Here is a 57,671-nt window from a genome sequence, read left to right as displayed (position 1 = left end):
TCCCGCCGGACGGAACCTAGCGGCCGAGGAGCGAGCGCAGGGTGATGCCGTACCGGGTGCGCAGGCGCCGTATCTCCCACAGGGAGAGCGCGGTGACCGAGAGCGGGCCGCCGAGCATGAACGTGTAGATCACCTCGGGCGGCGCGGCCACGTCCGGGCCGTCGAAGAGCTGGAAGCCGAAGAGGGACCAGACCAGCAGCGGTGACAGCAGGGCCGGCAGCAGTTCGTGCACGTCTCCCGTGCGGAAGCAGCTGTTCAATCCGACGACCAGGGCGACCAGGGTGAAGAGGACGGCCGCGAGGAAGACGACGGCGCAGGCGAGGGTGAGCACGACGAACAGCAGCACGACCAGGAGACCGGTGAAGACCGTGCCCAGGAAGGTGCCGAACAGCCCGAAGGTGATGTCGTGCTGGCCCACGTCGCCGGGGGTGATGATGTCGCCGCTCAGACCGGCCGCCGTCAGCCAGATCACGCCCACGCCGAGGACCGGCGCAGCCAGCGCCCGCAGCGGACCGAGCAGGCGGCCCACGTAGAGGCGCCCCAGGGGGGCGCGGGCCAGGGTGATGCACACGGCTATGCCGATGACACCGGTCACCACGACGATGGCGCAGCCGATCAGCAGCTCCTCCAGCTTGCCGACCAGGAAGTCCTGGCGGCCCGCGCGCAGGGGGTAGGCCAGGATCAGCCAGATGGCGGCCGCCAGCCCCAGGACCGTGCGGATGCGCTGCATCCAGGCGATGAGCGGGTCTTCGACGCGGTCCGGACGGGCGGGTTCGGCCAGCGCTCGGGCCATCGCTACGGGGTTGGGCAGGGAGCTGGCCTGCTCGTTCAGACGCTGACGGGTGATCAACTGAGCCCTCCGGGAGAGGTGACGCGCGGGAGGCGGCGCCCCCGGGTTCGGCATGCCCGCGTCACTATTATCGTCGCCTCGACGATAATAGGTCATGGCCGACCGCGCGCGCACCGGCGGACGGGAACCCCGCGCCCACGCGGTCCGGCCCGCCATGGACGCCGGCCGACGACGCACGGGAGGCGGGGGAACCGCACGCCGCGCCCCCCGGCAGGTCAGCCGGGGAGGCCGGCCACGAGCTGGACGTCGACTTCGCGACCCATCACCCCGACGCGCCAGGCGGCCAACTCCTGGTAGGCGGGCGACGCGTACCAGTCGCGGGCCGACCGCTCGCTGGGGAAGCCCACCAGCGCGGTCTTCGTATAGGCGGACGAACCCTCCAGCCGCGTCGGGGCGCCGAAGGCGAGCAGCCGACCGTCGAACGCGTCGAGCGTCGGGCCGACATGGGCCAGGTAGTGGCCGAGCGCGGCATCGGGCGTGTGGTCGGTACGGATGAACAGCACGTAGTGCACGGACTTCTCCTCGTCACTCCGCCGCACCCCGGTCGGGCACAGCCAGGCCATCAAACACTCCGATGGCGAAAATTTTGATATCGAAGCTTTGCTGGGCACGACACTAACCCCGCGGCAACATCGGAGTCAAACGATTCGACGTCGAAGCGTTCTGCTAACCTGGCGCCATGCGCGACACGGTGGACGAGGTCATCGAGCAGTGGGACGCCCTTCGCCCCGGGCTGGACACCGAGCCGATCGGGGTGGTCCTGCGGATCTTCCGCGCCTCACGCCACCTCGACCAGGGGATCAAGGGCTACTTCGACGAACACGGCCTGGAGACGTGGGAGTACGACATCCTCGCCACGCTCCTGCGCGCCGGCGGCGGCAACACCCTCCGCATGAGCGACCTGGCCGGCGCCGCGATGATCAGCCCGGCCGCCCTCACCAACCGCGTCGACCGGCTGGTCGCCAAGGGCCTGGTCACCCGCGCGACCGACCCCGACAACCGGCGCCTGGTACGCACGGAACTCACCGCCGAGGGCCGCCGCATCGCCGAGGACCTGATCGAAGGCCACCTGGCCAACGAGCGCGAACTCATCGAAGCCCTCACACCCCGGGAACGAGACCAGCTGGCCTCACTGCTGCGCAAGCTGCTCGTCCCCTTCGAAGCCGACCCCCGCGCGACGCGGGCCTGACGCCGACGGCCAGGGATCGCCTGCCGTCTGGCGGTACCGGGCGAGGTCCGCACCGGCGCGCCCGGGGCGGGTGCGCCGGCGGACCGTACGGGCGGCGGACTAGCGGGGGATGTCCTGGCGCTCCCACGCGTCGGCGCCCTCCGGCAGGTTCGCCGGGGGCGCGTAGTCAGGTGACGGGTGGACGAGTTCGGGGTGCTCCACGACGTACTGATCGCCGTGGATCGCCGCCATCGCCCAGTGCCACGCCTCGTCGTGGAAGACCAGCCCCCGGTACGGTGTCCCGGCCGGCTCGTACGGATACCACTCCACGGCGGCCTTCCTGGCCTCCTCCGCGGGCAGGCCGCCATGGCGCTCCATCACCCATGCGTAGCCACGCCGCTCGGCCGTCAGGCAGGCGAGGTACTCCGATTCGCTCCATGTCACGGTCCCACGGTAGACCGGCCGGGAGACCGCGGGCTCAGCCCCGGTGCCACACCGGCGTGTAGCGCCAGAACAGCCGGCGGCGGATCCGCGCACCGGGCAGTACACGCCGCGCCTCGCGGACGACCTCGGCGAACGTCATCGTCGCCGACCGGACCGGCGCCGTCATCGAGGCCGGCGGTTCCGCCGTGCGGCCCCTGTTCTTCAGCCGGCCCATGGCGGCGTTCAGCGGAACGGCAGCGGCACCGAGCAGATGGTCGGCGGGGGTTCGCGCGCGCCAGAGCCCGACGACGGCCAGTGTCCCTCGGAGCCTGGCCAGGCCGCCCGTTCCGCAGCCCACGTCCAGGGCCGCGCCGAAGCGCCCGGGGAGCTGCCGCGTGATCCGCCGGTGGTAGTGGGCGTTGTGGTGCCGGGGATGGGCGGAGTTGAACCGGTCGAGGGCGTGCAGGAGGCGGCTCGGCGGTGTCGTGATACCGGGAGTCCATCAGACCCGCCTCCCGGTCCGGGCGGCGGCAGGGCGGCGGGGAGGAGGCGCCTCGCCCGTGGAGCGCACCGGCGCGGGTCGGCCCCGCCCCACCGTCCCCCGTGACGGCCGGCTCCCCGGCCGCCGCGGATGCGGGCCCGCCGCTACAGCTCGTAGTCCTGGGCCAGTTCCTCCCAGGGGATGCCGCGCAGGCCGGGATCGGCGTCCTCGCCCGACGGGACCTCCGGTGCCGGCTGGAACCAGGCGACGACGAGGGAGGAGCCGTCCATGGCCGGGTCCAGCGCCGCCGAACCGAAGACGCCGACGCACGCCACCGACGGCAGCACCTCGACGGGACCGAAGGCGCCGGCGGGCTCGTCCGGGTACGCACGGGAGGGCGTGACGAGGTGGAACGGCCCGGAGGAAGAGGCCTGTTCGGCCTGCCGCCGGAGCCAGGCCACCTTCAGGTCGTTGATGCGCGCGCACGGATAGCCCTCGATCATCCCTCCGTAGGTCGAGGACATCCGCAGGTCGGTAGCCGGAGGGAACGACCCGAGGAGAGGACTATCTGACCCAGTGACATGCCGACACCCTACGCGCACCCCACGCGCACCCCACGCGCACGCTTCGCTCCCGGGGAGCACCGGTGTTCGGGAGCACCGGCGTTCGGGAGCGCCGGTGTTCGGGAGCGCCGCCGCCCGCCGTAGGGCCCGGCACCCGGCGGTACGGCTCCGATCGGGTGGAATGCCGGTGGGGTTCGGGGGCGCCGCGGGTGCCGCCGCGGGCGAAGAAACGATCGGGGCTTGGTACCACGGTCGCGTTCCCCCGCGACCGAAAGGTGCTCGCCCATGCCCCCCACCCTCCGCAACGCACCAGTGCCGGCGACACCCCGGCGGGGAAGGCCCCGCCGGCGGCGCGGACCGGCGGCCCTGCTCACCGGAGTCCTGCTGGCCGCCGTCCTGCCCCTGGCCGCCGGGGCCCCGCAGGCCGGGGCCGCCGTCGGGATCGCCGAGTACCCCGTGGCGAACCCCAGCACCCCGGTCGGCATCACCACCGGACCCGACGGCAACCTGTGGTTCACCGAGGCGGTCGGCAACAGGATCGGCCGGATGGGCCCGACGGGCACCCTCATCGCCGAGTACCCCCTGCCCGGCCAGTTCAGCACCCCGCACGACATCACCACCGGCCCGGACGGGAACGTCTGGTTCACCATGCAGCACTTCGACTCCCGGGTCGGGAAGATCGACACGAACGGCACGGTCACCGAGTACCACCTCCCCGACCAGTTCGTGGAGCCCACCGGCATCACCTCCGGCCCGGACGGTGCCCTGTGGGTCACCGAGCAGAACGGCAGCCGGATCGCCCGCATCACCACCGCCGGCGCCGTCACCGAGCACCCCCTGCCCGCCGGCTCCGGCCAGCCGTCCTACATCACCACCGGGCCGGACGGGAACCTCTGGTTCACCGAGACCGGCGCCAACGTGATCGGCCGCATGACGCCGTCCGGCGCGGTCACCGAGTTCCCGGTGCCCGGCGGCGGCGGCCCGACCGACATCACCGCGGGGCCCGACGGGAACCTCTGGTTCACCTTGTTCGGCGGCAACCGCATCGGCCGGATCAGCACCTCCGGCGCGATCACCCAGTACGCCCTCCCCTCGAACGGCTCCGCGCCCCAGCCCCAGGACATCACCGCCGGCCCGGACGACAGCCTGTGGTTCACGGAGCGCAACAGCGGGAAGGTCGGGCGGATCAGCACGTCCGGCGTCGTCGCCGAGTTCCCGCTGCCCTCCTCGGAGCGCGGTCCCTGGGGCATCGCCAAGGGCCCGGACGGCGACATCTGGTTCGCCGAGACGGCCGGATACATCGGCCACCTCCACCTGACCGGCGCCGACCTGTCCGTCGCGAAGTCCGACACCGGGTCCGACCCCGTCGTGGAGGGCCAGAACGTGACGTACACGCTCACCGCGACGAACAACGGCCCGCAGACGGCCGAGGGGGTCGTCCTCCAGGACACCCTCCCCGCCGGGTTCCAGTTCGTCTCCGCCTCCCCCGGGTGCACCGCCGCCGGCACCTCCCCGGAGGTGGTCACCTGCGGCGTAGGCACCCTCACCGCCGGTGCGAGCGCCGTACGGACCGTCACCGCGACGGCCACGACCGAGGACGTCGCCGTCGACACGGCGGGCGTGGCGGGCGCCGTCTCCGACCCGGCCCCGGGCAACGACACGGCGACGGAGAGCACCACGGTCGACGCGGTCACCTGCTTCGGCGAACAGCCCACCATCGTCGGCACGCCCGGCGACGACCAGATCAACGGCACGCCCGGACGCGACGTCATCCTCGCCCACGGCGGCAACGACACCGTCAACGCCGGCGCGGGCGACGACCTCGTGTGCGGCGGCCCCGGGGCCGACTCGATCACCGGCGGGCCCGGCAACGACCGCATCGCGGGCGGCACCGGCGACGACACCCTCCACGGCTCCCCCGGCGACGACACCCTGACCGGCGGGCTCGGCGACGACACCCTCTTCGGCGACGTCGGCAACGACGACCTCGACGGCGGCCCGGGCACGAACAGCAACAACGGCGGCCCCGGAACCGACGTCTGCACCAACCCCGGCACGGGCCCCGGCTGCCCCTGACCCCGACGGGGTGCCCGCAGAACCCGGTCCGGGCATCCGGACCGGGAACCGGACCGGGAACCGGACCCGGACCCGGACCCGGACCCGGACTCGGACCGGGACTCGGACCGGGACTCGGACCGGGACTCGGACCGGGACCGGGACCCGGACCCGCGGGCACCCCGGCCCCCAGCGCGCCGTCCCGCCCCCGGCCGCCGGAGGAATCACCCCGCCGAACGAGGCGCGCCGCCCCGGTCACGGCCGGACGGCGTTGCACGCTCGTTCTCCGTGGCGCCGACGACATCCCCACCCCCGGGAGGCAACATGATCGAGCGGCCGGTCCCCCTCCCCTATGCCGACCCCGCCTTCGTCGCGGACCCGTTCCCGCTGTACCGGCAGCTGCGCGAGGAGGGGCCCGTGCGGCGCGTCATCGTCGCGGGCGCCCTGGAGGCCTGGCTCGTCACCCGGTACGACGACGCGCTCGCCGCCCTGTCCGACTCCCGGCTCAGCAGCGACGTACGGGACGCCTCGGACACCCGGCTGCTGCGGCAGCTGCCCGGGACGGAGCGCGCGTCGATGCTGAGCAACATGCTCCGCAGCGACCCGCCCGACCACACCCGCCTGCGCCGACTGGTCTCCAAGGCGTTCACCGCCCGTCGGGTCGCCGGTATGCGGCCGCGGATCCAGTCGCTCACCGACGGGCTGCTGGACGCACTCGTCCCCGCCGGGCGCGCCGACCTCGTCGCGGACTTCGCGCTGCCGCTCCCGGTCACGGTGATCAGCGAACTGCTCGGGGTGCCGGTGGACGACCGGCACGACTTCCAGCACTGGACCGACCGCATGGTCAGGCGGGGTGCGGAGCCGCTGGACCCGGCCGTGGTGGACGAGGCGTGGCAGCACATGCGCGCGTACGTGGCCGGGCTGATCCGCGCCAAGCGGGCGGATCCCGGCGACGACCTGCTCAGCGGCCTCATCACCGCGCGGGACGAGGAGCAGCGGCTGTCGGAGGACGAACTGGTCGCCATGGTGTTCCTGCTGCTGGCGGCCGGCTACATCACCACGGTCAACCTGATCGGCGGCGGCATCGCCATGCTGCTCGCCCATCCCGCACAGCTCGAACTGCTGCGCTCGGACCCCGGGCTGCTGCCGGGGGCCATCGAGGAGTTCCTGCGCTACGACGGCCCGGTCAGCCCCGGTATCGCGCGGTTCGCCCGTGAGGACGTCGAGATCGCGGGCGTGCGCGTGCCGCGCGGCGCGACCGTGCTCATCGGCTCCGCGCTCGCCGACCGCGACCCGGAGCGTTTCCCCGACCCCGACCGCCTCGACCTCACCCGGCAGGACAACGCCCACCTCGCATTCGGGCACGGGATCCACTACTGCCTCGGCGCTCCGCTGGCCCGGCTGGAGGGAGAGATCGCCATCGGGACCGTCCTGCGCCGGCTGCCCGGGCTCGCCCTGGCCGTGCGGCCGGACGAGATCCCCTGGCGGCCCGGCGGGCTGCGCGGTCCCGAGAGCCTGCCGGTGACGTTCGACCCGGGCCCCGGCACGTCATAGGGGCGTCGCAGGGGACGGGCGGACGGGCCGACGAGCCGACGGGCCGACGTCCGGACGGGCGCCTACTCGGGGCGGCCGAAGCGGTGGGCGGCCCACAGGAGGGCCAGGACGCCGATCGTCAGGAGGCCCGCCGCTTCGAGGGCGAGCGGGGGCTGGCGGCCGAACCACTCGATGCCGGCCACGGCAGCCTGCTGCGGTTCCCTGACCCCGATGGAGCGGCGCAGCAGGTCGATGCCGTAGGCGAGCGGGTTGCAGGCCGCCAGGGTCCGGGCCCAGCCCGGCAGGTTCGCCAGGGGGAAGAAGCCGCCGGAGAGGAAGAGCAGCGGCGTCATCACCAGGCCGAGCAGCATGTGGAACATCTCGGCGCGGGCCAGGCTCACGGCCAGGGCCAGGGACATCGAGGTGATGGTGAAGGAGACCAGCACCACCCCGGCCAGGAGCAGGGCCAGCAGGAGCGGGTCGTAGGGCAGGCCCGCCAGTCCGGCGAGGAGGAGCAGCAGGGCGCCCTGTACCGCGGCGACCGCGGTGCCGCCGGCGCAGCTGCCCAGGAGCAGGGTGGAGCGGCGGACGGGTGCCATCAGCAGTTCGCGCAGGTAGCCGCTCTGCCGGTCGGTGATCAGCCGGATGCCGACCATGATGGCCGGGGTCTGGACCGTCATCATCAGCATGCCGGGGAACAGGTAGGTCTGGTAGCCGACGCCCAGGGCCGCGTCGGGGATCAGGGCGGCCAGGCCGCCTCCGAGGATCAGGAGGTAGAGCACCGGCTGGGTCAGCATCAGCGCGGTGTGGAGGCGCTGGGAGGCCAGGCGCAGCAGGTCGCGGTGGACGAGGCCGTGGACGGCGCGCAGTTCGCGGCGCAGGCGTACGAGCGGCGCGGGGTCGGGGGCGTAGGGGGTCTGCGGAACGTCCGGCGGCCGCACGGCGGATGTGGTCACGGGCCCTCCCCGCTGGTCGTCGTGGTGGTGTGCGGCGCGGCCGCGCCGGCCCCCGGCAGGGGGCGTGTCCCGTGGATGCTGCGGCCGGTGTGGTGGAAGAAGACGTCGTCGAGCGTCGGCGGGGTGGCGGAGGCGGCGTGCACGGGGATGCCGTGGGCCGTCAGGGCCCCGCACAGGCGTGGGATCCAGGAGCTGCCGTCGGGCAGGCGCAGGGAGATCCCCTCGTCGTCCAGCGTCGTGGCGGTGCCCGGCGGCGCGGCCCCGCGCACCACCTCGCGCGCCGCCCGGTCGTCACCGGTGCGCAGCACCACCCGGTCGTCCCCGATCGCGGCCTTCAGGGCGACGGGGGTCCCCTGCGCCACCAGGCGGCCGCCGTCGATGATGGCGAGGCGGTCGCAGTTCTCGGCCTCGCCGAGGTAGTGGGTGGTGACGAAGAGCGTGATGCCCTGCCGGTCGCGCAGTGCGCGCAGGTGCTGCCAGACCTGGGCGCGGGCGTGGGGGTCGAGTCCGGTGGTGGGCTCGTCGAGGAAGAGGATCCGTGGTTCGTGCAGCAGGCCGCGGGCGAGTTCGAGGCGTCGTCGCATACCGCCGGACAGGGTGCGCACCGGGGAGTGGTTCCGGTCGGCCAGTCCGACCGCCTCGAGCGTCTCGGCTGCGCGCCGGCGGGCGTCGCGGCGGCTCAGCCCGTAGAGGCGGGCGTGGATGCGGAGGTTCTGCTCGGCCGTCAGGTCCATGTCCAGGGCGCTGTGCTGGAAGAGCATCCCGACCTGTCGCCGTACCCGGTCGGGCTGGTCGAGCACGTCGGCGCCGGCCACCGTGGCGCGTCCGGCGGTGGGCCGGGCGAGGGCGCACAGGAGGGAGATGGTGGTGGACTTGCCCGCGCCGTTGGGGCCGAGGAAGGCGAAGGTCTCGCCCTGGTGCACGTCCAGGTCCAGGCCTCGCACGGCCTCGACTGCGGTGCCGTCCGGGCCCGGGTAGCTCTTGACCAGACCGCGCGTGCTGATGGCGTACGCCGGTCCCTGCTCCGGCCGCGCGGCGTCCGGGTCGGTGGGGGCGGCGGCCAGGAGGGTGGCCCGGGCGGGGGCGTTGTCGCCGGCGTGTGGCTGCATGGTCGGGTCCTCGTCTGCGGGGTGTGGTCTGCGGACTCGGGCGGGCAACGGGTGAGCCGGGCACGGACGGGCCGTGCCCGGCTCCCCGGTGGAGCGGGTGTGTGCTCCGGCAGGTGGCCGCCGCCATGGGCAGGCCACCGGCCGGAGGTCGTCCGGCCCCTGTCGTTCCGTCCCCGCGCGGCACTGGCGGGCAGTACGGGGTGCTCCCCGCCCGCGGGGTCCGCTGCTCAGCGTGCCGTCGACCTGACCGCTGTCGTCGGGGCCGCCGTGCAGTGGCGGAGCCGAAGGGGCCTACCGCCGGGTCAGGCGCAGCTGATGCCCACACAGACGGTGTTGAGCAGCGTCAGGAGACCGACACACGCGCAGGTGTCGGCGAACGGAACGCCGTCGACGCCGATCGGGTCGGTCTCGGGAAGGGCGTGCAGGTGAGCCAGCAGTTCGAGGTCGCGGTTCTCCATGACTTTCTCCTTCTCTCTGAGGTGGGCGGCAGGTTCCCTGCCGCTCAGCCCGGCTGCTGGATCGTCCAGTGCCGGGAGTCTGTGTGCCGGGTCCGCAGGAGGAACGCGAGGATCCCCGCGGATCCGTCGCTCCAGCTCGTCGAGACGTCCCCGTACTCGGTGGGGAAGACGACGTGGCCGTCGCGGTGGGCCCGTTCGGCTGCGATGAGGCGGGCCAGGTCCTCGGCCATCGCGTGGTAGGAGGGGTCCCCGGTGGCCGAGGCCATGTCGAGGAGGAAGTCCCCGTTGCCCGCCAGCCCGTGGCACTGGGCGAGGGGCGCCCGGGAGGCGCGTTCGACGACGGCCCGGGCGGCGCCGCGGGCGAGTTCGGCGTGGCGCTCGTCGCCGGTGGTCCGCCACAGCCGGATCAGGAAGGACCCGATGCCCGCCGAGCCGTGGCACCAGTACGGCGCCGTGGGCACGTCGCCGGCCTGGGCCGGCCACTGGGCCGCCCCGCCGATCCGCACGGCGCCGGCCACCAGCTCCTCACCGGCGGCGACGGCCAGGTCCAGGTAGTCCCGGCGGTCCGCGACGGCGGCTGCTTCGAGCAGGAAGTATCCGATGCCGGACGTTCCGTGGGCGAAGCCGAGGTAGCGTTTGCCGGCCTCCTTGGCGACGGCTTCGGCCGGGATGGGCCAGCTCACGCCGGAGGGCCCGGGCCGGGCGGCGGCGGCCAGCCGGTCGGCGGCTGCGACGACGAGGTCGGCCAGCCGGGGGTCGCCGGTGCGGTGCCACAGGTGGGCGGCGGCCAGTCCGCTGCCCGCGTGGCCGTGGGTGATGTCGTGGCTGAGCGTCGACTCCTGAGGGGCCAGGGCCAGGGCCATCGCGTGGTCGGCGAGGCCGCGGTCGTCGACGGCGCGTGCGGCGTCGTACAGGGCCCATGCGGTCCCCCGGCCGCCGAAGTGCAGGCCGGGGCGTGCGGAGCGGGTGTCGGTCCGGTCGGCGATCCAGCGGCCCGCGGTGGATATCACCTCGGGCAGGCGCGGATCGCCGGTGAGCTCGAAGTACCGGGTCAGGACGGCCAGAACGCCGGCCGCGCCCTGCTGCACGGTACAGGGGTCGGTCTCTCCGGCCCGGGTGGACACGGGCCACAGCCGCTGCGCGTCCTTGGGCGTCATCGAGTCGACGAGGTGCTCGACGATCCCCGCCGCCGCGGCCTCCGGTGTCGCGTCGGACCGCGGGGCTGCGGGGCGGCGCCCGTCCGGGGCGGCGGGCGGCTGCTGCCGCGTCCCGGCCGTCCGGCGCAGGGCCGCGCGGGCCACGTCCGGGTCCCAGCGCTCGGCGGGATCGTCCTTCATCAGCCCGAGGATCATCTCGGGCAGGCCGTCCGGGAGGGGGAGCGCTGCCTGGGCGGCGGTGAGCCACTCGGCGAGCCGCTCGTCGGCGGACCGGTCGGCGGGTCGCTCGGGCAGCAGGGTGGGCACCTTGCCGTTGAGGACGAGGCAGAGGGTTGCGCCGAGGCTGTAGTAGTCGGCCGTCGGGGAGACGGGTGCGTCCAACAGGCGTTCGGGCGCGCTGAATCCGGGGGTCCCCACCGTCGTCGGGAGGGCCTCGTCGTCCTCCAGGACGGCGAGTTCGAGGTCGATGAGGCGCAGTTCGCCGTCGGGGCGGACCATGATGTTGCCGGGGGTGAAGTCCCTCAGGACGCAGCCGCGTGCGTGGGTCGCGGCGACGAGGTCGATCAGCCGGCCGGCCTGGGTGAGGGCGTCGGCGCGGTAGCGTTCGGCGCCGGCGTCGCGGAAGTGCTCGGCCACCCAGTTGCGCAGGGGGACGCCGGGGATCTCCTCCTGTGCGAGGAAAAGGTGTCCGCCGTGCTCGAACATCGCGAGGAGCTCGGGGGCCAGGCCCGTGCCGGCCAGTTTCTCCAGCGTCCGCGCCTCTGCGCGCAGCCAGTCGCGTACGTCGGCGCCCGAGGCGTCGGCCTCCACGTGCGGGCGGGCCTCCTTGATAACCACCGGCGCGCCCGTGGTGACGTCCGTGCCCCGGTAGACGCCGCCCTTGTTGGTGTGGCGGATCGCCTCCCGGACCGAGAAGCGGCCGCCGAGCAGGACCGGGCCCGCCGGCGCCTGCTGCTTCTGCGGCGGGACCGGCACCGATGCGGGGAAGGGGCTGACCGCCCAGGACGGGGGTGCGTACTGGGCGGTGCGCACGTCCTCGACGGGGTTGCCGTCGGGATCCTCGAAGTACCAGACCAGCAGTCCCTCGTCGGAGAGCCGCCGCCGGCCGACGAAGGCGCCGTAGCGGTAGTGGACCAGGCTGTTCACGGCGTAGGGCTGGTCGGAGAGGATCCGGGGGCCGGCCAGCCCCGCCGTGGCGGTGTGCAGTTCCTGCGCGAGGCGGGCCGCGTCGGCGTCGGAGCGGGGGTAGACGGTGATGAACTTGCCCGAGCTCCCCCGGGGCGTGGCACGGGAGTTGAGCGCGCTCACCTGGTCCAGGGACCGGGCGAACTTGAACGCCGACCCGTCCCGCAGCAGGATGCCCAGGGCCTTGGCGAGGACCACCGGCGCGGAGGCGGACGTCGCCGACACGTGCAGTTTCCAGCCCTGCTTGGGGAGGTTCGCGGACTCGGGCGTGAGGCGGCACCACATCTCGTCCGTGTCGGTGGTCCACCGCGTGCCCGCACCGGTGGATTCCAGTACCCGGCGGAGGAGTTCTTCGAGGTCGACTTCGGTTGCGTGGCTCGTCATGCCCGTCCCTCTCAACGGTGAGGACCGCTGGTTGGAATATGCCTTCGGTAAGGAGAAACGTACAACCGGGGCCCGGTTCGCGTCACTTGATTCGACGGGCGCACGGTGTTGTTGCAAGGCCGGATGGTGTCAACCGGCGCAGAAAGGAAGTGCGGGAATGGTGCGCGCGGTGGTATTGCTCCGGGCGCCCGTTCAGCGCTGAAACAGATGGGACCACAAGGGACTACAGGGAATGAAATCAGCCCGGGTCGATGCGCCCCGAATCCCGCGCGGCGCCTGCGTTCCGTCCAGAGGCGACCGGGAGGGGGACAGTGGTGCGGACCTGGGGTGCAGGTCTCCGAATGTCACGGTGACCAGCACCGTTCTGGGCATCAGTGCCAGTCGGGCCTCGATTTCGACGGAGGTTGCGGGGCGGTGCGAGCGGGTCGCGGTTCGGTTCGACCCGGTTCGCAGTGGACGTTATCAACGCCCCGCTTACGGCCCACAGCTTTCCCGCTGCACGGGCTGCGGTAAAAGGTTCGATTCCGCCATGTCGCCAACCAGCTACGGAACGTGATCCGGCGTCCGTTCATGATTCTCGATCACATGCCTGAGCTGCATACCCTCGAAGATATTGAAGAATAAACAAACCGTGCGGTCGCTCCGGAAACGGCTCAATCCTGCGAGTGGACCGCTGAGAGCGCGCTCGGAAATGCGACGACTTATGGGACCGGTGGTGAGACAGGGGTGCGCAATGCCTCGTCTGACTGCTGGGACCGCGTCGCCCGGGGCCGGACGGCGCGACCGTCGTCGACGGCTGCGCCGCCGGCCCGCAGCTCCCTCACCGCGCCCGCGCCCGGGCGTACCGTGACCGCATGGAACAGCGCATCACCCTGGTCACGCTGGGGGTTTCCGACCTCGCCCGCGCCACGTCCTTCTACGGGACCCTGGGCTGGCGGGGCCAGGAGGTCGAGGAGACCGTCTTCTTCCAGGCCGGCGGTCTGGGACTCGTGCTGTGGGACCGCGACAGACTCGCGGCGGAATGCGGCCTGGAGCCGGGGCCGGGACGGGCGGCCGGCTTCGGCGGGATCGCGCTGTCCCACAACGTCCGTTCCGACGCCGAGGTGGACGCCCTGCTCGCGGCAGCGGAACGGGCCGGCGCGAGCATCACCAAGCCCCCTGCCGTGAACGCCGTCGGGTTCCGCTCCGGCGCCTTCGTCGACCCCGACGGCCACGCCTGGGAGATCGCGCACAACCCCGGGATCCCGTTCAACGAGGACGGCTCGATCACCCTCCCCGACTTCGGCGCCACCGCCCAGGGGGTGTCCGGGAACCGAGCACCTAAGCCCTGTCCCGCAAAGATCTCGCGGTAGGCAGCCAGCTCCGTCGACCGGGCGGTGACGCGGCATGATGGCCCGCGTGACCAATGCACACCCCGTACGGATAGCCGGCTATCACGACGGCCCTTTCGGTCTGAGCCCCGAGCTGCTGGACGAGAGGTCGTTCTGGATGGGGCACCTCTACCCCTGTGCCGGGAGTGGAGCAGCCGGTGGGCTGATGTTCGGACCCGGCCATGCCTGGGCGGACCACCGGGCCCACCGAGAGCGTCTGTGGCGGCGGGCTGAATGGCCCCTCTTCACCATCCCGCTCGCTGCCGGTCACCAGCTCCACGTCGTCTACCGCACCGTTCCTGACGAGGAGGGGGTCGACTACCTGGTGAACCATCCCGACTGGGACCGTGCCGAACTGCTCGCGCGCACCGACGGGCACTTCATGGGCCCCGGACTGTCCTGGCCGGACCTGGTCGCGGCTGCGGACAACGGCCTGCCCGGCGGCACCGTCGCAGACCCCCATGCCCGCCTGTTGCTCCTGCTGCCCGCCTTCGCGGACTCGGACGCACCTCCGGAGGCCGTCGACCGCCTGGCCGCGGCCTTGCGGACCCGCCTGGGCTCGCAGACCGCCGCGCCGCTCGCCACGGCCATGCTCGAAGCGCAGGGACTGACCGGTCCGGTGTGCTGGGCAGCGACCGAGAACGGCACGCGGATCAACGACGGCAGGTACTCGTTCCGCAACCCTGCCAATGACTTCGCCCTGCCAGGCGACCGCTTGGCCCGGGTGAGTGCCGCACTGGCCGGGTGAATGGTCGGGCGTGATCCGCCCTGAGAAGATCTCGCCGTGACTGGAGTGATCACGGCAACGGAACCGTCCTGGACAGCCCCGATTACCGGGTTGAGCCCGAGACGGTTCGGCGAGCTGGTGACGTTCCTGCGGCGCGAAGGTGCGGATGCGGTCCGTAAGGCGGCCGTGGAGCCTGCCGCTGGACTGCCGCCTCAAAGGCGACGGCGTCCACCACGCCTTGCTCGGCATCGCCCGCATGCACGACCTCGCCCTTGCCGGACAGGCCCACGGTCGGCACGACGGCCCGTCGCGCCCGAGATGGCTCGGAGACCAATCACGGGACAGCCCTTAAGGACCGGCTCGGTTTCGGGCATGGACGCAGATGCTACAACGGCCGTCCCGGCAGCACATGATCTCCGAACTCCGGCGCCCTGTCGTCGGAGTTCGGCGGCGGTGGGGCCATGCCGATCAACCCGTCCGGCGGCCTCGGGCGGACTGGGCCCGGACCGAAGAACCGCGTCGGGCGGCGCCGCCACCGAGCCTTGGTGTGATCATCTGGATCATCTAGGGTGACGACCGGAGAGAAGAGGGGGCCGTCATGACCGGCAAGCCATCGCTGCGCGACTACATCGACCGCTACGCGGCCGGCGAGATCCCCCGTGACGAGGCACTGGCGGCCATCGCCGCCTGGGACTTCGAAGAGGAATGGTTCGACCCGGCGCACACGGCTCCGACGCACCAGGACAACACCCTGGCCGTCGTGGCGCAGGCCCGGGCGCTCGGCAAGCTCGCGCCCGAGGACGTCGAGGTCATCCGGGAACACCTCCGGCGCCGCGGAATCTGAACCGCGGCCCGAAGTCGATCAGGGGGAAGCACACGTGCCCGTGACGGGTGAGTACGAGCCGCTCTACCGGGAGCTCCAGCAGCGGATGGGGCCGGGCGGGGACCTGTCGGTGGCCGGGGAGTTCGACACCAAGAACCGCCACCAGGCGTCTGGCCTGTGGACGCCCGAACGGGCGCTGCTGCACGACGCGGTGATCGAGCGCTTCAAGAGCCAGTGCCGGGGCAAGCCGCGCGACGGCCACGCCGTGCTGTTCACGGGCGGCGCGCCCGGATCGGGCAAGGGCAGGGCACAGCGCAGCCTGCCGCAGTGGCAGGCGCAGGACTCCGCGCTGGGTGACGAGCTGCGCCGCGTGCACGGCGTGGACCTCGACGACTACGTCGTCCTCGATCCGGACGAGTTCAAGGTCGCCCTCTTCGAGCAGGGCGGCGCACCCGAACTCCCCGCCGCCCTCGAGCGCCTGTCCGACGGGCGGCCGTTGTCCCCGTCCGAGAAGGCCTCGCTCGTCCACCGGGAGTCGGGCCACGTCCAGGACGTGGTCGAGCGGTGGGCCCGCAGCGAGGGCTACAACCTGTTGTACGACCAGTCCCTCCGGGCCCTGGGCTGGACCTCGAACCTCCTGGCGGACCTTCAGCGCGAGGGCTACGACAAGCGCGTGCTGCTGTCGGTCGAGGTCCCCGAGCAGCAGTGCCTGGAGCAGAACGCCGACCGCTGGCTGGCCGGCCGCCGCGCGTTCGACGCCGGACGCGACTGGTACGGCGGACGCATGGCGCCGGAGGGTTTCATCAGGAGCCTCTACGCGGACAGCAGCACGGGCCGCGGCTACTCCATCGGCCGGGAGAACGCCGAGAAGCTTGCGGAGCAGGGTCTGGCCACCGGGCTGATCACCACGGACCGGGGCGACTTCGGTCCGCAGGCAGGGGCTCGGGCGGCAGCCGCCGGTGCGGCCGCGGGCCAGGCGTTCGAGCAGGGCGACACCACGGTGCGGGTCCGCCGGGGTGGCGAGTTCCTTCCCGGCGTGAACCTCCAGGCCCCCCTGGTCCGGTCCCCGCGGGGCGTGGCCGCCCCGCCCACGCCCCGGCCGCAGGGACCGGGCCCCTCGCTCGGCGCCGGAGGCGTCGGTCTGTGAGACGGGCCGGGGCGGAGAGGGTCCGGCCCACCGCGCCGGGCCCGTGCGGGTCGGACGACCGCGCCGCACACCGCCTGCCCCGCCCCGTCCGCAGCGCCCCGTTCATGCCGACTTGCTAAAATGGGGTGGTTCCACCCGTGTCGGGGGCCGAGCGCTACGGTCGTGATGCGCGCATGGACACCTCCCGAGCTCCCCGGGCCCCCTCCCCGGCCCGGTCGGGCCACCGCACGCCGGGCCGCCCGCCCCGCAGGACCCTGGTGGCCTGCTGCACGGCCCTCCTGATCGCGAGCGCCGCCGGTCCGGCGGCCGCCGCGACCCTCCCGGACCCCTCGGCCAACCCCTCGGCCACCCCCTCCGCGACGGCGAGCACCCGCCCGCCCGGGTCCTCCGCGTCCGCACTGAAACCCATCGATCCGGCCGCCTTCCAGGCCTCCGTCGCACGCATGGCGAAGAAGCTCAAGGTGCCCGGCGCGTTCGTCCTGCTCCGCACCCCGCAGGGCACCTACCGGGCCGTCGTGGGCACCACCGAACGGGGTACGGCGAAGCCCCCGGACGCCGGGACCCACTTCCGGATCGCCTCCAACACCAAGACCATGACCGCGGCGTTGATCATGCTCCTGGCGCAGGACGGCCGGCTCAAGTTGAACGATCCGGTCTCCGCCTACGTTCCCGACGTGCCGGGCGGGGCCGACATCACCCTCTCCGACCTCCTCACGATGCGCAGCGGGCTCTACAACTACACCGACGCACCCGAACTCTCCGCGGCCCTCGACGCCGACCCCGGGAAGGCCTACACCCCCCAGGACGTCCTGGCCATCGCCTTCCGGCGGCCGCCCGACTCCGCACCGGGCACGGCCTACGAGTACTCCAACACCAACTACGCCCTGCTCGGCCTCGTCGCCGAGAAGGCCGGCGGCCGCCCCCTCGCCCAGCAGTTCCAGGACCGGCTCCTCGCTCCGCTGGGCCTCTCGGACACCTCCCTGCCCGGCGTCGACGACCGCTCCCTCGCCGAGCCCTTCTCCCACGGCTACATGTACGGCGGCACCTCCTACGCCCTGGTGGACGAGCCGTACCCCGCGGCCCTGACCAAGGCCGCCGAGGCGGGGAAGCTCTCGCCCGTCGACTACACCCACCAGAACCCCTCCTACGCCAACGCCGCCGGAGCAGCCGTCTCCACCGCGCAGGACCTGGCCACCTGGATCCGGGCGCTGGTCGGGGGCGATGTCCTCGCCCCCGCGACCCAGCGGCAGTGGCTCGCCAGCCCGCAGGCCGAGAACCCGGCCGCGCCCAACGGCCAGGAGTACGGCTACGGCATCGCCCACCAGAGGTTCGGCCCGAACGCGGCGATGTACTTCCACGGCGGCGAACTCCCGGGCTACAACTCCTTCATGGGCTACGACCCCGACAACGACGTCACGCTCGTCGTCTGGACGAACCTCACCCTGTCGCCCGACGGCCGGACCACCGCCAACGCCCTGCTGCCCACCATCCTCAACCAGGTCTACACCGGCCTCGACCTCCCCACGGGCTGACGCACCCCCGGCGGGGCATCGGAGTGGCGGGCCCTCGGCCCGGTGGCGTGGCCCGGTGGCGGACGGTCGCCGGCCGGCCCGCCCCTGTACGTGTCCGACTACGGGAACAACCGGGTGCTGGCCCTGCCCGCGGGCGGCGGCGAACAGATCACGGTGCCCCTCGACGGTCTGGTGCGGCCGACCGGCATGGCCTGGGACTCCGCGGGCCGGCTCTACGTCTCCGACACCGGCGACAACCGCGTGGTCATCCTGCCCCCGGACGGCGGGGAACGGTCCGTCGTCCCGACGACCGGCCTGTGGCGCCCGCTGGGCCTGGCCGTCGACCCGGCCGGGAACCTGTACATCGCCGACAGCTTCAACGACCGGATCGTGAAGGTGGCCGCCGGCGGCGGGGGCCAGTCGACCGTCGCCACGAGCGGACTGCTGCACCCCTGGGGGCCGGCATGGGCGCCCGGGGGGCGGCTGTACGTCTCCGACTTCGTCGACGACCGGGTCGTGGAAGTGGCCGTGGACGGGAGCGGCCAGAGCACCGTGCCCACGACCGGCCTCTCCCAGCCGACCGGGCTGGCCGTCAACACCGCCGGCGACCTCTACGTGTCCGACAGCGGCAACGGCCGCGTCGTGCGGGTGGCCGCGGGCGGCGGACCGCAGACCACCGTGCCCGTCACCGGCCTGAACTCCCCGCTCGGCCTCGCGCTCGACGGCACGGGCAACCTGTACGTGGCCGACGGCTTCGGCAACCGGGTGCTCCGCGTCCGCGAGACGGGCGGCGACCAGACGACGCTCGCCTTCACCGGCCTCAACACCCCGACGGGCCTCTCCTTCCCCCCACCCACCGCCCGCCCGCGCCACGAAGCCGGCCGGTAGGGCACGGAACCCGACCGCCCACCGGAACGCCCGACCCGGAGCCACCCGCCGATCCCCTGGCGCAGGTCTCTGCGGGCGATGACCGAGGCCTTCACGGCCGCGGGGTGGGCCAGGGTACGTCGGTCTCGACCGGAAGGCCGTAGTCGACGGTGTCGACGTCCCAGCCGTACAGGGCCCTGACCTCGCTCATGAACCAGTCGGCCCCGGAGCGGGAGGCTTCCAGTCCGCGCTGCGGGTCGGCCCACAGTGCGCGGACCCGGTCCTGGACGCCGGGGTCGAGTTCCCAGCCGTCGAGCCGGATCCGCCCTTCGTCGTCGAGGACGAGGGGGGTGCGGCCTTCGAGCTGGTCCCAGAGGTCCACGGCCTGCTCCGCGGTCGTCCGGAAGCCGCTGTCGCCGAGGACGGTGCGCAGGAAGGCGGTGTAGAGGGCGATGGAGGGGATCGCGGTGGAGGCCTGGGTGACGGCCGCGCCGGCCACGACCGTGAAGGCGCGGCCGTCCTTCTCCTTGAGAAGGGGCGAGGCGTCGAGGTCGCGGGCGGTCTGCTCCAGGTGCGCCTTGGCCGCGCCGATGGTCCCCTGCCGGTAGACCGGTGCGGTCACCTCCGAGCCGACGTAGGTCAGGGCCGCGGTGGTGAACCCGTCGGCCAGGAGCCCGCGGGCGGCCAGGGCACGGACCCACGCGGCCCAGTCGTCGCCGCCCATCACCGCGACGGTGGCGCGCGTCTCCGCCTCGGTTCCGGCCTCGATCCGGGTGTGCACGACCGAGGGTTCGGCGGTGGAGAAGTCGAGGGCCGGGGCTTCGTAGGCGGCACCGAGGGGTTTGATCACCGAGTGGTGGACCTCGCCGGTGGCCGGGTCGGTGCGACGGGGGGCCGCGAGGCTGTAGATGACGTGGTCGACCGGGCCGTAGTGGTCCTCCAGCAGGTCCGCGACCTGCGATTTGGCGTCGGCGGAGAAGGCGTCGGTGTTCACGAGGCGGATGTCTTGCCCGTGCTCGGCGGCGAGTTCGGCGACGGCCGCCGTGCGGTACCAGCCGGCGCCGGCGGTTCGGCGGCCGGTGTCCGGGGTCTCGAAGGCGACGCCTACGCCGCGGATGCCGTGCCGGCGCAGCCCGGCCAGCAGGGTGGCGAGCCCGTAGCCGGCGGAGTGCCCGAGGACGAGGGCGACCGGGCGGCGGCCGTCGGTGCGGGCCGGGACCGCCTCCCACATGCGGCGGACGGTCCGGGCGGCGCCTTCGGGGTGGGAGTTGACGATGAGGAATCCACGCTGCTTGGGCTCGATCTGGCGAAGGCTCACGGGGTGTCCGATCCGTGCGGGGAGAGGTGGGCGAGGAGGCGCGCACGTCCGCGAACGGTGCGCGGGCGGGTCCCTCGTCCCGGATCGTATCCACGGTGCCGCCGACGACTCATGACGATCCGTCACCTGCAATGCGGCCGGTCCTTGTGGAATGGCGACCTTGACACCCGCCCCCGGACGCTCCCGCCGTACCCTCGGCGGAGGGAGCCCTCGGGGGCTTGCTCCCGGCAGGCTCGTACACCCGACGGAGGGCGCGTATGACGACGGACCGACAGCCGATGGATCTCGAGGCGTACACGGAGCGGGCGCGGAGCGGGCCTTGTTTCGTCTGCGCGTTCCTCGCGGGAGATCCGGACTACCGGCACGAGACGGTCTTCGAGGACGAGGAGCACATCGCGTTCCTGGACCGGTGGCCCACCCTGCCGGGGAAGGTGCTCGTCGCGCCGAAGGCGCACGTCGAGCACGTGGTGCGCGACCTGGACGAGGCGGCCTACAGCCGGCTGATGCTGTGCGTCCGGGAGGTGGCCCTCGCCGTGGAGGAGGTGTGCGGTCCGGAGCGCACCTACCTGTACTCGCTCGGCAGCCGGCAGGGCAACGCGCACCTCCACTGGCACGTCGCCGCCCTCCCGCCCGGTGTCCCCTACCAGGAGCAGCAGTTCCACGCGCTGATGACGGAGAACGGGGTCCTGACGCCCGCGCCGGACCAGGCGGCCGCGATGGCCGCGCGCCTGCGCGAGGCGCTGCGGGCCCGCGGCCGCCTCCCGCGGGCCTGACCGGCGCCGACGGCGGCGCTGCCGGGCGCCGCCCGGATCCGCGGTGGGCGAAGCCGTCCCGCGGACGTCGTTCCGCCCGGGGGACGGCCCCCGGGCGGAACCGTGCCGTGCGGGTCAGCCCTCGATGCGGTGCTGGGTCCAGAACGAGGTCAGGTCGGTGGCCGACGCCGCCTGGGCGGCCGCCTTGAACTCGGCCGTCGTCGAGACGCCATACCAGTGCGCGGCCGCGTAGTCCTTCAGCAGCTTGGCCATCGCGGTGTCGCCGAGCTGGCGGCGCAGGTCGTGCAGGGCGCACTTGCCGTAGCCGTACACGACGGTCGAGTACCGGGAGGAGTTCGCGTCCCAGTAGGCCATCGAGTTGGTGATCTTCTCGGCCGAGGAGGCCCACGAGACGCTGTTCCAGCAGTTCGTGCCCGTCTTGCCCAGGGCCAGGTCGGTCGCGTAGTCGGTGAACGCCTCGTCCAGCCAGGGGCTCGCGTACTCGTCGTCGCCGACGATGCCGTAGAACCACTGGTGGCCGATCTCGTGGGTCAGCGCCGTGGTGCTCACCAGGTCGAGGACGAAGCCGGGGTACTCCATGCCCCCGAACCAGTAGTTGTTGTCGATGACCGCGTCCAGCTCGCCGTACGGGTACGCCCCGAACCGCGCCGCGTGGGCGTCGACCGCGTTCTTCGCGGTGGTCAGCATCGACTGCGCGTCGCTCGAACTGATCCCGGACACGGAGTAGATGTTGATCGGCGTGCCGGCGGCCGAGGTTCCCGAGATCTTGGCGAACGGGCCGGCGCCCCAGGCGAAGTCGCGCACCTTGGCGGCGGTGGCCCTGGTGACCGTGCGGCCGCTGGTGCCAGGGGTGTCCACCGAGGTGCCGGTGGCCGGGACGAGCAGGCCGGTGGGGTGGTCCAGGGTCACGTCGAAGTCGGCGGCCAGGGAGTAGAAGGACTCGCCGTTGTTGGTGTACGGGTCCAGGTGCCAGCCCGCGCCGTCGCGGACGGCGAGCACCGGCAGGGCGTTGCCGATGTTGCCGAACGCGCCGTCGTGGCCGAAGCGGTCGGCGCCGCTGGGTACGGTGATCGACAGGTCGAAGCCGATCGTGGCGCTCTGGCCCTGGGCGAGCGGGGCCGGCAGGCCGATCTTCAGGGCGGTGCAGGCGACCGAGAGGGCGCCGGCGGCGCCGCCGGTGACGTTGGTGACGCTGATCGGCATGGCCGAGCAGCTGCCGTGGTAATTGTCCCAGAGCCTCAGGTACACCTCGCTCAGCGGGGTGGCGGAGGCGTTGGTGAAGGACGCGGTCTCGTGCCCGGTCCACACGAAGCCGTTCGCGTCGCTGCTGAGGTTCACGGTGTACGAGGGTGCGGCCGGGGTGCGGGTGGAGTCCGTCGGCGGGACCGTGCCGCCGGAGGTGTCGAGGGCGACGTCGTCGACGACGAAGCTGGTCTGGAGGCTGGAGTCCTCGGAACCGGTGAACGCGACCGTCACGGTCTGGCCGGCGAACCCCGAGACGTCGAAGGACTTCTGGACGTAGCCGGTGTTCTTGTCGAGGTTCGAGTAGGTGGCGAGCGTCGTGCTGCCGATCTTCGCGGTGAGGGTGTCGTACTTGACCGACGTGGTCCGCTCGGCGGTGTCGACATGCAGCCAGAAGGTGAGGGTGGCGGTGCTGCACCCGGAGGGGATCGTGACGCTCTGGGAGAGCGTGTCGGTGTGCGTGCTGCCGACGCCGTTCAGCCAGGCGAAGTAGCCGCCGGCGTGGGCGCTCTGGCCGGTCCGGTTGGTGATCAGGCCGGTCTGCGACTGGCTCCAGGGCGTGGTGCCGCTCTCGAAGCCGCCGTTGCCGACGACCTGCGCCGGGGTGCAGGCCGCGGCCCGGTGCGCCGGGGCGGGGGTGCGGGCGGTGGCGGGGTGCGCCGCGGCGGCGGCCGGTGCGGCGGGGAGCAGCGCCGCCGCGGCCAGCGCGGCGACGGTGCTCACGAACGCGGCGACGGCCTTGTGGGGGGTGCCTCTCACACGTGACTCCTTCTCGGCGGCCGGGATCCCGGCCTGCTCGGTGGCCGTCCGGCGCCGGCTGGGTGCGCCGGCGGACGGCCGCGGGGGCGCACCGCTCGCGCGGGCGCCGTGGTGAGACGTGCCGTGCCCCCGGGTCGGGGGACACCGCTACGCAGCCTCGCAGCGTTGACCGGAACATGCCATCCAGAGCGGGTAAAGCGTTGCCCGGAGACGCCCTTTCGTCCTCGGGACGGCATTCTGCGGGCGCCGGGCGTCCCACCCCCGCGGAGGCTCGCCGACACCGGTACGACGGACCCGGCAAACCACCTGATGGTGTTGCCCGGGCCGGTTCCGGCGCCGGACGGCCGTCGACGGGGGCACGGGACGGGGAACGGGACGGGGGAACGCGGCGGGCAGGTCATCAGGGTGCGGCCCATGGACGCTGCCGTACTCGACCGCCGGACCCGCACCCACCAGGAGTGCCTCCCGCCCGACCTCGTCGAGCGCCTCCTCGCCCTCGGCCACGCCGACGTCGTGCGCGCCCAGGCCCTGGCGGAGGACGGCGACTGGTTCTGCGCGCGGGCCTGGGCACGGCTCCTCTCCGGACGCGGCGACACCCCGGGCGCACTCGCCGTACTGGCCCCGTACCTGGCGACGGGCTGGTGCACGGCGGCGGAGGAAGCCGCCCGGCTGCTGGACGCGGCGGGCCGCGCCGAGGAGGCCGCCGGCCTGCTGCTCCCCTTCGCCCGCGGCGGCGAGCGGTCCGCGCTGCGCGAGCTGGCCCGGCTGTCGGCCCGCCGGGGCCGGGCCGAGGAGGCGTACGCCCTGCTGCTGCCGCACATCGGGAACTGGTACCTGGCCGAGCCGCTCGCGGACCTCGCCGTCGGACTGGGCCGGGGCGACGCGTTCGCGGGGATGCTGACGGAGCGGATCCTGCCGGGCCGCCCCTGCGGCCGGTGCGGCGGCCGGGACTGCACGCGCGAGCCCGAACCCTCCAACGCGGTGGCCCTCCTGGCGTCCGTCCGTGAGCGGCAGGGCCGCACGGACGAGGCGTTCCAGGTGCTGTACGCGTACGGCTCCGTCCCCGTCAACGACCGGGACCCGCTCGCCGAACTCCTGGTGCGGCAGGGCCGGATCGACGAACTCCGCACCTACGCGGCCGACGGCGGACACCCCGCGGCGGTCCGCCGGCTGGCGGAGCTGCTGGAGGAGCGGGGGGACGTGGCGGGCGCGGTCGAGCTCTACCGGGCCCACACGGGGCACCCCCTCGGACACGCGCAGGCCCTGCTCGCCGAGCTCCTCGTCCGGCACGGCCGGGGCGACGAGGCCATCGAGGTGTTGCGGGCGCGGGAGACGTCCGACGACTGCACGCTGGACCGGCTGTGCCGGCTGTTCGCCGCCGAGGGCCGGGCCGAGGAGGGCCTCGCACACCTGGACGCCCTCGCGGAGCGCCGGGGCAAGGAGGAATGGGAGCTGCTGCGGCTGCGCGGCCCGCTGCTGGCGGCCTGCGGGCGGCTGGACGAAGCGGTGCGGCAGGCCGGGGCGCACCCGGAGGGCGGGAGCCCGTACGCGGTGGAGGACCTGGCCCGTCTCCTGGCCGACCACGGCCGACGGGAGGAGGCCGTCGCCCTCCTGGACACCGACCGCGTGGAGCACGGCCGCACCCTCGGGCCGATCCTGGTGGACCTGGGCCGCATCGACGAAGCCGTCGCCCTCCTGCGTACCCCGCTGCCCCCCGTGCCGCCGCCGTCCCCCGCGGACTACAGCGACTGCCCGCCCTTCTAGCACCCGTCCCCGGGGCCCTGCCCCGAGCCGAACCCCGCACCGCCGCACGGCTAGGGTCTGCGGCATGCCCACCACGCCGCCGACGAGCCCCGCCCCGTCCCCCGGCCCCCGCATCCGCGAGACCTTCCGCACCGTGGTGGCCGACCACTTCGCCGACGCGCCGGCCCCGGCACCCGTACACGCGGAACTCCTGTTCTGCGACGCCCCCTTCGACTCCGACGACGACTTCCTGTGCGACTTCTACAACGAGATCCTGCACCAGGGCACCTGCGACGGGCGCACCCATGAAGGCGTAGCCCTCCTCGCGGTACTCGCCACCGACGACCGTGTTCCGCCCTCCATGCGGATGTCGCTGGTGCACCTGCTGTTCCGCATCGCGACCGTGACCGGGCACGACGAGGCCGAGAGCTGGCCCCAGCCGCGTTCCTGCGGGAACCCCGCCGCCGAGGCCCGTGCCCGCGCGGCCGTCCGGGAGGCCGTTCCCCGGCTCCTGGCGCGGTGGGAGGCGGAGCCGGTCATCGTCCGCATGCCCCTGACGGCCCTCGCCGCCGCCTTCCCGACGACGGAGGCGGCGCAGGCCCTCCTTCCCCAGCTGCGGACACTGGCGGGCCGGTACCGGGGCCGGACGCTTCCGGGGGACTACGTCCGCCTGGCGGGCACCATCGTCGGCAGGCGGGAGAACCTCCTCACCGCGGTCGAACTCCTCACCAGCCAGGACTGGAGCCCGACGGTCAGGTCGGCTCCCCTCCCCGGCCGGGCGGTCCACCTCCTGCGGCAGATGCTGGAGCGTCTCCTGGCCACCGCGAGGGCCTGATGCCAGGGGGCGGCGCCGCCCGGGTTCCTAGAGTGCGGCGAGGTGGTCGACCAGATCGTCGAGGCCGAGCGAGCCCTGGGAGAGGGCCTTCATGTGCCAGGCCTTGAGGTCGAAACCGGAGCCGTGCCGGCGGCGTGCGGCTTCGCGCCCCCGCAGCCAGGCACGTTCGCCGATCTTGTAGCCGATCGCCTGCCCGGGCATGCCGAGGTAGCGGACGATCTCGCTGTCCCGCAGGGCGGCGGGGCTGCCGTTGTGGGTGGCCATGAACTCCGTGGCGAGGTCGGGGGTCCAGCGCTCGCCGGGGTGGAAGCCCGAGTCGGCGGGGATGGAGAGGCCCAGGTGCATGCCGATGTCGATGATCACCCGGATGGTGCGCAGCATCTGTTCGTCGAGGAAGCCGAGGCGGTGGGCGGGGTCGGTGAAGAAGCCCAGGTCGTCCATGAGGCGTTCGGAGTAGAGGGCCCAGCCCTCGATGTCGGCGCTGACCATGCCCAGCGTGGTCTGGTAGCGGCTGAGCCGGTCGGCGACGGCGACCCACTGGGCCAGTTGCAGGTGGTGGCCGGGAACGCCCTCGTGGTACCAGACGGTGACGAGTTGCCAGGTCGGAAAGGTGTCGCGGCCGAGCGTGGGCAGGTAGGTGCGTCCCGGACGGCTGAAGTCCAGGCTGGGGCCGGAGTAGTACGGCGTGGCGGAGCTGCCGGCCGGGGCGATCCGGGATTCCACCCGGCGTACGGGGCCGGCGATGTCGAAGTGGGTGCCGTCGAGGGCCTCGATCGCCCCGTCCATGAGGTCCTGGAGCCACGCACGGACGGCCTCCACGCCCTCGACCGCGTGGCCGTGGCGCTCCAGGTGGTGCGTGGCCTCCCGGACCCCGGCCCCGGGCAGCACCCGCTCGGCCTCGGTGCGCAGCTCGGCCGCCGTCCGGTGGAACTCGCTCCACGCCCAGGCGTAGGCCTCGTCCAGGTCGAGGTCGGCGCCCGTGTGGCCGCGCACGGCGAGCCGGTAGCGCTCGCGGCCCACGGCGTCGGGGGTGCGGGAGGCGGCCGGTGCGTACGTGTCGCGCAGCCAGTCGCGGAACTCGGCGACGGCGGCGGTGGCCCGGAGGGCGGTGGCGTCCAGCTCGCCGCGCAACCGCTCGGGGCCGGGGGCGACGAATCCGGCGAACCACCCCGGGCCGGCTGTGCCGCCGGGCCCCTCGCCGGTCCAGGCGGTGAGCTGGTCGACGACCGCGGCCGCCTGGCGGGGCGCGGCGAGCAGGCCCCGGGACATCCCTTCGGTGAGGGTGGTGCGGTAGCCGTCGAGCGCGGCGGGCAGGTTGCGCAGACGCCCGGCCACCGCGGCCCATTCGTCGTCGGTGCCGGTCGGCATGAAGGTGAAGATGTCCCGCACGTGGTGCACATGGGCGCCGATGTTGCGCAGTCGGCGGAAGTTCTCGCCGGACTCGTGCAGGGCGAGCTCGGCGGTGAGGCGCTCGCGGAGCAGCCGCGCGCAGGTCAGCTCGGCGGGGTCGTCGGTGGCGGGGGCGGCGTCGAGGGCGGTGAGGGTGCGCCGGGCGATGTCGGCGTGTGCCTCGAAGCCCTCCGGAGACAGGTCCGGCTGCCGGTCGTCGCCGGGGTGCAGTCCCAACCAGGCGGCCTCCAGCGGATCGTGGGCGGCCACCTGGTCGAGGTGGCGGTCGGCGATGCCGCGCGGGGTGATCGTTTCATCTGCCATGCGAGCCATCCTGACGCACCCTCGCCAGGGGCGTACCGAGGGGCCCGCAGGGGGCACCGTCCCCGCCCCGCCCCTGCTCAGGGCCGGCCGCGTTCCGTCTCCATCCGCGCCACGGCGGCCGAAAACATCCCCGTCGCCCTCACGCGTATCGGCCAGCCCGGGACTGGCGGAGGGCACTTTGATGCCATGTTCCGGCCACTTCGCCTCCACTTCGGTCGGAACATTTCACTCCGGTACTAGCGTTCGAACCCTGCTCGTCGCCCCCGCGCAAGGGCCGGCCGACGGGCCCGACAGTCCGGTGGGTGTCCCGGCGGAAGCCGCCCCGGGGCACCCACCGCTCCAGCGCCGTCAGTCCTCCGCCTCCGCCGGCTCCTGGCCCGGTTCCGTGGCCATGACCAGCTGGGTGATGTCGGAGCCGTCCTGGGTGCGGACCTCGATGCGGTACAGGCCCGGGGCCGGGGCGCTCGCCCGGGCGGTGGCCACGCCGTCCTCCCAGGCCGGGGTGAGCGGCACGGGGTCGTCGGGGTGGGCGAGGTCGGTGAGGCGGCAGGTCAGGGACGCGAGGGAGTCGACCCCGGTGAGGTGGAGCTTCCACGGACGGCCGGCCTCGACCAGGTCGGGCGCCGTCAGCCCGCAGCCGGCTTCGCCCTGCGGGGGACCGGGGTTGACGTCGCCGCGCAGGATCTCCGTGACGGTGTCGAGCGCCGTGCGCGCCCTGGCGACGTCGCCGTGCTGGAGGGGGAGGTGGGTGACGATGTCGGTGAGGACCGCCGACTCCTTGTAGACGGTGCCGTCGCCGTGGACCTGGAAGTAGCGGACGCGGTCGTGGCGGTCGCGGATGAAGGTGCCGTCGGAGTTCTGCCGGGCCCCGTCGAGGTGCGCCTCCACCGTGCCGGCCGTGATGGTCAGGTTCTGCCAGGTGGGCTGGTTGACGCCGACGACCGAGCGGTGTCCGGGCAGGGCGATGTGCTGCTGGCCGTAGTGGAAACGGGCCGCCCTGCGGGTCAGTTCCGCGCTGCCGCCGATCGACTCGACGTCGCCCGGGGTGAGGTGGCGCACGTCGCCCCCGGCGCGCAGGCTGCGGTACTGCGGCAGCAGGTCGTGCAGGCCCGGCATGGTGGCGCAGATCGCCCGGAGTTTGCGGTGCGGCAGCCGTACGGGGGCGCCGCGGCCGGTCGCGAGGATGACGGCGGCCTTCACCGAGCCCTGGAACGGCGTGCCGAGGGTGATCACGCCCCGGGTGTCGGCCTGGAGGTCGCCGTCGTAGCCGGGGTCGAGGGCCGCGCGGGTGACGAGCCCGCCCATGGAGTGGGCGACGAAGACGAGCCTCCCCTCCCGCTGGTCGGTGCGGTGGCGGCGGGCCTCGGTGTGCGCGGGGTGGCCGCGCCACTCGGTGAGGTGGCGGCGCGCGGCGTCGGCCAGGAGGCGGCCGTTGGTGGCCACGGGCAGGCGCCAGTCGTAGGCGAACTCCAGGATCGCGGCGTCGTCGGCGACACTGGTGCGGATCGTGTCGACCAGATCGGTGTACGGCTCGCTGCCCGCGAGGTACGGGGTCCACGCGGAGTGCCTCAGGAGGCCGGTGGCCGCGATCCGGCCGGTCTTGCCCTCCAGTTCGTCCTCGGTCATGGCCAGGGGCTTCAGTCCGGAGGGCGTGGTCCAGGCCTTCAGCAGCCAGGAGATGCCGCCGATGCCCCAGACCTCCTTGTGGCTGGTGGTGTCGTAGAGGGTGCTGCCCATGATGCCGGGGACGACGACGACCGCGTCCTGGGTCACGTACTCCGGTAACTCCCCGGCGCGGGGCCGGTTCTGCTGCTCGTTCATGGGAGGGAACAATAGGGACCGTGGACGGGGAGCGGGGCGATATCGGCTTGGCCGGTGCGGTGGAGGCGGCCGCGCCGCCGGCGGTGGCCGCGCCGGTCACGGCCGCGCCGGTCACGGGCACGCCGGTCACGGGCACGCCGGTCACGGGCACGCCGGTCGCGGGCACGCCGGTCGCGGGCACGCTGTTCGTCCTGCCGATGGAGGACGGTACGAAGGCGCTGGAGGAGTCCTTCCGCGCCCAGCTGGAGGCGGTGTCCCTGTGGTGGGAGCGGCCGCCGCCGGACGGCCCCGGCTTCGTGAGGGTGGCGCCGACGCGGCCGGTGGCCGACCGGCACGACGTCGAGCGCTTCCTCGAGGAATCGGGGATCCGGAGCGCTGAACCGGACGTTCCCGTGGTGCTGTACGTGACGGGGCACGGGCTGACCTCGCCCTCGGCGAAGCACTTCGCGGTCCTGCGGAAGACCAGGACCGACCGGCTGCTGGCGACCGGACTGCGGACGACGGAGATCGTCATCGCCGCCCTCGACTCGCACGCCCGCGACGTCCTGGTGATCGTCAACATGTGCGAGTCCGCCGACCTCGGGGGCGAGCTGCTGGAACTCACGCGGGACCTGTCCGCCGAGCGCACCGGGGCCGCCACCCTGAACGTGCTCACCACGGCGGCGCCCAAGACGCAGGTGCTGGGCGGGGAGTTCGCGCTCGTCCTGCGCAGGGCCCACGAGTGGCTGGCCACGGCCGGGGGGATCGCCCGCCCGCACCTGACGATGGGCGAGTTCAGCCGGGCCCTGTCCCGGGCGGCGGAGGCGATCGGCGCGGAGCTCGGCCGTCCCCTGTCCGTCGACTGCCGGCCGCTGCCGGCCGGCGGACTGCACGTGCCGACCCCCGCCCTGCCGAATCCGGGGTACCGGCCGGAGCCGACCGTGGTGGAGGAGGGCCGGCGGGAGGTGGCGACGGCCCCGAAGGACCTGGAGCACTGGCTGGAGAAGGCCAGCGGCCGCACCGGCGCCGAGGACACCGGCTGGTACTTCTCGGGCCGCAGGGACCTGAACGCGGCGTTGGTCTCCTTCCTGACGGGTCCGGCCGGGGTGCTGGTCGTCACCGGCATCACGGCGAGCGGGAAGTCCGCCGTCCTGGGCCGCGCGGTGACCCTGAGCGACGCGAGGTTCAGGCGGTCCGCCCTGTTCGGGGCCGCCGTCGGCCACTGCCCGCCGGACACCGTCCCGGACGAGGGCGCCGTGGACATCGCCGTCACCGCGCGCAACCGGGAGGCGCTGGGGCTGCTGAGGACCATCGCGCAGAAGCTGGGCGCCACCCCCGACCCCTCGGGCCGGGACCAGCTGGGCCGCTGGCAGCTGGGGCTGCGGAAGTTCCTCGGGGCGACCGGCCGGCCCGTCACGATCGTGGTCGACTCCCTGGACGAGGCGTCCGACCCGGCGGCGGTCCTGCACCAGGTCCTGGTCCCGCTGGCCGGCCGCGCACCGGGCACCGCCGTCCCGCCCCAGGCCGCCCGCCCGCCGGACGACGCGGAGCCGCCGCGGGGCGGTGCGGAGCCGCCGCCGGACGACGCGGAGTCCCCGCCGGACGGTGCCGTGCCGCCGCCGGACGACGCGGAGCCGCCGCCGGACGGTGCCGGGCCGGGGCCCGGCCCGGGCCGGGTGCGGTTGCTCGTCGCCGTGCGCAGCAGCGATCCGGCCGACGGGGCGCAGGGCGGCGACGGGCAGGACGTCCTGGGCCGGCTGCGGGAGGCGTTCGGCGGGGCGGCCGTACTGCGCACGGACGGCCCGGAGACGCGCGCGGACGTCGAAGGGTACGTACGGGCCCTCCTGCACGGGGAGCCCCGCTGGGCGGGACACGACCTGGCCGAGGTGGGGCGGACGGTGGCCGGCGCGGCGGGACGGTCCTTCCTCGACGCCCGCGTGGCGGCGGGCCAGCTGCGCACCGGGGGGCCGGCGCTGCTGGCCGACGCGCACTGGCTGGCGCGGCTGGGCGAGGGCACGGCCGGGCTGCTGGAGGCCGACCTGGCGGGGGCGGCCGAGGACGGCCTGGCGGCGGACGAGGCGCTGGCCCTGCTGCGGGCGGCGGCGTTCGCGCGGGGCCGCGGCGTCGCGTGGGGCGAGGTGTGGCCGGCCGTCGCCTCCGCGGTCCTCGGCAGGCCCCTCACGGACGCCGACGGCAAGATCGCGGTGCTGCTGGGAGGCCGTCTGGCGGGGTATCTCACCCATGACGTAGAAGAGGACCAGCGGGTCTACCGGCCGGCCCACGAGCGGCTGGCCGCGGTCCTGCGCGCCCGGCCCGCCGCCGGCGCCGCGCCTGCCGGGGGGATGGGAATGACGAGTGCTCAGGACGGGCCCGACGACGATACGGCCGGGGCCGGGACGGGCGCCGCGGACGGCGCGCGGCGGGACCCGTACGCGTACAAGAACGAGGACGACGCCGCCGTGCACGCCCGCATCGCCCGGGCGCTCGCCGACCTGGCCGCCCCGCACACCGCCGGAGCCGCCGACGGCGCCCCGCACCCGTACGTACGCCGCCACCTCGCACACCACGCCCGCCTCGGCGGGGTCCTGGACGACGCGCACGTGCCGCCGGAGGTCCTGCCGTGGCTGACCGGCAGCCCCGTCCGCGGCCTGCTGGGGCCGGGCCGCGGGCAGGAGGGCCGGCTCTGGCTGGAGGCGTGGGCCGCGGTGGAGCCGTACCTGCACCGCGTCGACGACCACCCCTCGCGCCTGGCCAGCCTGCACCTGGCGTACACGGCGCTGCGCTTCCCCGGTCTGGCGCGCCCGCCGATGCCCGAGGAGGAGACCGGGTCGGCGCCTCCCGCGCCTGCCGGGGCGCCGCTGACCGTGCTGTGGTCCCAGTGGGCGCCGGCCGTCAACGTCCTCGCCACCCTCGGCGCCACGGTCCGCTCCCTCGCCGCGCTGGCGGCGCCCGACGGACGCGCGGCCCTCGCGGCGGGCGACGAGAACGGCGGCATCGAACTGTTCGACGCGGTCGAGGGGACGGCGCTGCGCGAGCGGATCCACGCCCACGACGGGGCCGTCCGCCGGCTGCTCCTCGCCCCGCGCCCGGCGCAGTCCCCCCTGCTGGTGTCCGGCAGTACGGACGGCACCGTGCGCCTGCGGGACCCCGCGACCGGCCGGCTCCTCGACCAGGTGCACCGGCCCGGCGGGATCTGGATCGCCGACGTGTGCGCGTACCGCGACGGCGGGCACGAACTCGCCGTGCTCAGCGTCAACGGCAACGGTGAGCTGGTCTGGTGGAACGAGCGGATGGGGCCGCAGGAGGTGCTGACCCTGCCGGGGGAGGTGCCGCGTACGGCGGCCGTCGCCCTGGCGGTGGTGGAGGACCCGCCCGGCCGGCCCCTGCTGGCCGTCGCCGACGGGACGGAGCTGGCGTTCCTGGACACCGCCTCCTGGGCCGAGGCGGCACGCTTCGAGCTGCCGGCCCCCGTACGGGTGCTGGCCGCCACCACCGGCACCGGGACGGTCGCGGCGGGCCACGCGGACGGCAGCGTCACGCTCTGGGGCGCCGACGGGCCGCGCTCCCCCCTGACCGGCGCCCCCGGACCGGTGACCGGCCTGGCCGCCCTCACCCTGGACGGACGCCACCTCCTCGCCGCCGCCGCCGGCAACGACATCGCCGTGTGGGACACCGCCGTCCAGGAGCCCCCCGGGCTGCTCGGCGGGCACACCGCCCCGGTGACCGCGCTCAGCCCCGTCGCCTCCCCGGACACCGGGATCCTCGCCTCGGCCTCCACGGACGGCACGCTGCGCCTGTGGAACCGGGAGGTGCTGCGCCGCGCACTGGACGCCGCGCACGCACCGGCCGCGCCCGCGCCGACCGGCGGAGCGCTGCTGACGCGGGACGCGGGGGACCCGCACGGCCCGTCCTGGTTCGCGCTGAGCGGCGGCGTCCCGCACGTCGACGTCCGGGACATCGACACGGGGGACGCGGTCGCCAGGATCGACACCGGCCGGCCGGCGACCGCCCTGGCCTGGGCCCGGCGCGGGCGGGGCCGCGTCCTGGCGGCGGCCGCGGGCGCGGACCACACCATCCGGCTGTGGGACGCGCAGACCCGGCGCGTCCTGCCCGACGCCCTCGAAGGGCACGTCGACCACGTCCGCTCCCTCGCCGCATGGACCACCGCGGAGGGCCGCAACCTGCTGCTGAGCGGCGGGGACGACCACACGGTGCGGCTGTGGGACCTGGACCGCCCGGGCCCGCTGCGCAAGTGGAGCGGCCACGGCATGCGGGTGTGGGCGGTCGCTGCCGCCCCGGACGGGACGGGCCGGGACTGGCTCGCCTCCGCCGGCTCCGACGGCACCGTGCGCCTGTGGGACGCGGAACACGGGCAGCTGGGCGCCCCCCTGCGCTGCGCCCAGGGCCTGCTCCACGCCGTCGCCCTCAACCCCCGGCCGCTCGGCGGCCTCCCGCCGCATCTGGCCAGCGGCGGCGACACGGGCACCGTACGGCTGTGGGACCTGCTCGCGCACCGGCCGCTGGGCGCGCCGCTGACCGGCCACACGACGGCCGTACGGGCCCTGGCCGCCTGGAGCACGGAGGGCCACGGCAGCCTGGTCGCCGCCGGCGCGGCCGACGGGACCGTCCGCGTCTGGGACGCCGGCTCCGGCCGGTGCCGCCTGTTCCTCGCCACGGGGAGCCCGGTGCGCAGCCTCGCCGCGCATCCCGCGGCGGCCGACGGGCGCGTGGTCCTCTCCTTCGCCGGGGACGCCGGCGCCGCCGCCGTGGAGCTCGACCTGGCCCGGTGCGGGAGGGGCGGAGCCTGACCACCGCCCCCGCATGCGCCCCCGTGCTTCTTCGTGCGCCCCCGTGGACCACCGCAACCCTGTCGCTTCGGTCGTATCCGCGCATGAAAATGATCGTTCGGCATGTGTCACGGACCGGAACTCCACACGGAAGCCCCCCGGCCCGTCGCACACCGCCGGCCACACCCGTCCATCACGCACCAGCAGGCCAGCAGGCCGGCTGACCGGTCGAACAGCACCCGCTCATGAGCACCCCTCACGAACGGGCACCACACCGCCAAGGGACCGGTTCTCCCGGCGGACGGGGCCGCCCCGCCGGCCCGCCCGCCCGCCGCGGGAGCCCACGAGCAACACCGGCACGCGCCCGCGGAGGGCGGCCGGAGCAAGGAGAGCGGCCGCATGAGCCGGGACACCGCACAGCCCGACGTCGTCCTCGTCCCCGCGCCGGAGCGCGGCATCTGGCGCCTGGGGAAGGCCAAGAACCCGGTCACGTACGAGATCATCAGCCAGGAGGACGCCGACCGGACGGGCGGCAACCGCTGGAGCCTGGTCAGCTACGGCACCCTGTACTGCGCCTCGGAGCACGACGGCTGCTTCGCGGAGGCGTTAGCCCCGTTCCGCGTGCACCCCGGGATGCGGGAGGTCATCGCGGACGACTGGCAGGAGCCGTACTACATGACCCCCGGCAAGATCCCCCGTGACTGGACCACGCGCCACACCCTGGTCCGCCTGCTGCCCCCCGAAGACGCCCGCTTCCTGGACGTGGACGAGGAGCGGACCCTGGAGACCCTCTCCCGCGAACTCAAGGACCAGCTGGCGCAACAGGGCGTCGACCGGCTCACCACGGAGCACATCCAGGGCTTCAACCGCCGGATCACCCGGCTGATCTCGGCCTGGGCCATCACCCAGCGCACCGGCCCCTCGGATCAGGAGCGCCTCATCCACGGCATCGCCTACCGCTCCCGCTTCGGCATGCGCCAGTGCTGGGCGGTCTTCAACGACGTGGAGCTGAAGCAGGAGGAGTCCAGCCTCATCTTCCCGGAGGCGGAGGCACTGCGGCGGGTGGCGGACGAGTACGGGCTGACGATGCTGTGACGGGAGGGGCGACCCGACCCCCGCCCCTCACCCGCCTCCCACCCCACCACCCACCCCGCCCCTCACCCCACCTCAAAACCCCCCTGAACCCCCTGCGAAAACACCCCTCCGACCACCCGATCCCCCTCACCCGAAAGAACGAAACCCCCTCCCCCGCCAAGACGACATCACCCCAGGTCAGACCACAACCACAGGGTCGAGCAGGACAGTTGACACCCCATCGACATCTCGACGGATTCTTCCTAAGAGGTGGAGTTGGAGGGTGATAATGGGTAACCTCACCAGTACATCGACCAACGTGGAACATGTGGGGGATCTCATGAACAGCACCGGTTGTGCCGCAGTCGCGTCCTTAGCGGCCGCACTCACGCCCTGCGTCGCGGCACCACCACCGCCCGCCACGGCCGCCCCGCCCACCCCAGCTCTCCCCGTCGGCCATCCATGGGCCGGATCCGCCCCGCGGACCGGAATACACAGAGGCTGAACGCCGACCGCCGACCGCCACCGGCCGGCCGGCACACCCCACCCGCCCTGGTCACGCTTCCCGGCGGGTCGGGAACCGGAACACATCGTGAAGCGTTCGCAGCTCGCCGAGACCGAGCGTCCCTCCCGTCTGCCCCTGCGGCAGCACACGACAGCCAGGTCCTGCGGGCACACCCGACACCCGTCGCCTGAGCACGCGACCCGCCACCCGCGCGGGCGCACAGTCAGGGCAACGAGGGAGACCCGACCATGCCTTCTGACGCCACCACGCCCCCCACCACCGTCGCCGTCGCCAAGAGCGTCGCCAGCGCCGAGCGGGCCCATGTCGCCACCGTGCGCATGCACATCAGCGAGATCGCCCGCTTCCTCCAGGACAACCTGGGGCAACGCCTGACCGCGCGCATCGCCAACATCAACGACCCGAAGCAGGTCGGCAAATGGGCCTCGGGCGACACCAACCCCCGCCCCGAGTCGGAACAGCGCCTGCGCGCCGCCCTCCAGGTCTTCCAGCTGATCCAGGACGCCGAGAGCCTCTACACGGCCCGGGCCTGGATGATCGGCATGAATCCGCAACTGGACGACGAGGCCCCGGCCCAGTGCATCGCCGACGGCCGGATGCGCGACGTGATGGTGGCGGCCCGCGCCTACGTCGACGGCGGCTGACCCGAACCCGCGCCGCCCGTACAGTCGTGGCATGAAACCCCTCACGTTCCTCGCCGGTGACGCCACGAACCCCCAGGCCAAAGGCCCCAAAGTCATCGCCCACGTCTGCAACGACCTCGGCGGCTGGGGCAAGGGCTTCGTCCTGGCGCTCTCCAAGCGCTGGCCGGAGCCCGAGAGGGACTACCGCACCTGGCACCGCGCCCGCTCCGGCAACGACTTCGGCCTCGGCGCGGTCCGGCTGATCCAGGTCCGGCCGGACCTCTGGGTCGCCAACATGGTCGCCCAGCGCGGCATACGCACGGGCAGCTCGGGCGTGCCCATCCGCTACGACGCCCTCGAACGGTGCCTCACCGCACTCGCCGACCACGCGCTCGAACGGGGCGCCTCCGTCCACATGCCCCGCATCGGCTGCGGCCTGGCCGGCGGCAAGTGGTCCCGCGTGGAACCCCTGATCACCGAGACCCTGTGCGCCAAGGACATCGCCGTCACGGTCTACGACCACGCCTGAGCCACGGACGTGGCCGCTGCCACTGGTGCTGTGGCTCGGCAGATCACACAGGTCTCCAGACCGGAGCCGATCAGGGGCAGCCGTCCCCGTCGGCACAGCACCCCCCTTCCGCAAGAGGGGCCGTACCGTCGAGAAGGGAGCCCGCCGTGTCGACGACCCGTGGAATCTCCGTGACCCACGAGCTGGAGCCGCACGACTGGTCCAACGAGGAGACCGCAGCGTACGAGGCAGCGATCGAGGCGGTGAACGGAGCCGTCGGCTCCTACAGCGCGCTGATCGCCGCGGAGGAGGCCGGACCCGAGCCGGACCCGGCCGTCATCCAGCGGGCGCGCGCCGCCCAGACCAGGCTCGCCCGCGAGCGCGAAGGGCTGCGCTCGAACGACCGCGAGCAGATCGCCGCCGCCCGCCGACACTACGCCCGGCTCGCCCGGGAGACCCGGGGCGGCATCGCGTGATCCACGCCGACCAGGTCGAACGCCACCGGCTACCGGATGCCGAGAACCAGCGGATCTTCCGCGACCACATCGTCCCCGGCCTGCTGACCGGGCGCGTCCCGCAAGCGACTCCCACGGTGGTGTTCCTCGTCGGCCAGCCCGGCGCGGGCAAGAGCCGCGTCACCGAGATGGTCGCCGGCCTGCTCGACCGGCACGGCGGCTTCGTCGACGTCGACAGCGACCTCTACAAGCCCTACCACCCCGCCTACGACGGCCTGCTGGCCCAGGACGACACCCTCATGACCGCGTGCACCCGTGCCGACGGCCGCGCGTGGATGGCCCAGGCAGAGGAATACGTCCGCGCCCACGGCCTCCACGCCATCGTCCAGGAGACCTCCCAGAACGCGCAGGCCGTCGAGGAGAAGATGCGGGCCTACCGCCGGTCCGGAGCCCGTGTCGAGGGCCTGTTCATGGGCGTGCCCCGGGCGATGAGCAACCAGGGCATCGTGCACCGCTACTTCGAGCAGCTCGCCGACCGCGGGCGGGGACGGCTCACCGTCCAGGCGAACGCCGACGAGTCCTACGACGGGATCCTCGAGCTGGCCGACCGCGTCGACAGCCGCGGGCTCCTCGACCTGGCCGTCGTCTACCGCCACGGCGAGGCGAAACCCCGCTACGCCAACACGACGGACGCCTCCGGGACCTGGACCGGCCCGCCCGCCCTGGGCCGGGCCCTGCGGAACGAACGCACCCGCCCGTGGACGCGGGCCGAGAGCGCCGGCTTCACCACCACCCAACTGCACCTGCGGGAGACCGCCCGCACCCTGGGCCCGGAGTGGCCCGACCGCCTCGCCACGATCGAACGACAAGCCGCCCCCCTCCTCCACCCAACCGACGCCCGACGCCTGGCACCGGTCCACCCGCCGTCCGGCGAACCCGACGTCCCCGTCCCCACGGCTGCCCCGCCCCCCGGGACGACACCACCGGACCGCCCCGACACCACCGTCGCCGCCCGCTGACCCACACCGGCTCCGTAGCGTCGAGGTCCGCCACCGAGCGGACACTCCGCCCCTCGGTCTCCGGCCACCGCGCGTTCACGGGACCTGCCTATGCTGCGTCCCATGGGACTGGTGCGCCGCGTACGACTTCTTCACCACCGCCGGTCCCTACCGTCCTCATGGGCATGCGGGCCCCTCGTCTTCTGTCCGCCGGAGGCGGTCCGGGCCAAGGCACCGGCGTGGAGGCAGGTCGAACCACACCTCGACGTACTGCGCGACCCGTTCGCCGCCGAATGCGAGGGCTGGTCGGGCCGTCCGGACACCTTCGACGGCTTCACCGCTCTGCTACAGGAATGGGGCGAGGGGGTCACGACAGGCCCACCTGAGCTGGGGCCTGGTGGGCCTGGTGGGCCCAAACCAAGTACAGCCTTCTACGTCGCCAGCCGAGGCGCGCGGGCCGCCCCGGGCATCGGGGTGGCCACGCGGGGTGCCGGAGCTGTCGCCTGGGGCATCGGTGGAATGTTGGGCTGGGTCGCCGACAGGCGGGACGCGTGAGTGCGGGCCGCATGGACCATCGTGTTCAAGGCCGCCACGTCCTCGGGGGCGAAGCGGCCCGACGCGACCGCGGCCGTGGCTGTCGCACCGGCGTGCTCGGCCACCGCCCCGTACGGGAGCGCCGCACGGCCCGGGCCTTCGGGAAGGTCGTGCGGGGGCAGTTGCCGCCAGGCTTCGCGCAGGGCGCGGATACGAGGGTGGTCCGAAGCCGCCAGCTCTCGGCCCATGTCGCTCCGGATCCAGGTCTGGAAGGAGCGGGTGACGTCCTCGCCGGCCTGTGTGGCGTCCTGCGCCGTGGCATACGGGGCCGGTGCTGCCAGGCCGTCGTACTGCTGGGAGGGGCCCTGCGGGCCGGGCTGTGGAGGAGTGTTGCCCGAGAGGTCCTGCCCGCCGTCGTCCGGGGGGCGGTGGGCCGCGCGGTGGCGGGCGAGTTGGGAGCCCTGGAGGGTGGTGGCCATGAAGCCCGCGGACACATTGCCGCTCTCCGGCGGCGCCACCTTGGCGTCGAAGGCGGCCAGACGCGCCATGTCCTCACCGCCGAACACGTGGCCGGGGAGCATGCGGGACGCGGCGCCGGTCACATCGACCGTGTGACGCCGGCCGTGCGCCTCGAGCTCCAGCCGGTAGCCGAGGTACTGCCGGTCGTCGTCGAAGACCAGCTCACCCCGCACCGTGCCGCCTGCGGACCGGACGGCCGACTCCATCGGGTCGAGGGCGTGTGGGAGGCGGGAAACCCGGCCGAGGCACGCCACGTACGCGTCTCCCTCGATGCCGAGCGATTCGCCCGTGCTGTCGAGGGCTTCGAGACGGACCCGGCCGTCGGGGGCGGTCACCGCACCGACTGGCCCGAGGTAGCGGCCGCCGTACACGACGAGGCGGCCATCGCCGCCGTACTCGGCGTCGTGTGCGCGGCGCAGGGCCGTGTACTGGGCGTCGTTGTGGAGGACAAAGGGCGCGTCCTTGCCGACCATGAAGACCCTGGCCTCGGGGTTGGCCTGGAGGATGATCTCTGCGTTCGCAATGGCGGCCCCGCCGACGCCGGCGACCACCCAGTCCTTTGCGACGGTCGGGTCGTAGTCGCCGTCGCCGATCTCGTCGCCCATGAAAACACGTCCGGGCGCGAGGGCGCAGGCCCGCTCCCAGGCCGCGGTCGCCCGGAGGGTCTCGGTCGCACCCGCGATGCGGGTGTCCTCCGAGGTGTTCAGGGCGTCGGAGACCCTCGGATCGGCCAGCAGCTCCAGGCTCGCCGTGGCTCGTCCCTCGCCGTCGGGGAGGGCGAGAAGGTGGTCACGGGCTGCGTCCGCTTCGGGGGTGCCGGTAGCTGCGAGGACGTCCGCGAGGACGTCGGCCGCTTCGCGTACGGTCGGCACTCGGCGGTCCGCGCCGGGGATGATCTCGGGCGGGATGCCGGTGGCGAGCAGCGGGGTGCCCTGGACCTCGACCTTCACCGGCTCGGAGCCGTCAGCCGGAACGATCTCGGCGATGAGGCGGCCTTCGGCGCTGACGCTGAGCTCCGCACGCCCGTCGATGAGAGGGCCGCGCACGGCCGCGGTGTCCTCCCACAGCTGGAGCGCGGGGAGGGGCACCCGTTCCTGCGGGTCGGCGAACTGGTACGGGTCGCCCATGCCGCTCTGGCGGAGGTGGCGGACCTGGTCGGCGGACTGGACGATCGCGACGATGGGGTCGACGTGCCACCTGCCACGGGCGTCGACGAGCAGGGCGCCCGGGTCCCGGCCGGCGAGCGCTGCGCCACCCCCGATCATGATCTCGAACTGCGGGTGTCGGCCTTCGGGAAGAACGGCCTGCTGGGCGCGGAGTTCAGCGAGCGTACGGCTGCTGAGCTCGGTACGACGACGGGCCGCTTCGGCGGTGGCCTGGCCCAGCTCCTCGCGGGGGACGGGGGTGCCGTCGGGGCGCAGTCCGGGCATGGGGAAGTCGAGCAGGGGCACCGCCTGCGGGGTCTGCGCTCGGGCGGCGCGCAGGGCCTGCGCGTCGGCGGGGGCGAGTTGTTCGGCAGGAACGGCGAGCGCGTCCATGGCATCACGTGTCGGCGCCGACAGATGCGGACGGAGGATCATCAGGCGCACCTTGGCGGCGTGCCCCTCGGCCATCCGGCTCTGCACGTCGTCCGCCGACGGCCCCGGCCTGAGCCCTGCCTCGTCGACGAGGACGGAGAAGCGGTCGCGGGCCTCCTGGCGGTCGGTGACGGTGAGCTCGACGTCGTTCATTCTTTGAGCGAGGTAGCTGAACTCGCCCACACGGCCGTGATCGGCGTCGGACAGCTCGAGATGCGCGGGCAGAGCGATGCCCGGGACCAAAACGTTCTCCAGCGGGACCCGTCCGCCCGTTGCCTTCCGCCCCCGTACGGAGAGCAGCTCGCCCACCTCGCGGGCCAAGAGCTGCTCGGCCTGTGCGGGCCTCGACGTGTCGGCCAGCTGGACGACGTACCGGTCGATCGTGGTGTTGGTGAAGGTGCGGGACGCCATCCGCTGTGGCAGGGCCGCAGTGTCGAGACGGAGCTCGATGGTCTTTCCGGTCGGGTCGCTGAGCAGGAAGAAGCGTCGGCCGTCCTGTTCGGTGAGCGTGCCGCCTTGCAGCTGTGTGGGGTAGAGGTCGCGCAGCACCCCGGGCAACGCGGACTCGGCTGCTGCGAGCAGTCGAGCTTCCCCCGTGTCCAGGTCCACTGTTGTCCCCCCATTTGGCCTGCCGACTCCATTAGGATCATGCCATGTTGATCACTCGTTCGGCACAGGAATCGCACCTCTACATGGATCTTCATCCCTGTGTGTGCGGAACGAACCGGTTCGACCGTGAACACCACGTGGAGAACCGCGAGGGTGTGCTGGTCAGCGTGTACGAGGGTCTCTGCCCGGAGTGTGGCCGTACCCGTGTGTTCGAATTCGTGTTCGCCGACGACCGGCCGGTGGCGCCCCCGGCGTTCGGAGGCCCCGAGCCCTCACAGATCATCGACCCGGGTGAGTTCCTGTGGGTCAGCGAACGGGTGTCGACCGAATCCGGGATCCGGCTCCTGAACACCGCGCCCACCGACCACCGTGACGTCCGTCCGGCCGTCGCTTACGGAGCGGCTGCCCTTGAAGAGGTCATCAAGTTCCTGCCGGAGGGCGCGGACCGGATTCCGGAAGACCGGTTCACCTCCGATCTGGGGCGGGAGAAGTACGCCAAGGACCCCTCCCGGTTCACGCGCAAAGACCTCACCGCTGCCTTGAAGCTGGACATGGACGTCCTGGCAGGGATCGACCACCTCAGCCCCCCGCAGGGCTGAGCCGCTTCGCCGCGCCGAAGGGATCATCGTCATGGGGCGGCAATCGACGATCTCGGCCGCCGATGCGACTGCTGCCGCAAGGAAACCCGGCCGATGCGGAAGCTCGGTCGACGCTGTCCTCGACCGGTACCGGGAAGCGCATCCGAGGGATCGGGTGTGACGGTGCAAACACCTGAGACGTAGGCTGCTCCGCTCGCCGCGAAGGAGAACCCCATGACCGCATCCGATCCGTACGAGAACGTGCCGACCGCGATGGTCTACGACACGTTCGCCGAGACCGCGACCCGGCTCAGCGGCTACTACAACAGCTTGTCCAATGCCGCTGCCACGCCCGAGGAACGCACGCGCTGGTGGGAGAAGGTGATGGAGCTGCGCGACACCAAGCGGGCTGTCCCCGCTCACGACCGTGCCCGGCTCATCGCGCACATCGAGCAGTGGCGGCTGGAGATCACGCGGATCAAGGACGCCCGTGGCTGAGGCCGGCGACTACTTCCTCACCGAGAAGGAACTGGCCGACCTGTTCGACGAGCGTGTACGCGACTTCGTCTTCCGCGGTTACGAACCCCAGGAGTCGCCCCCGCTGGTTCTGGTCGGCGGGCAACCGGCCGCGGGCAAGAGCCAGGCCATGAAGGCGGCGGTGGAACGGCACGGCGCCCAGCTCGTCCCGCTGACCGGGGACGAACTGCGCTTCATGCATCCGCGCTACGCCGAGCTCCTCAACGAGCAGCCCATGCTCTTCCCCAATGCCACCGGCCAGGCGTCCGGCGCCTGGGTGAGGATGAGCATCGATTACGCCTTCACCCACGGGTACGGGCTGATGCTGGAGGGGGTGTTCAGAGATGCGGAGATGACGGTATCGACCGCCGAGCGGTTCGCCGCCACCGGCCGACCGGTGGAAATCGTCGGCCTCGCGGTGTCCGGGGAACGCAGCCGGCTCGACAGCCTGCACCGCTACCTCGACGCGGGACGCTGGACGCCGCCCTCGGCGCACGACAGCGCGTACGAGATGATGCCGCGGACCATCGCGGCCGTCGAGGCGAGTCCTGCCGTACGCCGGATCACTCTCACCGACCGAACGGGCACCGACCTCTACGTCAACGAGCGACTCGACAACGGGCTCTTGAGCCACGCCGCCGAGGGCGCCGACACCCTCCGTGCCCTCCGGGCCCGGCAGCTTCCGCCGCAGGAGGCTTCCGAGTGGCTGGCGCGGTACCAGGACGTGGTCATGGAGTTCACGGCCCGCGGCGAGGTCAACGCGACCACCAGCCCGTTGCTGCACCGCCTGGCCCTCGACTCCGGCACGGTCGCCGCCATGCTCCCCGCCCGCAGTCCGGAACGTCTCCGTCATGAAGCGGTACGACCCATGATGGATGTCCTGAGTGACGGTCCCCTCTCACCCGCCAGGCCCCTGCCCCTCCTGCTGGTACCGGATGCGGAACTGGTCGCCCGTTCGGCAGACCTGGCCCGCGCGGACAGGGCGGCCTCCCTCGTCACACCGGTGGTGCCCCCACCGGATCCGACTCGGCAGCTGATGGAGAGCGGAGCGTCCCCCGAGCTCATCGAGCGGGCCAGGACCTCGGCCCGGGAAGACAGCGAACTCCTGGGCGCCCGGGAATCCAGGGCACGTGAGCAGGCCGGGCTACGGCTTCAGCAGCGGCACCTCATCACCACCGAAACCGATCGGCGGCGGAGCCTCGCGCCCGAGGCGGCCCAGGCCGAGAACACCCTGCGTCTCCGTATCCAGGAAACCTTCCGCGCGGCGCGTACACCGATACGGCCACCGGCCGCCCCGGCACCGCGGCTGCAGGGACCGAGCCTGGGTACCGGCACTGCACACGGGCCACGAAGTCGGGGCCGATCCCTGTAGGAATCCGGAACCGGGGCTGGCCTCCCCTGTGAAGCGGCTACAGCGGAGCGTCGAACTCGGCTTCGCGGCGGGCGAGCTCGGCAGCCGCCGGGTGGGCAGCGGGAATCGTCGTCGCGTCCGAGATCGTCAAGTACAGCTCGAAGTCCTCTGCGCTGCCGGGCGGCGCGGGGACGAGGAGCGGGGGTTCCTGGTGGGTGCCGGTCGCGCAGGCGGGGAGCTTAAGGCGCGGGGTGAGGGCGTGCAGGGTGTTGATCCAGTCGGCTTCGGCGAGCTCGCGTCCGGGTGCCTCTTCGCCGGCGTAAGTGCGCATCCAGCCGGTGTAGAGGGCGGTGAGGTGCTCGACGACCGCAGGGTGCCGGTACCAGCAGTGGGTGATGGTGTTATGGAGCTCGAAGGTGGTACGGAGCCAGTCGACCCATCCGCCGAGCTCGCGCATCCGGGTCCGCCGCTCCGCGGGTTGCATAGCCACCCACACCCAGCGCTGCGGCTCGGGCTTCTGGGCGGCGGCGCCGGTCGGCATGGGCCAGAGGTCGGCGGGGTTCATCGGGTAAGGCACGTGCGCCTCCTGGGCGGCTTCGGTGATTGTCGGCGTCACTTCTTGGCGAAGGTGACCTTTGGCGCGGCCAGAAGCTTCTTGAGGTCCTTCTCACGGAAGGTGAGGCGCATCTTCACCTTGATCGGCGGGAGGTTGGTGTACTGGGCGATCGCGGTGAAGTCCGGGAGCTGCTGGAGCGAGTGAACCGGGGCGAGGTCGGTCTCGGTGGCCTGGGTGTTGGTGGAGTGCTCGCCGCGGGAGCGGCCGTGGCTGGTCTTCATCACCTCCGTGCGTCCGTAGAGGCCGGAGAAGTAGCGCAGGGTCTCCAGGTCTCCGCAGCCGGGCAGCAGCATGCGCAGGCCGCTGGCGGACAGGACGGTGTTGGCCTTCTGGGCCCCGAGGGATTCACGGAGCTGGGAGAGGTCGTGCCAGACGGTGAGCAGGGTGATGCCCATGCCACGACCGGTGGTGAGGATGTTGGGCAGGCGGGGGTAGCGGAGCATGTTGCCGGCCTCGTCGACGAGGATGCCGACGCTCGGATCGATCGGCGTGCCGGTGGAGTTGTACAGGGCTTCCGCGGCGTGGATCGCTCCGGCGATCAGGGAGCTGATGAGCGGGGCGAAGCGGTCGGCGTCGGCCTCGGAGGCGATGATGCAGATGGTGCCCCGCTTCTCGAGCCACTCCTCGAAGGTGAAGTCGGAGCGGGAGCAGGTCTCACGGACCTCCTCGTCTGCGAAGACGCGGGCCAGGACATTGAGGCTGAACTGGATGGATCCAACGCCGTCCTCGTGCAGGCGCAGCCACGGGGAGGCGTAGTCTTCGGCGACGTCGGTGTAGCCGTGGGCGAGGAGTACGGCGCGGACGTGGTCGACGGCGTCCTTGCCGAGTGAGATCCAGCGGCGCATGTCGCCGATGCCCCCGCCGGAGAGGCGGGCGGCGAGGAGGATGCCCTTGAGGATGCTCTTGGCCTGGTCGATCCACGGCGCGGCCCGCGTGTCGTCACCCGAGGACGAGGCCTCGGCCAGCCAGGAGGCCATGCGGTCGGCGGCCTTTGCGTCGGTGGAGTACTCGACCGGCGACCAGTGGTCGCCGCCCCGTCCGGGGATACCGGCCGGGGCGATGACCCAGACCGGTCCGATGGCACGGCGACGGGCGTAGATGACGTCCAGGTCGGCGGCCTTGGTGGTGGTCACCACCAGCGGTCCGGCCCATTCGGCGGCGTTCGGCAGGACCAGACCCGTCGTCTTCGAGGATCCGGGTACGCCGAAGACGGTGGCGGAGATGTTGGGCTGCGCGGCGACGATCTTCTTGGTGCCCATGCCGCGTCCGGCGGTGATGCGGTTGACGCGCCGAGCTGGGTCATCGAGCGCGGCCATCTTCCGTTCGGTCTTCGATCCGCCCCACTGGGCGCCGCCGGTGCCCTTGCGGAACGAGGACAACAGGACGGCGGCCTTGACGGCGGCGACGCCGATGGCCAGGACCAGAGATGCGGTCAGGGCGTAGAACAGCCAGGAGGGCGGGGCCGGGTGGAAGACGGACGCGGGGCCTTTGGCCAGGGCGTAGACGACGGTCTCGGGGAGGCCGTCGTCACTGCGGGCCCAGCCCCGCCCCGACAGCAGGGCGGCGAGGGGCCCGGCGATCAGGACGGCTCCCGTCACCGTGACGACGAGGCCGACTCCGTACGCGGCGAGGAGCGTGTTGTCGTCCACCGTTGAGGGGGTCGACGAAGGGGTCGTGCGGTCGAACACGTCAGATCACCATCCGTTCGTCGGTCTCGAAGAGACTCATCTCGGTACGAGACAAGATCAGTTGGACCGCGTGGGAGCCGCCGCCCCGGCCGACCTTCCACAGGGCACGTCCACGCTGGGCCGCTCCCCAGGAGCCGATGAGGTCGCATTCCGCGGAAGTAAGGCCGATCGCCTCGCGGGTGAAGGCGAGGGGGCGGGTGTCCTGGGCGAGCTGGATGCGGGTCTCGCAGCTGGAGATCAGGTCGCGGGCGATGGCGACGGCTTCGGATCCGGCCGCACCGACCGACTCGAAGTCGGAGAGGCGGTGGGTGGCCAGGATCTGAATCGTGCCCGTGGCCCGGGAAAGACGCAGGTCGGCGTCGATCTTCTTGACCATCGCGGCGCCTCCTGAGCGCATTTGGCGCCACAGTTCGTCGCGGATGACGATGCGGGGTGCCTGCCCGGGCCGGTCGATGGCCGCTTGGGCCCAGGAGGACACGCAGGACAGGACCATGGCCACGGTCTCGTCGCCGTACGGGGTCAGGGCGCTGATGTCGACGCTCTGGATCGGTGCGGTCCAGTCCAGGCCGAGGGAGGTCTCCTCGTCGAAGAGGCCGCCGAGGTGGCCGGTGACCATGATGCCGAGGGCCGAGCGGATCGAGGCCATGGACTCCCGGGCCCGCTGCACATCTCCGTCCCGGATCCGCAGCTCTCGCGCCATCAAGTCCGTGGGGTCACGGAGTTTGTCGTAGACCAGAGGCAGCGTCGGAGTACGCAGGGACGTCGTCCCGTACAGCTCCCCCGTCAGGTCGCGGACCGCGATGTCGAGGGCTTCCTCCTCCTGCGGCTGCAGGGTCCGCCGCAGCTGCAGCTCCAGCAGAGCCTTGAGAAGGGTCAGACGGCGCCGGTGGATCTCCGTCAGCCGGCCCTTGAGGACCGCGGGGTCCTTGATCTCGTCGAGGTCCTGGCCGAGCGGTCCGGCGTCGAGGGGGTTGAGGCGTCCGGGCAGGCCGGGACCGAGCCGGACCGGCTCGACACCCAGGTGGCGGCACATCGCCGCGTACTCCCCCTTCACGTCCCCGGCGATCAGCGCCTTGTGCCCGAAGGCCATCAGGCGGAAGGCGAGGGCCTTGACGTGCGCGCTCTTGCCCGATCCCGGGATGCCGGTGATCATCACGTTCGGGTTCGTGACCAGGCCCTGCTGCACCCACACCGTCGGGTGGGCGGAGAACGCCGCCGTGGTCAGGACGTTGTGCCCGATGTACGCGCCGATCGCGGGCAAGCCGGCGGCGTGCAGAAACGGGAACGCCCCGGCCGCGTTGAGGGTCGTGCTGCGGACGACCTCGGCGCGCGGGAGCGAGGCCGCCCGGCCCGCGAACGGCCCCTTCCACCCCTTCTTCGGGGCGACCCGCATCACCGAGGCCGGGTCCTCCAGCAGCCGGGCCTCGCGCTGTTCGCGGGCGGTGACGGGCACGGGGCGCCGGCTCGCGGGGACGGGCGCGAGCCCGGCGGCCTCGCGAAGCCCCGTCTCGGCCAGCAGGGTGTCGTCGTCGGTGTTGCGGCGCAGGAAGCCCATCAGAAGGCCCCCCGCCGGTCGGGCAGGCCCTGGCCCAGGGGCAGGGCGCCAGCGGCGAAGCCGACGTCCTGGGTGCCCCACATCCGGCGCAGCTCCAGGCTGGCGGCGCCCGCGTCGGCCTGGATCTCCGCGCAGGCGGTCTCCAGCTCGTCGGGGTCGGTGACGGTGACGCACAGGATCGCGGTCATGCGGACCACCCCTTCGCCGGCTGCGCGCTCGGCGTCCTGGCGGCGCGCGATCATCTCGGCGCGGCGCTCGTCCTCGCTCTCGTCCCGGCCGGTCTTCGCGCGCAGCTTGCGGGCGGCGTTGCGCTTGGTGGTCTCGCGGGCGAGCTCGCTGCGCGCCCGGCGGGGGCCCAGCGGCTCGTAGACGAGGGACAGGCTGCGGCGGGCGTTGGAGCGCGGGCGCAGGAGCGGCTGGAGGAAGGTGGCGTAGACCTGGGACTGGGGCCAGCCTCGGACCTGGTAGGAGACGGTCCAGGCGCCGTCGTGCTGATAGACGCCCATACCGGTCTCCGCGTATGCGGGCCCGGCGAGCTCGACGTCGACGCCCGGCGCCACACCCTCCCAGCCCGGCTGGCCGGCGACGGCCTTGCGGGTCGCGAGCATGACCTGTGCGTCGGGGTCGTAGGCGGTGCGGATGGTCTGGGCGACCCCTCGCGGGTCCAGCCACTCCTCGACCTGGAGGCTCGCGCTGGACAGGGCCTGGCCCATCGCGTGGAGTTCGCGGACGAGGACGGCGGCCGCGCCGACCTGGCCGCCGCCGGCGCCCTTGATGGCCAGGCGTGCGCGGGAGGCGGACAGGGTCACCGAGAGGTAGGTCTCGCGGGCGGAGGCGGACGGGCCGGCGCCCTCCATCACCTCGGTGAGCGCGGTCACGGCCGCGGCGGGTGCGTCCGCGCTGATGTGCCGGGCGGTCCAGGACGCCAGCGCGGCGCCGTCGTCCGGCAGGACCCGCTGGTGCACGCTCAGGCGGGTGATGGGCGAGTCCTCGGTGCAGTACGTGCGCAGCAGCGCCGCCCATCCGGCAACGCGGGTGGCCTGCCGGTCGGTGTCGATCAGGGCCAGGCCCGGGTACGTCACGCGGGCGATGGCCGTGTAGGTGGCGGCGACCGGGTCGTGGCAGATGCCGAGCCGACCGCCGAGACCGTCCGGGGCCTCCAGGATCCGCAGCCGGGCCAGGGTGCCCGGCAGATCCATGGGCTGCTCGCCCGTCTCCTTGCGGTGCGGGGCCAGGGCCCCGCTGTGGAAGATGTTCCGGCGGGTTGCCACGGCGATCTGGTGCCTAACTGCGAGAAGGATCCACTCGTCGGCGGACAAGCCCATGACCCGGCCGAAGGCGAGGCCGACGAGGAGGAGACTGATCGGGATGCAGACCAGCGCCGCCGTCCAGCTCCCGAGGTTGAGCGGCAGGAGCAGCAACAGCGAGGCCACGGCGACGAGCGCGAACCCGGGCCCGGACATGTGCCCGAACCACCCGCTGCGCTCGGACTGCCAGCCCCCGTACGTGGGGGGACTCTGCGCCATCAGTTCTCCTTACCGGGCGACGGCGGGTCCATGGGCTGGGTGCCGTCGTACATCTGCGTGGGCTCGGCAGGACTGACCTGGATCCCCTGCCGGGGTGGCGGCGGGGGGACCTCAACGAACCCGCCCACGGGCGAGACCGTCTCCGGCACCTCGGACTCCGAAGGCCCCGGCTGCGCACCGCCGGTCCTCTGCTGGCCGATCACGACGTGCCGGCCGCCGGGAGCACCGTGGCCCAGCCCGGCATTGGCCGCCGTGTTGGCCATGCCCGATTCCATGACGTCTTTGCCGACGGCCGCGAGCTGGAGTCCGACAGCGGCCTTTGACACGCCTTGGGCGAAGGCGCCTCTTCGGGCCGCTCCGCCCAGAACCGCGCTGCCGCTGCCGCCGTCCGTCGGCGCTGTGGCTTCCTGCTCCAGGGCCTTGGTGTAGCCGCTACCGCCGCCGACCGCACCGGCGCCGTCGCCGCCGGATCGCGAGGGGGCCGACGAGCCGATCGAGCTCATCAGCCCGGAGAACGCGCTGTTGCCGTCGCCGTTGCTGGTGAAGGTCATGAACTTCGCGAGGACCGGCCAGCAGAAGCAGGCACCCAGGAAGATCACGAGTCCGACGATCACGTTCTGGATGCCGGTGCTCTCGCCCATGGCGAAGAACCCGATCGTGAACAGGAGGACGATCACCGGCTTCATGAGGATCAGACTGATCATCGCGTTGCGTGCGGAAGGCCACCAGTTCTTGGTGGAGTCCGTGATCTCCCCCGTCAGCACGATCGGCATGGCGACGACCAGAACCATGATCCCGGCCTGGCGCATCAGCATCTCGATCCACAGCGCACCGATCGCAACGATGGAGATGACTCCGAGGACGATGACCACCCCGACGGCGGCCGGCGCGAGAGCCTCGCCCGTGACCATGGCTCCCCCAACCGCGGCAGCCCCGGTGCCCGTGGCCAGGGCGCCGAACAACTTCCCGAGCTGCTGCTGCATCGCCTCAGCGCCGCCGCCCTCCTTCCCGAAGGAGAACTCGATCATCCATGTGGAAAGTTCGTCGGCGAGCCGGAGCGCCTGGTCGGTGAAGATCAGGTACACGCTGCTGACGACCGCCCATTTGAACAACCCGCCCACGGCGGTACCTGCGAGTTCCCCACGTTGGGAGATGGCCGTCTTCCCGAACTGGATCAGCATCAGGAACGCGGCGAGCATCGCACTGATCGCCATGGTGATGCCCAGCGGCTTGCCGATACCGGCCTGACCGAGCTTGATCCTCGACGAGTCGTTGAACAGCTTCGCAAATTCCTCGAGAAGCCACACCACCCCCTTACCGATGTAGCTGGCGGCCTCCTTCAGGGCGTCGCTCGCGAACTTGGAGATCTGCCCCGCCGCCCAATCCTTGATGCTCGGCTCCAGCGGCAGGTTCGGCCCGAACTCATTCAGGCAGACCTTGAACGGCTTACCCTCGTTCACACATTCCGTCAGGGCCTTGTTCAGCTTGGGATAGTTTTCCAGCTTCTGCTTGTCCTTGTTGGCATCCTGCCATTCCTTGAGCCGCTTGAGCTCGAACTCTTTCTGTGCATCCTTGTCGCAGCTCGCGGGATTCGTAGGCGTTGGCTTGATGTCGGCGGCCGTTCCGTCCGCGTTTTCGCAGATTTCGAGACGCCCGGGGATCTCGCCAGGATTGGCCTGACGACAAGCCCTAAAATCGCTGATACGCCCTGCGTAGCAGTAGTGCCCTTGTTGGTCGATCCCGATTTCCCCGTCGGCACTCGCCTGGAAATCATCTGGAATCGGCTGGGGTGGGCCAACATTGGAATACCATTCAGGCTTGCCCGGCCTTTCGTCCGCCACGGCCGGCGCCGAGAACGCGCCCAGAGCACATAGCAACGTCGCGACCAGAACCAGCAGAGCCCGCGCCAGGAGAAGCAATGAAGCCTTAGCCTGCATGCTGGACCTGCCTCCACCCGTCGAGCCAGGCAGTCGCGGACCCAGGGGAGTACGTCATGGGGTAGTTCGAGTGCTTCACGTAGTCCGGCTGGTTGGTGATTCGCCACATCCCGTTCTGCCAGCGCAGAATCACGTTGGTGAGCTGGTTCTTCAGCGGCTTTTCGTCAGGCTGTCCATTCGGTCCTGTCGCGTACCGGTCGTAGGCCAGCCAAACCTCAACGACAGCACCAGGCTTCTCTCCCTCCACCGGCAGCGAGTATGTACGTTCCGCAATGACCGACGTAGTGAAAGTGATGCCCGACGGGGTGCCGCCCGAGGGCGGGAGCCCGATCCCCTCCCGCAGCTTGCGCACTTCGGAGACCTGGTGGTCGATGTAGTCCTTCGAGTCGGGCGAGACCACAGCCTCCAGCTGCTGCCGCGCCTTCTGGTCATCCAGCCAGGCGTACTCCTCCCACCAGTACACCGCCGCACTGATGGCCCCAGTAGGTGAGGGAGCGAATCCCGTGGCCACGCCGTTGGCGTGGTCCTTCGGCTTGTCCAGGACCATCTTGAAGCCCGTCTCCGGCGTCTTCGGTCCTTGCTTCCCGGGCGCCGACATCGACGGCGCGCCCGAAGGGGCCTGCCCGGGGGCTCCCGACGCTGCGGCACCCGCAGCGGGAGTCCCAGATCCGCCGCCGTCGTTCAGCAGCACTGCTGCCGTGTACCCGCCGCCGACGAGGAGTGCGGCCGCGAGCACCCCCAGGCCGACGAGAGTCAGCCGGGCTCGGCGCGCCTTCCGGTCGGTCCCGGAGCTCACTTGTTGCCGATCAGGTTGTACGCCATCAGCACCAGGGCCGAGGTTGCGCCGATGCCTCCGGCCCCGATCAGCGAGGCCAGCACGCCTGTCTTGCCGCGGGCGGCGAGCTGCGCGTTGGCGCTGTTGTGGCCGACGGCGATGGCTGCCCAGGACAGGAGGCCGCCCAGGACCGCGACCGCCAGCCCGACACCGGCCGCCCAGCCCAGGATCGTGGAGACCGCGTCGTTCAATTTGTCGGGGACCGCGGGGGTGAACTTCGGGACGACGTCGTCGGCGAGAACGAAAGTGATCACGCTCATGGGGAGACACCTCTTAGGCAGGAAATGCAGGGGATACGGGGCGCAGAACCGCCGGCTGCGGGGCCGGCGGGAGCGGAGCGCCCCAGGATTCGTGGGCCGCGGACAGGACGGCGGCGGCGATGCGGGCCGCCGCCTGCCGGGTGCGGCCGTGGACACGTCCCGAGCGCAGGCCGTTGGCCCGCAGGGTGGTGTCGTACGGCAGGTGGACGACTTCGGCCGTCCGGCCGGAGAGCATCGTGGCGGCGGCGCGGACGACCGGGGGCAGCCGTCCGTCGCCGGTGGCGACGAGCACCGCGACCACCCGGTGGAGCGGCAGGTTCTCCGCCGACATCACCATGACGGCTTGCTGGAGCGCCTGGACGCCCTCGGCCGAGGCCGCCGCGCACAGGACGGGCACCGCGTACGGGAGGGAGAGCCAGGTCCGGGTCTGTCCGGGCAGGCCGGCGCAGCGCGCGGTGAGCAGGTCGTGGGTCACGGGGTGCGTCGTGTCGGCCACCACCGCCTGCCAGCCGCCTAGTGCTGCGAGTTGGTACCACGCGGCGGGGTCCGAGGGAAGGTCCAGAGGAGGGGCGCTCCAGTCCCGGCCGTCGGTCAGGAGACCCCACTCACCCGCCGGGCCGCCCATCACGGCGCAGGCGGAGCGTACGGCCTCCCTGGAGGCGGGCTCCGCGGGCGCAAGTGCGGACAGGCCGCCACCAGCCGGACCCGTGGTCCACGCAGGCCAGGGCGAGGCCAGCCGAGGGGTGGTGTCGAGTACCACCGTGTCGCCCGCGGCGGCCAGTTCGGTCGCGAGCAGGAAGGCGAGCGTCGACCGCCCGGCCCCACCCGTCGGCGCCAGTACCGGTACCGTCAGCCGAGCATCGGCAGGCAGCACGCCCAGGAATTCTGGACGTTTCCGCATTAATCCCCCCAGAGAAGCGCAGCAAATGCTTGCTTGCGCAAATTTTGCACACTCGAACAGCAGAAGTCTCGAGCGCCAACACCCTACCTTGTAGATCTGACAGACCAGCAGAAGTATCCACTAACCTCACCACGCAGTGGAGGTGGCATAGTGTCACGCACCATCACAGGAGTCGGCCCGCTCACCGACCTGTTCGAGCCAGGCCGAAACCCTCTTTGATGGAGCAAACGATGGGGTGGCCGCCGGGGCACGGGCGGGATGGGGAACCGGGGGGAGACACGTGGCGTCTAGGAAGTGGATCGCCGCTGCCGCAGCGGGAATCGTCGCCACCCCTGTGGCGATCGGGCTCGGCATGGTGATGCTGGTCGCCGTGCTCGCCGACGACGGGAACCGCGGAGCCGGCGGCAGCTGGCCGACCGCGAGCAGCCTCAAGATCGGTGGAGCAGACGGCGTCCCGCCCCAGTACGCGCAACTCATCCTCGACGCGGCCGCGCACTGCGACGAGGGCCTGCCGCCGGCCATCCTCGCCGCCCAGATCTGGGCCGAGTCCACGTTCAAGCCCGACGCCGTCTCCCGCGACCCCGCCACCGGCGCGCCGATCGCCTACGGCATCTCGCAGTTCATCCCCAGTACATGGGCCACCGAGGGAATCGACGGCGACGGCGACGGCGACAAGGACGTCATGGACCCCAAGGACGCCATCCCCTCCCAGGGCAGGATGATGTGCGACCTCCTCAGGACCGCCAAGCAGCACCCCGATTACAGCGGCTCCCCCGTCGAACTGGCCCTGGCCGGGTACAACGCCGGCTGGGGCGGGGTGGAGAAGTACCACGGCGTCCCGCCGGCCTCCTTCGCGGGCGGGCAGACGTACGACTACGTCAAGGCGATCATGGAGAAGTCCGTCCAGTACACCGAAATGACACCCGGCGGCGCGGTGGACCTGCCCCCTGGCTTCGATCTCCCCGCCAACACGCCTCCCCAGGTCCGCACCGCCGTGGCATGGGCCCTCCAGCAGAAGGGCGGCTGGTACCACCTCGGCGGGGACTGCACCAACCCCCACGGCCAGGACCCGGACCAATGGTGCGACTGCTCCTCACTCATGCAGCAGGCCTACAAGGCCGCCGGCATCGACATTCCGAGGGTCACCTACGACCAGATCAACCTGCCGAACCATGTCGACCTCGACCATCCCAAACCCGGCGACCTGGTGTTCAACCCCGGCAGCGACGGCAGCGAGTCCTCCCCCGGTCACGTCGGCATGTTCATCGGCGGGGCGGGCAACGGCTTCGTCATCGAGGCTCCGCGCACCGGCGTCCAGACGCGCATCGTCACGTACGACAGCTGGCGCAACTCCACCAGCTACATGACCAAAGTGACCGGAATCCGCAGGGTCGTGAACTGGTGACCCAAGACGAGCACACCACGACGGGAACCACGCAGATGACGGACTCACCCGACCTCTACCATCCGTGGGGCATCGTCAGCCCCGCGTTCTGGACCGGCTCCGAGCCCGACCAGCCACCGACATCACCTGCCCCCTCTCCCCTGGCCGCGATCCAGGATGCCGCGGCGGCAGGCCTGCACGAGAAGGCACTGGCCCTGGCCGAGGAACTCGACGCCACCACGACCGCCCTTCATGGCGAGATCCATCTCGACACGATCCAGGTGCGCGAAGTCCGGGGCTATCTGACCGATCTGACCGGCCGCCCGGCCGAGGCCCTGGACTGGTACCTCCACACCCTCCGTCTGCGCGCTCGGCTCCACGGCCCCGACTCCCCCGACACCGAATCCGCCGCCCGCCGCACGTACAGCCTCTGGCGCACCCTCCCACCCCTCGAAGCCCAGGACACCGCCCCCGCCCTGCTTGCCGCCCTCACGGAAACCCAGGGTCCGAACTCCCCGGCCGCCCGCTGGACCCGCCGTCGCAGCGCCGAACTGGCGGTGCATCCGAAGGAACCGCCGGTGGGCGAACGGTCTGAGCCGATCCGGCGCGACGAAGAGGCCGCTCCGGAGCCGGCCTGACCGATTCCTGTCGTCGAGCGCTGCCCGGCCTACGTGGAGGTGGTCGTCGTCGGCGATGCGGGCTGCCTGGGCGGCGGCACGACCCGCGTCCAGGTGCTCGGGGCCTTCAAGCGGTTCCCCCGCCGGGGGTCCCCGTCGCGAGGCAGGCAGCCGCACCCGGTCCCGTGGAACGTCACAGGGTGCCGGCGTCGGGCCAGTGGGACCAGTGGGTGTTGGGCGGGAGCGTCGGGCGGTAGCGGGTCGGGTCGCCGGAATCCAGTACCTCGGCGAGCATCCGGAAGGTTTCGTGTTCGCTGGGGCTGGTCTCCCAGAAGTCCTCCGGCTGGTTCCACTCGTCCAGCCGCAGCAGCTCCGGGAGGTCGGCGGGAAGGCCCGCCCGCAGCTCTCTCCCGTCGGCCAGGAGGAGTTCCCGGTGCGCGGGTGCCAGCAGCCGGAACACGTCCTGCAGCGGGGTGCCGGCGTCGGCGGCGACCGTCAGTGCCCTGCCGCGGACGACCACCGGCGCCCCTCCCCCGTACTCCTCGACGCCCAGCGGATCGATCTCGCGCATGTTCTCCACCCGCTCCAGGAAGGCGCCGTACCCGGGCTCGCCGCTCGTGAGGCAGTTCCCGAAGCGGTGCACGACGTCGACGAGGTTGCCCATGCGCGGGTTGTAGCCCAGCAGTTCGGCGACCACGGCCCAACGCGTGGAGTCGCCGAACAGGTGGATGCGTGCGTCGACGGGGTAGGAGTAGCCGTTGTCCAGGTCGGGGAAGGCCGACCGGTCCGCGCAGAGGTCGAACTGGCCGAGTATCGCTGAGGTCGTCATCACCGCTCCAGGCTAGGACCCGGGCGCCGTGGACCCGACTTTTGTCCGCGGACAAAAGTCGAGGGGACCCAGGCGTGCGCCGCCGCGCTCCGGCCGTTGTCAGTGCCGGTCGGCATCATGGTGATCATGAGTCACAACATCGCCTACTCCACCGCCGACAAGGCCGACGTCCTGGCCTTCCTCGGAAGCAACGGCCGTCTCACGGAAAATCAGTCGCGCCGTCTCGACGGCATGCGCCGGGATGCACAGGCCCATCAGGACGATCTGTACCACCAGGGCGTCGACTGGGGTCTGACCGTTCCCGAGGCACTGGAGCACCTCCTGGCGGGACACACCGACTCGGACGCGGAGTGCGCCGGCAACGCGTACAACGCGGCGCTCCAGCACATCATCGACCACAACGCCTCCGACCCGTCCCACCTGGGCACCTACTCCATGCCCGCCAGGTTCTTCGGCCTGGTCGACGATGCGATGCGCCGTCTCGGCGTACCCGCGGACCTCCTCCCCCAGGGCTACCTGTACAGCGAGCTGCCCGACGGGTTCCCCTCCCTGCCGGGATCCGTGGACGGGTATCCCGCCATAGGCCACCTGCCGCTGGCCAAGGCGAAGCCCGCCGCGGACGCCTACCGGGCCGTCCTCGACCGGTTGGACCCCGACTTCCGTTACGACGTCCAGGAACTCATCGACAAGCTCGACTTCGAGCACGCCGAATGGGCGTTCGCCACGGAGAAGATCGACTGGTACACCCAGGACACGCTCTTCTTCAAGCTCACCTGACCGAGCTCGTCCGGCCCCCTCCCCCGTCCGGTTCGAGGGGGTGTCCGTACCGACCCGATGGGCAGAGCTACTCCGTACCAGCCGTGGCCCGCAGCGGAGAGGAACCATCAGGATGGCCGGACCCGAACCGTCTGCAGTGATCGTCCATGCCTGTCTGCGCGACGGCCTCGGCGGCAGCCCCACCGCGGTGGTGCTGGACGAGGACCGGCTGAGCGATGAGGACCGCCGACGCGTACCCGTGGAGTACGGAACCTCGCACGCCGTCTTCCTCCGAGTCGGCGGCGGGGAACGGGCGGAGACCGAGTCCTCCCCCTGCGTCCGCGTGCGCTTCTTCACCTCCCGGGGCGAGCTGCCCGCCTGTGGCCACGGCACGGTCGCCGCGCTGGCGTTCCTCGCGGCCCGGGCCGAGGCCGAGGGAAGCTACCGGGCCAGGTTCCACACGGCCGTGCGCGTCTTCGACGGCTGGGCGGTACGCGACGGTGCGGGTACGGCTGCGGCCTTCGATCCCGGCCCCGTCAGCCTGCGCCGGCCGACCGCGACCGAACGGGCCTCCGTCCTTTCCGCCCTGGGGATCGCCTCGGACGCGGCCGGCTCGGAGGTGCGGGTGGCGGGGGTGGGACGCGAGCGCCTGCTGGTGCCCGTCACCGACCGTGCCGCGCTCGCGGCTCTGGTGCCAGACCTCGACCGGCTCCGTGACGCCTGCGACCGTGCGGGCCTGCTCGGCGCCTACGTCTACTCGCCGCCCTCCCCCGCCGGCACGCTGGCGGCCCGGATGTTCGCACCGTCGATCGGTGTCCCGGAGGACGTCGCCAACGCCAACAGCACCGCCTGCCTGGCCGCCCACCTGGCCGGGCAGGACGTCACGGAGATCGCTGTCGACATGGGCGACGCCGTCGGCCGCCCCGCCACGATCACCGCCACGGCCCACCCGGGACCTTCGGGCCCGCGGATCCGCGTGGGCGGCACCGCCACGGCCGGGCCCCTCCCCCAGCCCTGAGACCTGGCCGAGGAAGGCGAAACGGGGGCCGACTTTTGTCCGCGGACAAAAGGACAGGCCCCCGCACGGCCCACCCCGCCCCCCGCCCCCGGGGCGGGCGGGAGCACGGCCGGCAGCGCAAGGGGGCAGACGCAGCCCGGCAGCGCC

The 57,671-nt window shown here is 72.6% G+C and carries 47 protein-coding genes and 3 pseudogenes; 27 read left to right on the top strand and 23 right to left on the bottom strand.

Annotation, left to right across the window (positions count from 1 at the left end; translation table 11 throughout):
* Positions 1–16: 16 nt before the first annotated feature.
* Together AB0469_RS34205 and AB0469_RS34200 are read right to left on the bottom strand one after the other, a co-directional pair.
* Positions 17–850 (bottom strand): hypothetical protein, encoded by an 834-nt coding sequence (locus tag AB0469_RS34205; RefSeq protein WP_366455384.1) that lies wholly within the window; start codon positions 848–850, stop codon positions 17–19.
* A 215-nt stretch (positions 851–1,065) separates the two neighbouring features.
* Positions 1,066–1,413 (bottom strand): DUF1330 domain-containing protein, encoded by a 348-nt coding sequence (locus AB0469_RS34200; RefSeq protein ID WP_366455383.1) that lies wholly within the window; start codon positions 1,411–1,413, stop codon positions 1,066–1,068.
* A gap of 116 nt (positions 1,414–1,529) precedes the next feature.
* On the opposite strand from AB0469_RS34200, the gene AB0469_RS34195 reads away from it, so the two are divergent.
* Positions 1,530–2,039, top strand: coding sequence for a MarR family transcriptional regulator (locus AB0469_RS34195; protein ID WP_366455382.1), 510 nt, complete (start codon positions 1,530–1,532; stop codon positions 2,037–2,039).
* Positions 2,040–2,138: 99 nt separating this feature from the next.
* Here AB0469_RS34195 and AB0469_RS34190 read toward each other — a convergent pair whose 3' ends face one another.
* The 3 genes and pseudogenes from AB0469_RS34190 to AB0469_RS34180 form a co-directional block, all read right to left on the bottom strand.
* Entirely contained in the window at positions 2,139–2,462 is a 324-nt protein-coding gene (locus tag AB0469_RS34190) for a hypothetical protein (RefSeq protein WP_366455381.1), read from the bottom strand.
* A 34-nt stretch (positions 2,463–2,496) separates the two neighbouring features.
* Positions 2,497–2,931, bottom strand: a complete 435-nt coding sequence (locus tag AB0469_RS34185; RefSeq protein ID WP_366455404.1) for a hypothetical protein — start codon at positions 2,929–2,931, stop codon at positions 2,497–2,499.
* A gap of 155 nt (positions 2,932–3,086) precedes the next feature.
* Positions 3,087–3,505 (bottom strand): annotated as a pseudogene (locus AB0469_RS34180) (hypothetical protein).
* A gap of 265 nt (positions 3,506–3,770) precedes the next feature.
* Between AB0469_RS34180 and AB0469_RS34175 the strand changes: the two are divergent.
* Both AB0469_RS34175 and AB0469_RS34170 read left to right on the top strand, forming a co-directional pair.
* Positions 3,771–5,561: a hypothetical protein gene (locus AB0469_RS34175; protein ID WP_366455380.1), complete on the top strand. Its 1,791-nt coding sequence runs from the start codon at positions 3,771–3,773 to the stop codon at positions 5,559–5,561.
* A 303-nt stretch (positions 5,562–5,864) separates the two neighbouring features.
* Positions 5,865–7,094 (top strand): cytochrome P450, encoded by a 1,230-nt coding sequence (locus AB0469_RS34170; protein WP_366455379.1) that lies wholly within the window; start codon positions 5,865–5,867, stop codon positions 7,092–7,094.
* A gap of 62 nt (positions 7,095–7,156) precedes the next feature.
* On the opposite strand, the gene AB0469_RS34165 is transcribed toward AB0469_RS34170, so the two are convergent.
* The 4 genes from AB0469_RS34165 to lanL form a co-directional block, all read right to left on the bottom strand.
* Positions 7,157–8,014 carry an ABC transporter permease gene (locus AB0469_RS34165; protein WP_366455403.1) on the bottom strand — a complete coding sequence of 286 codons (858 nt, stop codon included), beginning with the start codon at positions 8,012–8,014 and terminating at the stop codon, positions 7,157–7,159.
* Between the two features lie 11 nt (positions 8,015–8,025).
* Complete coding sequence (locus AB0469_RS34160) at positions 8,026–9,138, bottom strand: ATP-binding cassette domain-containing protein (protein ID WP_366455378.1); 1,113 nt, start codon at positions 9,136–9,138, stop codon at positions 8,026–8,028.
* Between the two features lie 302 nt (positions 9,139–9,440).
* Positions 9,441–9,596 (bottom strand): VenA family class IV lanthipeptide, encoded by a 156-nt coding sequence (locus AB0469_RS34155; protein ID WP_198959863.1) that lies wholly within the window; start codon positions 9,594–9,596, stop codon positions 9,441–9,443.
* A 44-nt stretch (positions 9,597–9,640) separates the two neighbouring features.
* Positions 9,641–12,322, bottom strand: coding sequence for a class IV lanthionine synthetase LanL (lanL, locus tag AB0469_RS34150; protein WP_366455377.1), 2,682 nt, complete (start codon positions 12,320–12,322; stop codon positions 9,641–9,643).
* 854 nt (positions 12,323–13,176) lie between these two features.
* On the opposite strand from lanL, the gene AB0469_RS34145 reads away from it, so the two are divergent.
* From AB0469_RS34145 to AB0469_RS34110, 8 genes and pseudogenes are all read left to right on the top strand, one after another.
* Entirely contained in the window at positions 13,177–13,674 is a 498-nt protein-coding gene (locus tag AB0469_RS34145) for a VOC family protein (RefSeq protein WP_366455376.1), read from the top strand.
* A gap of 46 nt (positions 13,675–13,720) precedes the next feature.
* A complete protein-coding gene (locus AB0469_RS34140; protein WP_366455375.1) occupies positions 13,721–14,440 on the top strand; it encodes a hypothetical protein in 720 nt (239 codons plus the stop codon).
* A gap of 36 nt (positions 14,441–14,476) precedes the next feature.
* Positions 14,477–14,630, top strand: a pseudogene (locus AB0469_RS34135) (IS5/IS1182 family transposase); the annotation flags it as partial.
* Positions 14,622–14,699, top strand: a pseudogene (locus AB0469_RS34130) (IS5/IS1182 family transposase); the annotation flags it as partial. The pseudogenes AB0469_RS34135 and AB0469_RS34130, both read left to right, overlap by 9 nt.
* Positions 14,700–15,017: 318 nt before the next feature.
* Positions 15,018–15,263, top strand: a complete 246-nt coding sequence (locus AB0469_RS34125; RefSeq protein ID WP_366455374.1) for a hypothetical protein — start codon at positions 15,018–15,020, stop codon at positions 15,261–15,263.
* 34 nt (positions 15,264–15,297) lie between these two features.
* Positions 15,298–16,389 carry a zeta toxin family protein gene (locus AB0469_RS34120; protein WP_366455373.1) on the top strand — a complete coding sequence of 364 codons (1,092 nt, stop codon included), beginning with the start codon at positions 15,298–15,300 and terminating at the stop codon, positions 16,387–16,389.
* 173 nt (positions 16,390–16,562) lie between these two features.
* Positions 16,563–17,921 (top strand): serine hydrolase domain-containing protein, encoded by a 1,359-nt coding sequence (locus AB0469_RS34115; RefSeq protein ID WP_366455371.1) that lies wholly within the window; start codon positions 16,563–16,565, stop codon positions 17,919–17,921.
* A gap of 90 nt (positions 17,922–18,011) precedes the next feature.
* The gene (locus AB0469_RS34110; protein WP_366455370.1) at positions 18,012–18,788 is read left to right on the top strand and encodes a hypothetical protein; all 777 of its coding nucleotides are present in this window, start codon (positions 18,012–18,014) and stop codon (positions 18,786–18,788) included.
* Between the two features lie 91 nt (positions 18,789–18,879).
* Here AB0469_RS34110 and AB0469_RS34105 read toward each other — a convergent pair whose 3' ends face one another.
* Positions 18,880–20,085 carry an enoyl-[acyl-carrier-protein] reductase FabV gene (locus AB0469_RS34105; RefSeq protein WP_366455369.1) on the bottom strand — a complete coding sequence of 402 codons (1,206 nt, stop codon included), beginning with the start codon at positions 20,083–20,085 and terminating at the stop codon, positions 18,880–18,882.
* A gap of 257 nt (positions 20,086–20,342) precedes the next feature.
* Here AB0469_RS34105 and AB0469_RS34100 point away from each other — a divergent pair, with 257 nt between their 5' ends.
* The gene (locus AB0469_RS34100; RefSeq protein ID WP_366455368.1) at positions 20,343–20,858 is read left to right on the top strand and encodes an HIT family protein; all 516 of its coding nucleotides are present in this window, start codon (positions 20,343–20,345) and stop codon (positions 20,856–20,858) included.
* A 114-nt stretch (positions 20,859–20,972) separates the two neighbouring features.
* Here AB0469_RS34100 and AB0469_RS34095 read toward each other — a convergent pair whose 3' ends face one another.
* Positions 20,973–22,859, bottom strand: a complete 1,887-nt coding sequence (locus AB0469_RS34095) for a M1 family aminopeptidase (protein WP_366455367.1) — start codon at positions 22,857–22,859, stop codon at positions 20,973–20,975.
* Positions 22,860–23,273: 414 nt separating this feature from the next.
* Between AB0469_RS34095 and AB0469_RS34090 the strand changes: the two genes are divergently transcribed.
* Both AB0469_RS34090 and AB0469_RS34085 read left to right on the top strand, forming a co-directional pair.
* Positions 23,274–24,623, top strand: a complete 1,350-nt coding sequence (locus AB0469_RS34090) for a tetratricopeptide repeat protein (protein WP_366455366.1) — start codon at positions 23,274–23,276, stop codon at positions 24,621–24,623.
* Between the two features lie 64 nt (positions 24,624–24,687).
* Complete coding sequence (locus AB0469_RS34085) at positions 24,688–25,437, top strand: hypothetical protein (protein ID WP_366455365.1); 750 nt, start codon at positions 24,688–24,690, stop codon at positions 25,435–25,437.
* A gap of 27 nt (positions 25,438–25,464) precedes the next feature.
* Here AB0469_RS34085 and AB0469_RS34080 read toward each other — a convergent pair whose 3' ends face one another.
* Positions 25,465–27,150, bottom strand: coding sequence for a DUF885 domain-containing protein (locus AB0469_RS34080; RefSeq protein WP_366455364.1), 1,686 nt, complete (start codon positions 27,148–27,150; stop codon positions 25,465–25,467).
* Between the two features lie 348 nt (positions 27,151–27,498).
* Positions 27,499–28,971: a hypothetical protein gene (locus tag AB0469_RS34075; protein ID WP_366455362.1), complete on the bottom strand. Its 1,473-nt coding sequence runs from the start codon at positions 28,969–28,971 to the stop codon at positions 27,499–27,501.
* 20 nt (positions 28,972–28,991) lie between these two features.
* On the opposite strand from AB0469_RS34075, the gene AB0469_RS34070 reads away from it, so the two are divergent.
* The 6 genes from AB0469_RS34070 to AB0469_RS34045 all read left to right on the top strand — a co-directional run bounded on the left by AB0469_RS34070 (position 28,992) and on the right by AB0469_RS34045 (position 37,939).
* Positions 28,992–33,758, top strand: coding sequence for a WD40 repeat domain-containing protein (locus AB0469_RS34070; RefSeq protein ID WP_366455360.1), 4,767 nt, complete (start codon positions 28,992–28,994; stop codon positions 33,756–33,758).
* A gap of 378 nt (positions 33,759–34,136) precedes the next feature.
* Entirely contained in the window at positions 34,137–34,832 is a 696-nt protein-coding gene (locus AB0469_RS34065; RefSeq protein ID WP_366455359.1) for an RES domain-containing protein, read from the top strand.
* A 732-nt stretch (positions 34,833–35,564) separates the two neighbouring features.
* Complete coding sequence (locus AB0469_RS34060; protein WP_366455358.1) at positions 35,565–35,978, top strand: XRE family transcriptional regulator; 414 nt, start codon at positions 35,565–35,567, stop codon at positions 35,976–35,978.
* A gap of 31 nt (positions 35,979–36,009) precedes the next feature.
* Positions 36,010–36,486: a macro domain-containing protein gene (locus AB0469_RS34055; RefSeq protein ID WP_366455357.1), complete on the top strand. Its 477-nt coding sequence runs from the start codon at positions 36,010–36,012 to the stop codon at positions 36,484–36,486.
* A 146-nt stretch (positions 36,487–36,632) separates the two neighbouring features.
* A complete protein-coding gene (locus AB0469_RS34050; protein ID WP_366455356.1) occupies positions 36,633–36,941 on the top strand; it encodes a hypothetical protein in 309 nt (102 codons plus the stop codon).
* A complete protein-coding gene (locus AB0469_RS34045; RefSeq protein WP_366455355.1) occupies positions 36,938–37,939 on the top strand; it encodes a zeta toxin family protein in 1,002 nt (333 codons plus the stop codon). Before AB0469_RS34050 ends, AB0469_RS34045 begins: the two co-directional genes overlap by 4 nt.
* Before the next feature lie 410 nt (positions 37,940–38,349).
* Here AB0469_RS34045 and AB0469_RS34040 read toward each other — a convergent pair whose 3' ends face one another.
* Positions 38,350–41,157, bottom strand: a complete 2,808-nt coding sequence (locus tag AB0469_RS34040; RefSeq protein ID WP_366455354.1) for a hypothetical protein — start codon at positions 41,155–41,157, stop codon at positions 38,350–38,352.
* Between the two features lie 206 nt (positions 41,158–41,363).
* On the opposite strand from AB0469_RS34040, the gene AB0469_RS34035 reads away from it, so the two are divergent.
* The 3 genes from AB0469_RS34035 (at position 41,364) to AB0469_RS34025 (ending at position 43,623) form a co-directional block, all read left to right on the top strand.
* Positions 41,364–41,756, top strand: a complete 393-nt coding sequence (locus tag AB0469_RS34035) for a hypothetical protein (RefSeq protein ID WP_366455353.1) — start codon at positions 41,364–41,366, stop codon at positions 41,754–41,756.
* 213 nt (positions 41,757–41,969) lie between these two features.
* Positions 41,970–42,233: a hypothetical protein gene (locus tag AB0469_RS34030; RefSeq protein ID WP_366455352.1), complete on the top strand. Its 264-nt coding sequence runs from the start codon at positions 41,970–41,972 to the stop codon at positions 42,231–42,233.
* Positions 42,226–43,623: a zeta toxin family protein gene (locus tag AB0469_RS34025; protein WP_366455351.1), complete on the top strand. Its 1,398-nt coding sequence runs from the start codon at positions 42,226–42,228 to the stop codon at positions 43,621–43,623. Before AB0469_RS34030 ends, AB0469_RS34025 begins: the two co-directional genes overlap by 8 nt.
* Positions 43,624–43,660: 37 nt before the next feature.
* Here AB0469_RS34025 and AB0469_RS34020 read toward each other — a convergent pair whose 3' ends face one another.
* From AB0469_RS34020 to AB0469_RS33985, 8 genes are all read right to left on the bottom strand, one after another.
* Positions 43,661–44,179: a hypothetical protein gene (locus AB0469_RS34020; protein ID WP_366455350.1), complete on the bottom strand. Its 519-nt coding sequence runs from the start codon at positions 44,177–44,179 to the stop codon at positions 43,661–43,663.
* Between the two features lie 35 nt (positions 44,180–44,214).
* The gene (locus AB0469_RS34015) at positions 44,215–45,906 is read right to left on the bottom strand and encodes a type IV secretory system conjugative DNA transfer family protein (protein ID WP_366455349.1); all 1,692 of its coding nucleotides are present in this window, start codon (positions 45,904–45,906) and stop codon (positions 44,215–44,217) included.
* A gap of 1 nt (position 45,907) precedes the next feature.
* Complete coding sequence (locus tag AB0469_RS34010; protein ID WP_366455348.1) at positions 45,908–47,461, bottom strand: type VI secretion protein; 1,554 nt, start codon at positions 47,459–47,461, stop codon at positions 45,908–45,910.
* Positions 47,461–48,987, bottom strand: coding sequence for an SCO6880 family protein (locus AB0469_RS34005; protein ID WP_366455347.1), 1,527 nt, complete (start codon positions 48,985–48,987; stop codon positions 47,461–47,463). The genes AB0469_RS34010 and AB0469_RS34005 overlap by 1 nt, the downstream gene beginning before the upstream one ends.
* Positions 48,987–50,924 (bottom strand): hypothetical protein, encoded by a 1,938-nt coding sequence (locus tag AB0469_RS34000; RefSeq protein ID WP_366455346.1) that lies wholly within the window; start codon positions 50,922–50,924, stop codon positions 48,987–48,989. Before AB0469_RS34000 ends, AB0469_RS34005 begins: the two co-directional genes overlap by 1 nt.
* Positions 50,914–51,615, bottom strand: a complete 702-nt coding sequence (locus AB0469_RS33995; protein ID WP_366455345.1) for a hypothetical protein — start codon at positions 51,613–51,615, stop codon at positions 50,914–50,916. The genes AB0469_RS34000 and AB0469_RS33995 overlap by 11 nt, the downstream gene beginning before the upstream one ends.
* 101 nt (positions 51,616–51,716) lie before the next feature.
* Positions 51,717–52,019 (bottom strand): hypothetical protein, encoded by a 303-nt coding sequence (locus AB0469_RS33990; protein ID WP_366455344.1) that lies wholly within the window; start codon positions 52,017–52,019, stop codon positions 51,717–51,719.
* A gap of 13 nt (positions 52,020–52,032) precedes the next feature.
* The gene (locus AB0469_RS33985; RefSeq protein WP_366455343.1) at positions 52,033–52,893 is read right to left on the bottom strand and encodes a hypothetical protein; all 861 of its coding nucleotides are present in this window, start codon (positions 52,891–52,893) and stop codon (positions 52,033–52,035) included.
* Between the two features lie 307 nt (positions 52,894–53,200).
* Between AB0469_RS33985 and AB0469_RS33980 the strand changes: the two genes are divergently transcribed.
* Positions 53,201–54,325 carry an NlpC/P60 family protein gene (locus AB0469_RS33980; RefSeq protein WP_366455342.1) on the top strand — a complete coding sequence of 375 codons (1,125 nt, stop codon included), beginning with the start codon at positions 53,201–53,203 and terminating at the stop codon, positions 54,323–54,325.
* Positions 54,322–54,942 carry a tetratricopeptide repeat protein gene (locus AB0469_RS33975; RefSeq protein WP_366455341.1) on the top strand — a complete coding sequence of 207 codons (621 nt, stop codon included), beginning with the start codon at positions 54,322–54,324 and terminating at the stop codon, positions 54,940–54,942. Before AB0469_RS33980 ends, AB0469_RS33975 begins: the two co-directional genes overlap by 4 nt.
* A gap of 172 nt (positions 54,943–55,114) precedes the next feature.
* Here the strand turns inward: AB0469_RS33975 and AB0469_RS33970 are convergent, their stop codons facing one another.
* Positions 55,115–55,753, bottom strand: a complete 639-nt coding sequence (locus AB0469_RS33970) for a hypothetical protein (RefSeq protein WP_366455340.1) — start codon at positions 55,751–55,753, stop codon at positions 55,115–55,117.
* A 123-nt stretch (positions 55,754–55,876) separates the two neighbouring features.
* Between AB0469_RS33970 and AB0469_RS33965 the strand changes: the two genes are divergently transcribed.
* Together AB0469_RS33965 and AB0469_RS33960 are read left to right on the top strand one after the other, a co-directional pair.
* Positions 55,877–56,527: a hypothetical protein gene (locus tag AB0469_RS33965; RefSeq protein WP_366455339.1), complete on the top strand. Its 651-nt coding sequence runs from the start codon at positions 55,877–55,879 to the stop codon at positions 56,525–56,527.
* Between the two features lie 112 nt (positions 56,528–56,639).
* Positions 56,640–57,524 carry a PhzF family phenazine biosynthesis isomerase gene (locus tag AB0469_RS33960; RefSeq protein ID WP_366455338.1) on the top strand — a complete coding sequence of 295 codons (885 nt, stop codon included), beginning with the start codon at positions 56,640–56,642 and terminating at the stop codon, positions 57,522–57,524.
* Positions 57,525–57,671 lie beyond the last annotated feature (147 nt).

Origin of the sequence: Streptomyces sp. NPDC093801 (assembly GCF_040701585.1) — a bacterium.
GTDB lineage: Bacteria > Actinomycetota > Actinomycetes > Streptomycetales > Streptomycetaceae > Streptomyces.
The sequence above is the reverse complement of the archived record's forward strand: the minus strand, read 5'-3'. Positions and strand labels throughout refer to the sequence as shown.

Excerpts from the sequence above, each read along its gene's own strand:
- AB0469_RS34115 (WP_366455371.1), top strand. The coding sequence starts at position 16,563 with ATGGACACCTCCCGAGCTCCCCGGGCCCCCTCCCCGGCCCGGTCGGGC.
- AB0469_RS34055 (WP_366455357.1), top strand. The coding sequence starts at position 36,010 with ATGAAACCCCTCACGTTCCTCGCCGGTGACGCCACGAACCCCCAGGCC.
- AB0469_RS34030 (WP_366455352.1), top strand. The coding sequence starts at position 41,970 with ATGACCGCATCCGATCCGTACGAGAACGTGCCGACCGCGATGGTCTAC.
- AB0469_RS34005 (WP_366455347.1), bottom strand. The coding sequence starts at position 48,987 with ATGGCGCAGAGTCCCCCCACGTACGGGGGCTGGCAGTCCGAGCGCAGC.
- AB0469_RS33960 (WP_366455338.1), top strand. The coding sequence starts at position 56,640 with ATGGCCGGACCCGAACCGTCTGCAGTGATCGTCCATGCCTGTCTGCGC.
- AB0469_RS34085 (WP_366455365.1), top strand. The coding sequence starts at position 24,688 with ATGCCCACCACGCCGCCGACGAGCCCCGCCCCGTCCCCCGGCCCCCGC.
- AB0469_RS34090 (WP_366455366.1), top strand. The coding sequence starts at position 23,274 with ATGGACGCTGCCGTACTCGACCGCCGGACCCGCACCCACCAGGAGTGC.
- AB0469_RS34175 (WP_366455380.1), top strand. The coding sequence starts at position 3,771 with ATGCCCCCCACCCTCCGCAACGCACCAGTGCCGGCGACACCCCGGCGG.
- AB0469_RS34010 (WP_366455348.1), bottom strand. The coding sequence starts at position 47,461 with ATGGGCTTCCTGCGCCGCAACACCGACGACGACACCCTGCTGGCCGAG.
- AB0469_RS34155 (WP_198959863.1), bottom strand. The coding sequence starts at position 9,596 with ATGGAGAACCGCGACCTCGAACTGCTGGCTCACCTGCACGCCCTTCCC.
- AB0469_RS34065 (WP_366455359.1), top strand. The coding sequence starts at position 34,137 with ATGAGCCGGGACACCGCACAGCCCGACGTCGTCCTCGTCCCCGCGCCG.
- AB0469_RS34160 (WP_366455378.1), bottom strand. The coding sequence starts at position 9,138 with ATGCAGCCACACGCCGGCGACAACGCCCCCGCCCGGGCCACCCTCCTG.
- AB0469_RS34060 (WP_366455358.1), top strand. The coding sequence starts at position 35,565 with ATGCCTTCTGACGCCACCACGCCCCCCACCACCGTCGCCGTCGCCAAG.
- AB0469_RS34145 (WP_366455376.1), top strand. The coding sequence starts at position 13,177 with ATGGAACAGCGCATCACCCTGGTCACGCTGGGGGTTTCCGACCTCGCC.
- AB0469_RS34080 (WP_366455364.1), bottom strand. The coding sequence starts at position 27,150 with ATGGCAGATGAAACGATCACCCCGCGCGGCATCGCCGACCGCCACCTC.
- AB0469_RS34170 (WP_366455379.1), top strand. The coding sequence starts at position 5,865 with ATGATCGAGCGGCCGGTCCCCCTCCCCTATGCCGACCCCGCCTTCGTC.
- AB0469_RS34195 (WP_366455382.1), top strand. The coding sequence starts at position 1,530 with ATGCGCGACACGGTGGACGAGGTCATCGAGCAGTGGGACGCCCTTCGC.
- AB0469_RS34100 (WP_366455368.1), top strand. The coding sequence starts at position 20,343 with ATGACGACGGACCGACAGCCGATGGATCTCGAGGCGTACACGGAGCGG.
- AB0469_RS34000 (WP_366455346.1), bottom strand. The coding sequence starts at position 50,924 with ATGCAGGCTAAGGCTTCATTGCTTCTCCTGGCGCGGGCTCTGCTGGTT.
- lanL (WP_366455377.1), bottom strand. The coding sequence starts at position 12,322 with ATGACGAGCCACGCAACCGAAGTCGACCTCGAAGAACTCCTCCGCCGG.
- AB0469_RS34125 (WP_366455374.1), top strand. The coding sequence starts at position 15,018 with ATGACCGGCAAGCCATCGCTGCGCGACTACATCGACCGCTACGCGGCC.
- AB0469_RS34200 (WP_366455383.1), bottom strand. The coding sequence starts at position 1,413 with ATGGCCTGGCTGTGCCCGACCGGGGTGCGGCGGAGTGACGAGGAGAAG.
- AB0469_RS33990 (WP_366455344.1), bottom strand. The coding sequence starts at position 52,019 with ATGAGCGTGATCACTTTCGTTCTCGCCGACGACGTCGTCCCGAAGTTC.
- AB0469_RS33965 (WP_366455339.1), top strand. The coding sequence starts at position 55,877 with ATGAGTCACAACATCGCCTACTCCACCGCCGACAAGGCCGACGTCCTG.
- AB0469_RS34075 (WP_366455362.1), bottom strand. The coding sequence starts at position 28,971 with ATGAACGAGCAGCAGAACCGGCCCCGCGCCGGGGAGTTACCGGAGTAC.